Raw genomic sequence first — 48,983 nt, forward strand, 5'->3', positions numbered from 1 at the left:
GGCCAGATCGGAGCGCCCCCAATGCTGGGAAATCGGGTGCTGATGCATGAAGGTCAGCACGGCTTCAGCCGCGTGGCGCAGCTTCCGTTCGACCGCAACGCGATGCATCATCTGCCGGATCGCGGGAGGCGACAACTCCGGCACCATTCGGGCGAGATCCGCCGCTGACATCGATGTGCCGTGCGCGAGTATCGCTGCATAGACCAATAGCAATTCGCTGCGGGAATGAGGCTCTCTTCCCAGCAGGAGCCAACTAAAGTGCGTGGCGCTGTCGATCTCGAGCAGGATCTCAGGCAACTGACCGCCGGGGTGCCGCTCGAACAGTGCGCCTCGCAATGTCTCCACATTCGGAGGCAGAGCGCTTGCCACCAAGGGGTCGATGTGGATCGCATCGTCAATTTTGAGCTTCCCACACACGACAGCGTCCCGCAGCTTGGCTAGGCTTTCATCCAGATGTGTGACCACAGGCTTCAGAAATGCTTGAACATCCTGCGGCAGCTTGAGATGGCCATAGAAGTGGTTGCGTTTGGCCTTCCAATCGCTGGCGCCGATCAAGAGGGTAGCTTGGCTTCGGAAGGCAAAGCTGTGCTCAAGGAAGACTGAGCCATTGCGCAGTGCCACCCGTAGGGCGAATAGCGTGCCCCACTCAAAAGCGGCCAGGGCCCGCTGTCGGTCTTCTCCGTCCAGGGCGGGTTGCCAGGCGCGGCCAAGTCGAATCGTGATTGGGTAGGGAAGATGATCGGACTTTCGCGCGTAAACTTCCTGAAGTACTGCGAACGCTTCAATCACCGGGTGTGCTGACAGGGCGGAGAATGGCAGCAGAACCAGCTTGCCAAGCAACGCTCGAGCCTGGCGGTGTCGCGACAGGAGTTGCGCGCGAATCAGGCTGGCACGGCTGGGCGCACGCCGGTTGAGCGCCGCGTCGGCCAGCGCCAACAACTGCTGGCAGAGTGCTTCACGGGTTAGTGTCTCATCGGCGGCCAGCGCTTTGACCGCGGTCGCAAACTCTCGCATCTGGGTGCCAGGGTCCGGTCGCCCAGCCTCAATCAGGCGCCGAACGTCATTGACGGACTTCTGAATCCAGTGTCGCAACATGGCCGCCAGATGATCCGTGGCGGCGCATAGAGCGTAACGTAGAAAGCAAGCCGCTTCCAATCGGCGGGGTTGCTGCGCGACTCGTTTGCTCACTGAGGGCGGACGATTGGCGCAGCGCCGGGCATAGTAGCGTATCAGCGCTTCATTGCACGCCGCTGGCCAGTTTCGGTGAATGCCCATCTTATAAAGGAGTTCGATCTTGTCGAACAATTCCCCGATCTGGTGGGTCGAGGTTCGCAACGGGACGGCCCAAAGCCATTGCTGCAGGTTCGTGCGGTCGCCATGCGGGCGCGCAAGTGATATGCCCCACGCATCCAAGGAGGCCCCGTAGGCGCGCACCAGAGCGACGGCAAGCGCCGCCTCGGCCGTGGCGACGGCCTGGCTGATCAATCTTTTTAGTGCGCGGTCATGGGGTATCAGTATCCGATGTTCATACAGCCAGCGCTTCAGCTCATGAAACAGCGCAGTGCGGCTCGGCTGTCCCGTCAAACGTTCCTTCAGCCAGCGCGTGACATAGCGGCGCTGGTGCTCAGCCATCGGACTGAAGCCGAGGACTTGGTAGGCCAGCATCTGGTGATTTGACAGTGTATCGGTGCGCCCATCGTAGAGTTGCGTTGAGCGTGCCCATATCCGGCGGCGTCACACCAACCTGGGCACCGACATGCGCCCAGAGAAATCTGGGCACTTGCTTGCAGGCATCAAGCGTGCGCCCCGTCATGCGGATAAAGCCGATGTGTACGGCGACGGCCAAGCGATACAAAGGGCTGCGCCGAGCATCAATCAGTGACCGTTCCTTGGGGGAGTAGGTGAAGAACGTAGCAAGCTCGAACTCGCTGAGTTCCTGTGGGATCTGCCGCATCCCGAGGTAGGCCAACCGCCAGTGATCCATCGCGCTTCTCCGACGCGTGAGACGGACTGCGGAGGGTAGAGGCAATGAGAGGTGGTCGCAACATTTAGCACGAAGATATGCCGCTTGCAGCACCTTCAAGAAAACGCAACGGGGCAGACAGCAACCTATTGATTTATTGGAGTTTTTCTTACGTGGCGGCCCGGAAACCCACATGGCTACTTGCGGTGGCTAACCCGGTAAACTGCAGCAAAAACAAAGGGAGACCTGCTTGTCGCCCAGGTTTGCCATCACCGCGCGAGCCCCGAGTACCAGCAGCGTGCGCAAGTAAGCGTCTCCAGCTCTGGTGATGCTGCCCAAGCGCTGTTTACCCCCACTGCTGTGCTGTCCTGGCGTCAGCCCCAACCAAGCCGCAACCTGACGGCCATTTCTGAAGTCGTGTCCCGCCCCGATGCTAGCAGCGAGGGCACTAGCCGTTGTCGGCCCGATCCCACGAAGCTGCATCAGGCGCTTGCTGCGGTCGTCTTCACGCGCAATCTCGTTGATAGCGCGATCATATTCGTCTAGTTTCTCTTCCAGCCTGCCGGCGTGGCTCAGCAGGTCCTGGATGCATCGATTCGCCCAGCCGGGCAAGGCTTCCAGATGGCCCCAATCTCCTTGCGCAGTCGCACGGGCTTCTGCGGCAATACCACGCCGAATTCGGCCAGCAATCCGCGCAGGCGGTTGTAAGTCGCGGTACGCTCTTCTACGAATCCCTGTCGGGTTCGATGCAAGCTCAGGGTTGCTTGCTGGTGCTCGTCCTTGACTGGCACAAAGCGCATGCTCGGTCGGGTCACCGCCTCGCAGATGGCCGCCGCGTCGGCTGCATCATTCTTGCCGCGCTTGCCGGACATCCGGTAAGGCGCCACCAGTCTCGGCGACATCAGCTTGACCGTGTGTCCGTGCTGGCGAAACAACCGCGCCCAGTAATGCGCGCCAGAGCAAGCTTCCATGCCTATCAGGCAAGGCGGCAACTGCGCAATCAGTGGCACCAACTGATCGCGTGAGACCTTCGGCTTGACCAGTACTGCCTTGCCGGCCTCGTCGACGCCATGAATGGCAAACACGTTCTTGGCAAGATCAATTCCAACGGTAACGATAGCCATGGACTTCCCCTTCGTTGGTTGTGATGCAGCTTCGACACGCCATCATGGCACGTCGGTTCCAACCGGCGGCTTCCGCCGCAACCTCGGGACGGGGAAGTCCCTTCCATTCGATAACCCCATCAAGAGGCCGGCAAGCAGGGCAAGGCGCTGAAAGTCGCGGGGACCACGCTGCTGATCGATTGCAATGACGCACAAATGGCAGCCATGCTGGCGACGCGCAAGGAGACCGCCCGTCTGTGCCTGCGCGCCGGTGATAGGCATGTGGTAGTGCGGCTCGAGGATGAAGAAAAATTCCGAGTCGCACAGGAACAGCGTGCGCAGCAATTTTCCCAGGTGGTCGGCCGCCCGGTAAACCGGATCGCCTTGTGCCGCGCTGCCGAATCGCTGCAGAGCGACTGATGGTTCATCCGCTGTCACCCCCCTTCGAGCAAAGCTCGACGTTGAGCCGCACACTACTCGGAACGCCCCGAAGGTAGCGACTCTCCGGCGGCGAACGCGACCTCAGCTTCGTGCCGGACCGGGAAGTTAACCGAGTTAACGATTACGCAAATGTCATGCGCCTTCTGGTGCAAGGTTCTGGCCTTTTCAATATCACTTCCTGCCTCCACTACGACTTTCGGCTGAAGCAAGACGTCGGTGAAGCGTACCCGCCCATCCTTTCGCGCCAGCGTCCCGATCGCCGGGTCCTCATAGGAGAGGACCGCAATGCCGGCGTGCGCGCAGACCGCGAGATAGCTCAGCATGTGGCAAGAGGACAGTGCGACCAGGAGCAGGTCTTCCGGATCGTACAGAGCGGGATCACCGTGAAAGGCGGGATCAGCAGAGCCGCGCATTGCCGGTTTGCCGTCGATTTCCGCCCGAAATTCGCGCGAATAGCTTTCGACCGACTTCGTCGGACCCAACGCACCGCCACTCCATATGAGTTTGGCGCGATAGTGAGCTTCTGCCATAAATAGCCTCCTGCTCGTGATGAGAACTTAGTTCAATGATGCCCAGCGCAGCCCTGGACGTTTCGCAACGGTATTGAGCCTCTGGCTGAGCCTGGCACCCCAACAGGCGTTTGGAGTCACTTTGTTTCGCTGGAAAATGCTCCCCCGCTGGGGAAAGCACCAGGTTCCCCGGCGAGGCATCAAGACATTCGCGGGGCAGATAGCGCACAGCCAGTAAGCCTACCTTTCATAGTACTCCCCAGACTTCTTGGTGATGGTTGATCCAGACCAACGCTTACAGGGATCCTGGCATCGATGTCCCTAGAACGCCTCCGGCCAAGATACGCCCTTATGCTCTGCCGTGCATAAAGCAGAGCGTTTTTTGGTTGGCGGTCGCGGTCGCGTGCATATGAACAGCACTTGCGGAGAGCACCCGCGACCGGTGACTAAAAAACCGTTTGTGCTAAACCGCACCACGGGCGTTGGCGTCTATGGGAAAGTCGGCCGGAATTCGTGAAATTTTAGTATAAGGCGTTGATCCATAAGGGAAATTTCGAATTTGTGTCAGCTTATCGTCAAGCGCCACGGGCACTGGATTACTGATCGCCTCCTATCGACCCCCATTGGAGACTCTCGCCTTTGCCGAAAGCGCAGTCTTGGAGGCCACTTTCCCATTCGGCCGCCATCCGCCCCACGGATGCGCCTTCGTCGCGGGCGACTGCGACCGGCAGCGCGCCATTGGTGGCGGGTTGATCAACGACGAACAGGAGTTGGCCGTATGCCTTGAGGTCGGTGATGAGGGCACGCAGTTTGGCCTCATCGTTGGGCAGCGCCGTGTTGTATAGGCGCTTCCCGGTCCGATCAACTGCTACAGCGTGATGTTGGCCTTTGCCTACGTCAACGCCGATGACATCGACGGAGTCGTGTTGTTGGTTCACTTGCATCGAACGTTATGCGGGTTGAGCGGGTTGGCCTGCAGGAATGGTGGCAAGTCTCGGCATCCACGTTACGGACGGCCTCAAGAACACCTTGGCCGAGCCCCTATTAGCGATCACCAGCCACCCATGAGGCCCGGTGACAACTCCCCCCGGATCATGGGCGACTGGGGGCAGGAATCATGCCGGGCCTGGCTGGCCAAAGCCCCAATTGTCGGGACATGAAGATAGTAACGGGGGGAGAACTGTTCCCAGTGGGACGGGACATTGCAACCTCAAAGTTGGCGCATGGGGGGTAGCTACGGGATTTTCTTGCCGAAAGTTCTCATCGCCCGTGACGATACTCTCTGGCAGCTGCCAACCATCAAATTTCAGCGGATGTTGCGGGAGCCGGCCAACCACTGCTTGTCCACTTTGCCGGGCAACGCGCACGCATGGCCGATGTGGTCGTCGAACTCGTGGCCAGAGAGCCTGTGCGCGTCGTTCGAACGACGTTTTCCATTCTCACGTTCGAAGCCGAAGGTCGCCTCGATCCAGGGGCATTCGAAGGGCAGCAATTTGCGCTCGCGGAGTCGGTCGTTGCCCCCGTCTTCGCCGCATCCGCGGATGAAAGCAAGCAACCCGTCGTCGACGCGTCCGCGCGATTCTTAGCGCAAGGGGGCCAATGGGTTCCGACACGAGCTTTGGCGCACGCGATCGATGAGGCTGCGTTAGGGCAACGACGGTGCGTACGGCTATAGATGGGGTCGCTTCAGAAAACGGCCGTGTCGTAAATAGACTTCCAGCCCGAAGTCTGCAAGACTCTAGAGCAAGCCAAGAGCCAATCCGGTACCTATGCTTAACATAGCTATTGCAACAATGAGTTGTACCGTGCGCAGCGTGACCTTCTGCAAGATGCGCTTGCCTACAAGAGCACCGATGAACGCGCAGATCGTTCCCACGATAACGGGTAATGCGAGTGTCTGAGCCTGTGAAAATTGGCCTGCAAGCATGGCGGTGCCGTACACCCCGAGGCGCACAGCATCGACGATCACCGCCGAAACAACACCTGTCGCCACGAACGCATCTTTGGACAGGCCCGCCTTCAACAGGAACGCCGAACGCAACGCACCTTGGTTGCCCGATAACCCCCCAAAAAAGCCAGAGAGCGCCCCGCCAACAGGAAGCCAGCGCGCTGGAAAAGCGAGCGCTTGAAAGCGAGGGGATAGTTCAAGCAGTGCAAACAGCACGATCAAACTGCCGATGACCGCTTTTACCGCGGTGATTTCAAAATCTGAGCCTGCAATGGTGTAGTGCCAGAGGGGCGGCAACTGATCGAAGAACGCGAGGGAGCGTGCGCCAAGGATTGCCGTCATGGCGGCGGGCACGCTGAATTTCACCACGACTGGCCAATCCGCCTGCCGGGCCATCAGCCCCAACTTAAAGAGGTTGCTGGCGAAATGCACCACGGCTGTTGCAGCGATGGCAAGCGACAACGGGAAAAACAGTGCGAACACCGGCATCAGGATCGTTCCCAAGCCGAAGCCGGAGAACAACGTCAGCCCGGATGTTAATAAGGCCACAACTCCGATCAGAACGAGTTCCATGATGGGATTGTTTCGTTATCGTGTTTCGCTATCGAACTTCGATTATTATGGCTCAACTCTGCCACATAGCAAGATGTGACCATGACCGACATCACCAGGACTGACCGCAGCCCTTGGACTGTTTTTCTGATTTTCCTCCGACTGGGCCTGACCTCTTTCGGCGGCCCAATTGCCCACCTAGGCTACTTTCGCGATGAGTTCGTGACGCGGCGGCAGTGGCTCGCCGAACGAAGCTATGCGGATTTGGTCGCCCTCTGTCAGTTCCTTCCGGGCCCTGCCAGCAGTCAGGTCGGGATCGCGCTCGGGTTGTCCCGAACCGGCTATGCCGGGGCGTTGGCCGCCTGGGCGGGCTTCACGCTGCCGTCAGCGATTGCCCTGATCCTGTTTGCACTGGGCATGGCTAGTTACGGGGATGCGATCCCGGCTGGCGTGCTGCATGGCTTGAAGGTGGTGGCCGTTGCAGTAGTGGCGCAAGCTGTATGGGGGATGGCTCGCAACCTCTGTCCAGACGCACCGCGCATCACCATCATGGCTGCGGCGACATGCCTTGTGCTTTTGGTGCCGTCCGCTGGGGGGCAAGTGGGGGTCATCGCCATTGCAGCGGTCATTGGCCTGTTGCTGTTCAAGCCTCAGCAGGGGCCAGCGCATGACCCGTTGCCGATTGCCATCAGTCGTCGCGTTGGCTTGTTCTGGCTGACGCTGTTCTTTGCCCTCCTGATGGGGTTGCCCTTGTTGACAACCTTGTTCCCGAATCAGGCGCTGTCGATGGTGGATGCCTTCTACCGTGCCGGGTCACTAGTCTTTGGTGGCGGGCATGTCGTGCTGCCCTTGCTGCAAGCCGAGGTCGTGCCGACTGGCTGGGTCAGCAATGACGCATTTCTGGCGGGTTACGGTGCTGCGCAGGCCGTCCCTGGCCCTCTGTTCACCTTCGCGGCTTTTCTCGGCGCTTCTATGAACCAGGCACCCACTGGCTGGCTCGGCGGTCTGATCTGCCTGCTGGCAATCTTCGCGCCATCCTTCCTGCTGGTCGTGGGAGCATTGCCGTTCTGGGAGCGCTTGCGTCGCAACCCCCGCACGCAAGCGGCGCTGTCTGGCATCAATGCGGCCGTGGTTGGCCTGCTGCTGGCTGCCCTCTATCAACCGGTATGGACGAGCGCGATTCACGCGCCAAACGATTTTGGCTTGGCCCTTGTGGCGCTCGTTGCCCTGATGTTCTGGAAGCTGCCGCCGTGGCTGGTTGTGGTCGGCAGTGGTGCTGCGGGCTGGTTGTTGAGCACGGTTCTGTGAGCTTCGGGAATGACAGACAAAGACCTTTACGGGGGGCTGATCCGTTTGCACATCCTCCACCACGCAGCCGAGGAACCCATCTTCGGCCTCGGCATCATCGAGGAGTTGCGACACCACGGTTACGAGATCAGCGCAGGAACTTTGTATCCAATGCTGCATGGCTTGGAAAAAAAGGGCTATCTCACTTCACGTCATGAGCGTACTGGCCGACGTGATCGGCGGGTTTACGAAATCACCGAGCAGGGCCGTATCGCGCTGAAGGATGCCAAGTCAAAGGTCAGGGAGCTTTTTGGAGAACTAATTGAAGGAAAATGACGGTATAAGGTTGGTACGGTCGGTGACAGCCACGAAAACCGTATCGATTCCAACTTTCACGCCGATTACACAAACGAGGAGCGACAACAAGCTTCCCCAAATAAGGCCCTGGTAGCTCGGCGTCGCCTCACGCAATCGGCATAGCAGCACACCCAGCATAAACTCCGGGATCAGGCGGGCGACGCCACCACTCATCGACAGGTGTGTGGGCGACGTCGCCTCCACCACACCGACCACGGCCAGTGCGAGAATCGCCATCAATGTGATGCGGAGTTTTCCCAGACGCGGCGCCGCCAACAGGAAGAGGGGAAACCAGACGTAGGCAAACCACTGCACTGCTGGGGGACGATAGGTCGCTGGTACCGTTGAAACAACTGATCCTGTCAAAGACTGAGGGGAATCCGTTTTTCATGGAGAATGGAATGGATGCTTCCGGCTGTGCGAGTCATGCAAGGAGGACGCCATTCCGACCGCTATTAGCCCCGTCTCCTCGACTTTCTCATGCGCTTGCGCGAGACCGGCCCATGCTGGTTGCTGGTTCGCGGGGGACCATGCCGTCGTCGAACATACCAAGCAAACAGGCCGAGCATACAAAGGATGATTGCGAGTGAGCTCAGGACGACGACGAGGACATCGTGGGGGAGATCAAAAGGGTTGTGGCGCACGGTCTGATTCGATTCGGATTTGGCTTGTCAGGATCGTCGCGCTAAGTTGCCAATGGCTGCCGGCGTGACGGTGCTAGGGCCATGCCGGGAAGTCAGGACGCGCACGGGAGGCGCCCGGCCAACCCGTGCGCGCATCGACCGATTACTTGCGCTGCATTACCATAACCGTCGGCGCGCCATCCACCTTGTCGAATATCACCGACACAGTATCGCCTTCCTTGAACTTGCTAAGCGAGGTGCGATCCTTCACCGGGAACGCCATCGTCATGCCGGGCATGCCTAGATTCTCGATCGGGCCGTGTTTAAGCGAGACCTTTCCGGCTTGCGCATCGATCTTCTTGATCTCTGCGGGCACTGGCCGAGCTGCCTGTTGCGAGGCGACGGGTGCCTTCATGTCCATGCCGTCCATCGAACCCGCGGCAAATATTTCCGGCGCGGCAATCATGGCCAGGGCGGCGGCGAGGGTCTTGAGGTGTTTCATTGCGATTCCTCCTGAGGTGTTAGGTTGGGGGAAAAGGAAGTCTTCTGTTTGATCTGACGGCGGCGTAGCAGCAGATACACCGCCGGGACCACAAACATGGACAGCAGCGGCGCCGTCACCATGCCGCCGACCATCGGTGCAGCGATGCGCTGCATTACTTCTGAGCCGGTGCCGTGCGACCACACGATCGGGATCAAACCGGCCAGGATGACGGCGACGGTCATCGCTTTCGGCCTCACACGTAGTACCGCACCTTCGCGGATCGCCTCCAGCAAACCTGGCACGCCGGTGTCACCATTATCGATCCGCTCGGACCATGCCTGCTTCAGGTAGAGCAGCATGATCACGCCAAACTCCGCCGCGACGCCTGCCAGTGCGATAAAACCCACAATGCCGGCCACGGACAGGTTATAGCCGAGCACATAGAGCAGCCAGAAGCCCCCGATCAGGGCGAGAGGCAAGGTGCCCATGATCAGGATCGCCTCATCCAGGCGGCCGAATATCAGATAGAGCAGCACGAAGATGATCAGCAGCGTGAACGGCACCACGACCTTGAGCTTGGCGGTGGCGCGCTCCAGGTACTCGAACTGTCCAGACCAACTTAGCGAGTTGCCCGCGGGCATCGGCACCGCCTTTGCCACCGCGTCCTGCATATCCCGCACGGCGGAGCGCAGATCCCGTCCGCGAATGTCGACATAGATCCAGCCGGACAGGCGCGCATTTTCGCTGCGCAGCATCGGCGGGCCTTGCACGACCTCGATGCGCGCCACGTCGGACAGGGTGATCTGCAGTCCCTTGTCAGTGACGATTGGCAGGCTGCGCAATTGCTCGATGGAATCACGGTAGTCGCGCGGATACCGGACGTTGATCGGAAAGCGCGCCAGCCCGTCGACCACTTCGCCGACGTTCTCGCCACCGATTGCGGATGACACGATACCTTGCACATCCTCGATGTTTAGGCCGTACCGGCCCGCGGCCCGGCGGTCGATATCGACATCGATATAGCGCCCGCCGGTGAGACGTTCGGCCAGCGCGGAGGTGACACCGGGGACGTTTTTGACGGCTTCCTCGATGCGCGTGGCGAGCCGGTCGATCTCCTTCAGGTCCGTGCCGGCCACCTTGATGCCGACCGGGCTTTTTATCCCTGTGGCGAGCATGTCGATCCGATTGCGAATCGGCGGCACCCAGATGTTCGACAAGCCCGGAACCTTGACCACGCGATCCAACTCCTCCACCAGCTTTTCGGTAGTCATGCCTGCACGCCACTGGTCGCGTGGTTTGAACTGGATGGTGGTCTCGAACATTTCAATCGGTGCCGGATCTGTGGCGGTATCAGCGCGGCCCGCCTTGCCAAACACGGTTGCGACTTCCGGTACGGTCTTGATGAGGCGATCGGTCTGCTGCAGCAACTGCGCCGCCTTGCCGGCGGAGAGCCCGGGCAAGGCCGAAGGCATGTACAGCAGGTCTCCCTCATCGAGGGGCGGCATGAACTCGCCACCGATGCGCATGATCGGCCAGGCGGTCGCCACCATCAGGAGCGCCGCAATCGCCAGCGTGGTCTTCGGATACGAGAGCACCTTGGCAAGCAATGGCTGATAACCGCGGATCAACCACCGGTTGAGCGGATTGGCCTGTTCCGACGGAATCCGGCCGCGGATCATATAGCCCATTAGGACCGGCACCAGCGTGATCGACAGGCCCGCCGCGGCCGCCATTGAATAGGTCTTGGTGAACGCCAGCGGCGAGAACAGCCGCCCCTCTTGCGCCTCCAACGTGAACACGGGGATGAATGAGAGCGTGATAATCAGCAGCGAGAAGAAGAGGGCTGGCCCGACTTCCGCCGCTGACTCGCCAGTAATACGCCACCGCTCGTGTACGGACAGTTCCTTTCCCGGATTGTCGGCGTGCCAGTGTTCCAGGTGCTTGTGCGCATTCTCGATCATTACCACCGCCGCATCGACCATCGCGCCAATGGCGATGGCGATGCCGCCCAGGGACATGATGTTGGCGTTCACGCCCTGGTAGCGCATGACCAGGAACGCTGCGAGCACGCCGAGCGGCAGCGAGACAATGGCCACCAGAGCCGAGCGCAGGTGGAACAGGAACACCAGGCACACCAGCGCCACCACGATGAACTCCTCGATGAGCTTGGCCGTCAGGTTATCCACTGCGCGCTTGATTAGCTCTGAGCGATCGTAGGTAGGTACGATCTCCACGCCCTTTGGCAAGCTCTTTTGCAGGGTGGCGAGCTTGGTCTTGACCGCGTCGATCGTCTCTAGTGCATTCTTGCCTGATCGCATCACAATGACGCCGCCCGCGACTTCGCCCTGGCCGTCGAGCTCGGCAATACCGCGCCGCATCTCGGGACCGAACTGAACGGTGGCCACGTCGCCGAGCCGTACGGGGATGCCGGTCTCGCTGGTTACCAGCGGGATCTGGCGGAAGTCGTCGAGCGTCTTCAGGTACCCACTGGCACGCACCATGTACTCGGCTTCGCCCAGCTCCAGCACCGACCCTCCAGTTTCCTGGTTCGCCCCCTTGAGCGCAGCCAACACCCTGGCCTGCGACAGGTTATAGGCACGCAGCCGGTCTGGCATCAGCACAATCTGGTACTGCTTGACCATCCCGCCCAGCGAGGCGACCTCGGCCACATTGGGCAGTGATTTGAGCTCGAAGCGCAGGAACCAGTCCTGCAAGGCTCGCAACTGGCTGAGGTCGTGCTGCCCGGTCTTGTCGATGAGGGCGTACTCGTAGATCCAGCCTACGCCGGTCGCGTCAGGGCCAAGCGCCGGCTTGGCGGCGGCGGGCAGCCGCGATTGCACCTGGTTCAGGTATTCCAGCACGCGCGAGCGCGCCCAGTAGAGGTCCGTCTCATCCTCGAACAGCACGTAGACAAAGGAATCGCCGAAGAACGAATAGCCGCGCACGGTCTTGGCACCGGGCACGGACAGCATCGTCGTGGTCAGGGGATAAGTGACCTGGTTTTCCACGATCTGTGGGGCTTGGCCGGGGAATGGCGTACGGATGATCACCTGCACGTCGGACAGGTCCGGCAATGCGTCGAGCGGCGTACTGCGCACGGCCCACAAGCCCCAGGCGGTGAGCATGGCAGTGGCCAGCAGGACCAGGAAGCGATTCCGGATAGAAGCAAGGATGAGCCGCGCAATCATGGCTTCCCTCCCTGTGCAGGGGTGGCGGGCTCGACCGACGACAGGGTCGCCGCGCCTTCGTTGTTCAGGCGGAAGCGGAAGCGGATGCGGTCACCCGGCTTGAACCCTTTCGGCACGCCTGACGGCGGTGCGGCAAAATCCATGGTCATGGCGCCCCACTGTGCCGACGGGATCGGGCCGTGGGAGATCGTCATGGCTTCAGCGCTCACCGCCTCCACACGCCCGACGCCTTCGTGCTCCGGCACGGCAGCCGCGGCGGCGGGTGCCGAAGCGGCTGGCGCTGCCGTCATGCGCTGCGCGGTACCGCGCAGGCTGGCTTCGGAGTCGATCAGGAACTGGCCGGATACCACCACCTTCTGTCCGGCCTTGAGGCCCTCGATCACTTCGGTCTGTCCGCCAGCCTCGGCACCTGTCTTGACCTCGACGGGGCTGAAGCCACCTTGGCCGGTTTCCACCATGGCTATGGTGCGCGTCCCGGTGCGGATCAGCGACTCGGTCGGGACAAGCAGCCTGTCCGGTCCGGGCGAGGCACCAAAGCGGGCAGTCACGAACATGCCTGGCAACAACTGGCGGCCCTTGTTCTGCAACTCAATTCGAACCTTGATCGTGCGGGTGCCTGTGTTGATGTCGGGCAGAATGGCGTCGACCTTGCCGGTGAGCGTTTGTCCGGGCAGGGCTGCCGCGACTGCCGACACGGTTTGGCCGGGTCGTAGCTGCGCGGCCTGGCTCTCCGGCACTTCCGCCAGCGCCCATACCGTTGCCAGGCTGGCTATGCGAAAGAGCGTGGTGCCGGGAGACACGGTCATGCCGTCACGTGCGCCGATCTCAGTGACGATGCCGTCTACCGAACTGGTAACGGTGAGCCGCGGCTGCAGCTTGCCGGTGTTCTGCACCAGGCGGATGTGGCTGTCGGTCATGCCGGCCTGCCGCATGCGGGCGATGGCGGCTTCGCGCAAATCGCTCTGCAGGTTGCCGCTCATGCGAGCCACGGCCAGGTACTCCTCTTGCGCGGCGACCCATTCAGGCGAGTAGATCTGCGCCAGTGGCTGCCCTTTACGAACCGGATCCAGCCTCGTCCTGGCATACGCGTGCTCGACGAACCCAGTCGTGCGAGCCTGCAGCACTTCGATACCGCGTTCGTTGATCGCCACGTTCCCTGGAACTTCCAGTGCCGATTCAAGCCGGCCCGACTTCACCTCTGCCGTCCGGATACCTAGGTTCTGACTCACGCGGCTGTCAATGGTAACGGCCGCGCCGCCAGCGGTTTCCTCGTACACCGGCGACAACGCCATATCCATGAATGGCGACTTGCCTGGCTTGTCAAAGCGCTGGCCCGGCACCATTGGGTCATGCCAGTAGAGGATGCGCTTGCCCGTTTTGGGACCGATATCACCGGCCTTGAGGCTCGCATCACCGGAGCCGCCCCCAGGTGTCGTTGACGCGGCCGTATGCTGGCGTCCCTGTTGTTGGCCGAGGTAATAGGCACCGCCGACGCTCGCCAGCACAACGAAGGCCGCTACTGCCCGTGCAATCGTGGTCCATTTCATTGTTGGGCTCCTTGCGGCGACATCGGTTGTGCGGCAGTCGGTAACGGCATCAGGAAAGTGAGTTCGGCCCAGAGCCGGGCAGTAGCTGCCTCTAGCTTGAGCCGTTCGAGGGAGATGTTGAGCGCTTTGCGGCTGGCGTCAGCCACCGCTGTCAGACTGCCGGCGCTGGCGCGATAGGCGGTCAGGGCCGCCTCGGTTTGCGCCTTCGCCAGAGGCAAGGTGGTATTTCTAGAGCGCTCCAGGCGTGACTGACTAAGTTGCAGTTCGGCCTGCTTGCCGCGGAGCTGTCCGATCAGGCCACGGCGTACCGATTCGGCTTGCGCCCGTGCAGCGTTGGCCTGCGCGAGCTTGGAGGCCAGCTCGCGATCCTGGCGGTTCTTCTGGTCCCAGGGCACCGGCAGCGAAACGTTCAGCGATACCATATTCGAGTAGGCGGGGCCACGCTGGCTGTACATAAGCTCGACGCTGACGTCTGGAACCTTGTTCTCGCGCGCGACGCGGCTTTCTGCCTCGGCCACGCCGACCTGGGCTTCTGCGGCCGCGACGTCGGGCAGTTGCGCGGCGCCAGCGGCGTCGAGAGACGCGAGCCAGGTAGGCGCATCAAGCGCGGGGCGCTCGGTCAGTGGCTGCTCCGCAGCCTCGCCGATCCACCGGCGCAGCACAGCGCGGGACGAGGCGACCGCGGCGCGGGCTTCGTCTTCGCGATCCCGCAGTTGCTGCAATTCAAGCTCGGCCGCAAGGATATCGGCGCGCGAACCGCGATTGCCGCGATAGGCAGCCTGTGCCGCGTCCACCATCAGCTTGATCGATTGCGCCTGTTCGGTGAGCACGCCGTACGCGCGTTCCGCATACCAGCGGTCAAGCCATGCTATGGCGGTGCCGCGCTGCACGGTGGCCAGCGCCACCGCGCGTTGGGCCTCAGCCGAAGACGCCTCGGCCTCGAAACGCTCGGCGCGGGCCTGACGTTTCGCCGAACGCGTGAATTCCTGCATGAGGCTGATCGACCTCATCGTCATCGAGTCCGTGCCAAGCGAGAACCGGTCTGGGCCATTCGCCGGCACGTTGTTGACGCCGACCTTCAGGATTGGGTCTGGCAACTGCTTGCCGGCGACTGCCATCTCAATGGCTGACTGGACCGCCGACCGCGAGGTTTCGGCATCCGTCGATCGCAACGACGCGAGTGCGACCGCTTCCTGCAAGGAGAGTGCGCTGACGGATTCCGCCCATGCCGGATGGATGGCGGCAAGGAGCGTGATGGCGAACGCCACTCGGCCTCCGCTCATCGTGGGGAAACGCAAATGCATAAGGCCTCCGCAAAGCAACGACCACCCTGAAGCTATGGCTCAGGGCACGATACAGGCGTTGCTTCGAAGGCTACGTTCGGAAACAGCAGTTGAGGATGGGGAGAGGGCGTGGCGGCGCGCGCGAAATCGCTTCGCGGGGAACGGCTACGCGATGTGCCAGTCCAGGTACCGGAGTGGGCACCACGACATTGACGAGCACCGGCTGGAAGGCGGGAATCTGAGGCGTTGCATGGTCGGCCGACTTGGAGCCGAGTTGGCAGTGCTCCTGGCAAAGTCCGTCATGTATGCCCGGCCCGGCGCCGTCCTTTGCCATGTCGGGGCAAGCTTCGGTCATGCCGGCCATCTCGTGCGTTGCGCCGAGCGAATAGCGGCTGCCGTCGCAGGCATACGCTGCCGCTGCCAGTTGCACTGTCAGGAAAGCGCTCAGCAGGAATGCGGCAAGCCAGAGCCGACGGAGGGAAGTACGCACGTGTGACGCCTAGTTTGGCAGGAATGTTAGCAGCGTTTGGCTTCGGGCAACATATGCCGGTTGTGGCAGTTTGTCGCAGATCAGGTCTGCGCTACCGAGGTCAGCACCGACAACGCCCCGACGGCCCGCGAACAGCTCGCGGCTCGCCGGGGCCAACCGGCCTGGTTACTTAGGCTGCGCCATCATTTCGCGGCATGCCTTTATCATTGCCGCGTGGTCCTCCATCGTCATCGGCTGGTGAGGTGTCGCCTTTTGCGCTTGGGCTTGTTTCGCGCCGCGCGCCTTTTCAATCACACTCCAGTCAGGGCCAGCCATCGCCGCAAGGGATAAGGCGGCCGCCATGGCGCCGGCCATAGTGAGCAAGATCGTCTTCATGATATTCCCCGGTTGACTACGAGCAGCATGGTGCCGTCGATGCCGGTAATGGCGGGCGGCAGTCGCTGCTGTTGGAGTCGGACAGGCGCACGCGTGGGTGCGTAAGCGCACGCCATGGGCCAGCGCTGTCCGGGATCGGATACCTCCTGAGAAACAGAGTGACGGCTGGCGCTATGGAGCTGCCGCTGTCGCGGGCGTAATGGCGAAGCCGAGGTCGGCGGCGCGGCGGCGCAAAGCGGCGATGGAGCGCTGGCGCTGCTGCTCCTCGTACTTTTGCTGACCTTGGTCGACGAAGGCCTCACCGCGTGTGAGCATGAAGTAGATCATGCGGGCGAGCTTGTGGGCGACGGCCGTATTGGCGCGGGGCTTGTCCATGCGCGTGCACAGGCGCCGGTAGAAGGCGCCAAGCGCTGAACGGTTGCGTGACAGACTCATGGCCGCGAGCTTGAGCGCCTGGCGCACCCGGTTGGTGGAGCGTCGCGTGCGCGCCGACAGGACCTTGCCACCGCTGATCTTGGTGCCGGGGCACAGCCCGAGCCACGAGCAGAAGTGCTTGACGTTGGCGAAGCGGCGCAGGAGCTCATGAGCCTGGGGCTACTGCGCGCGGCCTGGCGTCCTAGCGGCGAAGTCTGCGTGGTGCGGGCCGTGGCACGTCAGCGCGAGGCTTATGGGCGACTGCCGTGTTGGCACGCGGCTTGTCCATGCGGGCACACAGCCGGCGGTAGAACGCGCCGAGTGCGGAGTCGCTATGTGACAGACTCATCGCCGCGAGCTTGAGCGCTTGGCGCGCCCGGTTGGCTGATCGTTTGGTGCCCGAGGACAGTACCTTGCCACCGCTGATCTTGGTGCCGGGACATAGCAGCCACTGGCAGTCTTGCACGTCGCTCTTGCGCCCGGGCACGTATTTGAGCTGTCGAGCATCGACCAGCCAGACCTTCAATCCTCGCTGTTCCAGCACCTCATACACGGGGATCCAGTACACCCCGGTGGACTCCAGCGCCACCGTGTCGATCCCGCAGGCTAGCAGCCAGTCAGCTAGCGCGTTAAGGTGGTCGGTCATTGCACCGAACTCGCGTACCGGCTCGCAGCCGGCTTGTTCGGCGAGATGCCGCGGCACGGCCGCCCAGTGGCTCGACGCGCCCACGTCGATCCCCGCCGCGTTGGGGAATACCACCTCGTCGTCTCGCTTGCGCATTGCCATGGCTTGCTCCACCATCGTTGATGAACGGCAGCGCCATGGGAAGCGTCGAATTCGACTCGATCTCTCAAACGGGATGCGGCTCGCGCCGCTCACCACTGTCGCCGACGATTCCCGGACCAGGCTCAGAAGCGGGCTCACACTGTGACGTCTGATCGCGTCACGGGCTCGCACCAATGGCATTTCGGTCATCTCGGCGCTGCCGTTCCCTTTATAGGGCAGAACCGTTTCTTCACGAACGCCGGGCGCATGCATGGGCTTGAGAGGATCAGAAGACTGTCCCCTGAGGTGGCCGCTCAAGGGGCGGCGACACCACGGAGAAGAAAGGGGGCTGGGGATGCGCGAACAGGATCGATTTCCAAAGGCTCGCAGCGCTCCCCGCCATCGCGGGCGTGACGGCGGGGGAGGCACAGGCTGCAGTGCACGACGAGTGAACGGGGTTGCCGGACGGCGCGCCTGCGGCACAGTCGCCTCTAGTATCGCAGCCATCCCCAGTGCCAGCCGTCTCACCGTCGGTCTGAGCAGCGTACGCTTGAACAGTCGCCGCGCCCAACGGGCAGCAGCGCTCCGCACTCATGGCAAGGGTGCGCAACGGGAACGCCACCGCGAGCGTCACCAGCAGGATGACTCGCCAGAGTTGCTTCATATGCTCACACCCTCGTGCCAGACGTACGACCTGATGTAGGTGCCATCTGGCCTTGCATGCCTTCAGTATAGGAGGCGCTTATCTGCGGAGCCGGGGCAGCGCAGCGGCTTGGTGGCGCGCAGCAGCGCGCCACCACAAGATATGCCTCGTCCAGTAGCCGGCTGTCTTGGTCTTGACCAGCCATGGCCTCGAGGGCACCGAGGAGTAGATCGGCGACGACATATTGTTCTTGCTCGCACGCCCGCTTGAACACGGCAAGGACATCGTCGCACAAGGTCTGTTTAGCGACAGTCATGACGTCACCTCCGCGCGAGAGCGACCCGCTTCCTGGTCGCGGTTTCCTGTTCGACGCACGTTGCGGTCCATCTAGGCCACTATGGACCTTCCTACAGGGGTAAGGTCAAGCGATGTCGACTGTTCGTCGGCCAAAATTCGATAGGCAGGCTTGGCGCGCTGCGCCATGGATGACATCGAAGCGCCTGCCAACGCGCGCGACAGCTTACCGGGATGTAATGGCACCGTAACGCCCCGGTGAGCGACGACCTCATACCATGGATTCAAGAGGGAACGCCTCGAATACTTCAATGGAGAGTGCACCATGAAAACCAACAAGACCTTGGCCGTCGTACTGGCTCTTTCGGCGTTGTCCATCTCCCCGGCATGGAGTACCGACAAATTGAAAACCAACGCCGGCGATGACGTGGCGCAGCATGTTCAGCGCCAGGGCGGAGAGCCCGCTGCAGATCCATTACCAGGGCAGGTAAGCGCAACGCGTGTCGGTTCGCAGGCCGCCATCTTCGGCAGCCAGGTACCTGCCGGCACGGCCTTCCGCACCGTGGCACTGACCCCTGGCATGAAGTACATCAATGTTGCATCCGGCGACACCGTGACCTTCCGCAGCGGGGGGCAGGAGGCGACGTGGAAGTTTGCCGAATCGATTCGCGGAGCGACCGTAGACCTGGGTGTCCTCTTGCCTAGCATGCCGAACGCCCACGGTGTACGCGTCTATATCGAACGTAGTCATCTCTTTACCGGCGGCTGACCTCCGAACCTATTGGACCGGATCTGACCTATCCATTAGATCACCCGAGAGAAGACCGCTTTGTCATGTCGGTGTAAGGCCTCGGTGAGGTACCGCCTTCTACACTGTGGGGGCAGGCTCATGGAGCCAATCGAAAAAAGGAGAAGCAAAATGCGTACGTTGAAGAAGAAGACTCTTGTCGCACTGGCTATTGCAACGCTCGGCGGCGTGGCCGGCATGGCTAATGCTGGCGTGGCCTCGCCGCGCGATTCCTTCACCGATGGCGCCCATGCAATGGGTACACGCGATCCGTTCAGTGACGGCAGCCACGCGATGGGTACGCGCGATCCGTTCAGTGACGGCAGCCACGCGATGGGTACGCGCGATCCGTTCAGTGACGGCAGCCACGCCGTTGGAACACGCGACAACTTTACGGACGGCGTCTGATCCACGCATCGCCCTGCAGGCGCAGCCGTCCCGGTACGGATGTCCTACAGGCATCCGAATGTGGGCCGCGAAAAAGAGCGGCCCACGGGACCCGATTGTTTGGGGGCTGTGTCGTCTTTTCTTGATACGAAGTACAAGGACACAACTCGGCTTGTGGCAGTCGCGTGCTCAGCACTTCGCCCTTCAATACACGCGTTCTCAATAGCGGGTAGCCCATACCGGACCCACCGCGATTAGCCTCTTGAGACTAGTCCCAGCACCGGTGCACCTCCTTGCGCTTGACCTTACAACGATGGGAATGTCTAAGCTGGCGTCTCAGGCGTGACATGAAAGCTTGCCTATCGGGTCGGCGTCATCCTCGTGTAAAGCGTCTGTCATGCAGAACTGCATACGCTAAGCATCAGCGTCCGGTTCTGCACTTGAGCCACGTTGCCTCCTGGCTACCCTTTGCGCTAGTGTTGCTGTGTCCGCTGATGCATATCGTCCAGCAGGGCCACTGGAGCCACGCCAAGGCCGCAGTTTCAGCCAAGTCGGAGGACTTAGTAGATGCGAGGCCCAAAAAACTAAGGGAGCCAGGATGAGTAGGCCAAGTAAAGAACGCGATGCAACGGAGTCCGGCCGCCATGGTGCCGGTGCACATGCCACGGCTCAGGGCCAGTCCGAACATGGCCAGCTACATGAGCATGCGCATCACCATGACCATGTTCGTGAACAGGCGGACACTGGCACCGGGGCAGCGCAGGCCCTTGAAGATCCGGTCTGTGGCATGACCGTCTCGGCCGATTCCAAATTTCAGGCCGAGCATGCCGGCGCTCGGTATTTTTTTCTGCAGCGCGTCTTGCCAGCAGAAATTCGAGGCCGATCCAGGCAAGTACACCATCCCGTCTGAGCCCCCAGCGGCGCCGCCAGCCCCCGAGGGCACCATCTATACCTGTCCCATGCATCCAGAGATCCGCCAGGATCATCCGGGCAACTGCCCGAAGTGCGGCATGGCGCTGGAACCATTGTTGCCGCAGTTGGATGAAGGCGAGAACCCCGAGTTGGTGGATTTCCGTCGCCGCTTCTGGTGGACGCTTCCGCTTACTGGAGTCGTATTCGTGCTGGCCATGTTCGGGCATCGCCTTGGATGGATGCAGGTGCCGACTCAGAGCTGGGTCGAGCTTGCACTGGCGACGCCCGTCGTGCTGTGGGCGGGCTGGCCGTTCTTCGTGCGATGCTACCAGTCGATCATCATCCGCAGCCCGAACATGTGGACGCTGATCGGAATCGGTACTGGCGCAGCCTATGTCTACAGCGTCATTGCGACCGTCACGCCAGGCGTATTTCCGCAGGCGTTCGCCGAGCATGGCCGTGTCGCCGTGTACTTCGAGGCCGCGGCGGTGATCATCTCCCTCACGCTGCTGGGTCAGTTGCTTGAGCTCAAGGCCCGATCCCAAACTTCCGCCGCTATCAAGTCGCTGCTGGGACTGGCACCCAAGACGGCAAGGCGCATCGGTCCTGACGGTGTCGAGGACGACGTGCCACTCACCCATGTCCACGTAAGCGACGTGCTACGCGTGCGGCCCGGCGAGAAGGTGCCGGTCGATGGTGTAGTAACGGAAGGCATGAGCGCGGTCGACGAATTGATGATCACTGGTGAGCCTATTCCGACCACCAAGCGCGCCGGCGACCGCGTCATCGGTGCCACGATGAACACCTCGGGCAGCCTCGTCATCCAATCCGAAAAGGTCGGCTCGCAGACCGTGCTGTCCCAGATGGTCCAGATGGTGGCGCAAGCGCAGCGATCGAAGGCGCCGATGCAGCGAATGGCGGACCAGGTTGCCGGTGTCTTCGTTCTGGGAGTCATCGGCATTGCGATGCTGATTTTTGTCGCCTGGGGGCTTTTCGGTCCCGAGCCGAGCTGGGTATTCGGTCTGATCAATGCCGTCGCGGTGTTGATCATCGCATGTCCTTGCGCGCTCGGTCTGGCCACGCCAATGTCCATCATGGTCGCAAGTGGCAAGGGCGCCTCCAATGGCGTGCTATCCCGCGACGCCGCTGCGATCGAAAACCTGCGCAAGGTCGATACCCTGATTGTCGACAAGACCGGGACTCTCACCGAGGGTCGGCCGGTTTTTGAGCGCGCGATCGGCACAAATGGTTATGCCGAGGAGGACGTACTGCGGTTAGCCGCCAGCCTGGATCAGGGCGGCGAACATCCTCTGGCGGCCGCGATTGTTGAAGCAGCCCGGGATCGCGGCCTGCAGTTGGAAAAGCCGGAGGGGTTCGAGTCGGGCTCCGGGATCGGGGGAAGAGGCAAGCTGGGAGGCAGGAAGGTCGCGATTGGAAACACTGCGCTCATGGAAGCCGAAGGAGTTCCCATCGATCCGCTCGTGGCGCAGGCCGATGAGCTGCGTGCGCAAGGCGCCAGCGTCATGTACCTCGCTATCGAAAGCAAGCTTGCCGGCCTGCTCGCCGTCTCGGCCCCGGTCAAGGCAACGACGCCGGAGGCGCTGGCGCGTCTCAGGGAAGAAAGAATCCGTGTCGTGATGGCGACCGGCGACGGCATCGCAACGGCCAGGGCCGTGGCCGGCACACTCGGTGTTGACGAGTTCCACGGCGAGGTGACGCCGGCGGACAAGCTTGAGTTGGTTAGTTCGCTGCAACAAGCAGGCGCGGTGGTGGCCATGGCGGGCGACGGCGTCAATGATGCGCCGGCGCTGGCGAAGGCGGATGTCGGTATTGCCATGGGCACGGGCACTGATGTCGCGATGAACAGCGCTCAGGTCACGCTGGTCAAAGGGGATTTGCGCGAGATTGCCCGTGCCCGACAACTCTCGCGAGCGACCATTCGAAACATGAAGCAGAACCTCGGTTTTGCGTTCATTTATAACCCCTTGGGCGTTCCGCTGGCCGCGGGCGTTCTGTATCCAATGACAGGCTTGTTGTTGTCGCCGATGATTGCGGCGTTGGCGATGAGCCTGAGTTCCGCCTCGGTCATTACCAATGCGTTGCGGCTCAGGAAGGCTGCCACCTGAGGCTTGTGCCGGCAGTCCGGGGCGACCCTATTCATTTCTCGGGAGTCAGACTTAAGTGACGAAGCTTCTTTTCACTGCGGCATTGCTGGCCATCGGCGTCACGGGGCATGCGGCCTCACCGTCTATGGTGGTGTACAAGGATCCAAATTGCGGCTGCTGCGAGGCCTGGGTCCAGCATCTGAGCGAGGCCGGCATCCGCACCAAGGTCGTCAATTCGAGCGATGTCTCCGCCATCAAGGCGAAGCCGGGAGTTCCGGCACAATTGAGCTCATGCCATACCGCGGTGTTGGAAGGTACCGGCCAGATCGTGGAGGGGCACGTGCCCGCGGCAGCGGTCAGGAAACTCGCCGCGAGCCCTGCCGTGAAAGGCGTGGCAGTGCCTGGCATGCCAGCAAACTCCCCCGGCATGGGCAAGATGGACGGTAAGCTTGTGACGGTTGATTTTGGCGGCAAGCCGTTCTCAATGAACTAAGGTCGGCGAGGATCGGCCAACAGGGTCGCCAACATGGAAGGTTCGAACAAGCCACGCTGGCGGATCGCCGGGCTGATTGTGCTCGGCGCGGCGGCTGCCACCGCCGTTGCACTGCAGACTAAGCGGTATCTCGAGGCGCCCGTAGATGCCGGGAAAGCGGGCGATTCGCGGCAGCTTCGCATCGATGCCGCCGATTCGGTACGGGTTGCGCTGGGTCGGACGATCTACGCGCAGCAGTGTGGGGCGTGCCATGGCGCCAACCTGGAGGGGCAGCCCGACTGGCGCCAGCGGCTGCCAAGCGGCCGAATGCGGGCGCCTCCGCATGACGCTTCCGGCCACACATGGCATCACCCTGATGCCGTGCTGTTTGCAATTACCAAGCATGGCCTGGTCGCGGGCGTTACCGCACCGGCTGGCTATGTGAGCGACATGCCAGCATTCGGACCGTCGCTGTCCGATGAAGACATCATCGCCGTGCTGGCGTATATCAAGAGCACCTGGCCACAGAAAATCGCAGCCGCTCAGCGGGAGGTCACGGAACAGTACGCGGCGCGCAAGTAGGGCGCCGCCCCGGATCCGGTGAGAATTTCGGTGTTATTTGACCGTTACCTTGCCCACCATGCCTGCTTCGTAATGCCCGGGCAGCAGGCAGGCGAAATCAACGGTTCCCGGCCGATCGAACTTCCAGATCAGCACGCCTTGCTGACCCGGCGCGAGCGATACCTGGTTGGCCTCGGCATGCCAGGTCATTGGCATGTTGCGCATGCTCCCTCAATTCGCTGCTGGTCCCGATGACCATCTCGTGTTCCACCTTACCGGTATTCCGGACAACGAAGCGCACGGTATCACCGGCCTTGACCGAGATCTTGTCCGGCGTGAAACGCATCGTGTCATGCATGGCCAGCTTGACGGTGCGGGTCACCCTGGTCGGTCCCCGGGCTTGCCAGCGTTCTGGCTGGCGGCCTGACCGCGGCCGTCCCGATGGTCCCCCATGTTTCCCGCTGCGAGCGCCACCAATGGCACGATGGCCATAGCCAGCAATAGTTGCTTGGTCGGATTCATGCGGGCCTCCTTGGCAAGTTGCTGTGGTGGCCGGTTGCGAGGGGATACCGTTGCGAGATACTGGCCGATTACATCCCAGCCGGCGAAAGGACGCCGAGCGATGCCACCAGCGCCAAAATTAGCGTTGCGGCGCTGGTCTCGAACATCAGGCTGCGGCGCAACGTACGTACGGCCCCATCGTGATCGCCCGTCTTTACTGCCTGTTCGAGTTGCGGGGCGAGCCTAAAGCGGTTCGCTGCAGCCAGTGCCAGCATGGCGCCAAACAGCGTGATCTTGACAATCAGCAGGCCGCCATACGATGTGAGAGAGAGATCGTCTGGCAGCGTCGGGCCGACGATCACCCAGTAGTTCATCGCGCCCGTGACCGTCAATGTTGCGACCATGATCGTGCCAACCTGCGCAAATCCGTTGGACGTACGGCTGAGCAAGGCGGCCGTTGCCGGTGACGACGGCCTTGACAGTATCACGAACGCGACAAGCGCGCCGACCCAGGCACCTGCGGCCATCAAATGGGCGATATCGGAGGCGAGGTGGAGATACCGCCGCACGCCGTCACCCATGGCGCCATGCCCGGCCCACGCGAGCGTCGACAGGGCAATGCCGGCGGTGGCGGCGAGAGCGCCGAACTGGAAGCGCGGCCACCGGTGGGCAAACAACGCAAGCAGCGAGCAGAGGAGCAGGGCAACCAGCCGCACCGTCCAGGCGGCGCCGAAATCGGTGCCCGTCAGAATCATTTCGAAGACGTGGCTCTGCAGCTCTGAATACTCGGATGCGCCGGTCATGCCTTTGGCCATCACCACCATGTTCGCAAGCGACAGGACGATGCCGAGCGCTGCGATCACCGCAGTGACCGTCACATGGCGCGAGCCGATGCGCGACGACAATTCTTCGCGGCGAAGCGCGTAGAGTCCGAACAGCGGGAGCCCGAACAGCGTCGTCAGGTCGAAATAGAGTGCAAAGCGCACCGAAACGGTTACCCAGTCCATATGCGGATTACTTGACCGTGAAGGCGATATTCCCGTTGATCGGATGGGTATCGGACGACACGGCGCGCCAGTCCACGCGATAGGTGCCGGGCACCAGCGGCTGAGCCGGGGTGATGACCATGGTCTTCGGATCATCGCTGCCGGAAACCTTGGCGGCGACCTTCATCGGCGCATGGTCGGCCATGCCCGGCATGCCGGTCATGACGAGGTTGGCGCCGGAGAATTTGGTCATCAGGTCTTCTGAGAACTTCAGTTCGATCTTCTGCGGCGCAGAAACCTCGGCCTTGTCAGCCGGCGTCGACGAAACCAGCTTCGGGTGTGCGAAAGCCACGGAACTGGCCAAGGCGGCGGCGATTGCCAGCGTGGCTTGCAGGAGGGAACGGGGCGCTTGCATGATGAACTCCGGATAGATGCGGGTTAAATACGCTGTTAAAACCACATGCGAACACCCGCCACGAAGCGAGTCTCGCCACTACGTCCGCCGGACGCACGAACCATGTCGGCGGTATTGCCAAAGGTCTGGTAACGCTCGACACCGATATACGGTGCGAACTGACGGCTCACCTCATAGCGCAGGCGCACGCCTACGGCGCCATTGGCCAGGCCGCTGCCGATACCGACGGCGGGGTCGTTCTTGCCATATAAATTGGCCTCGATCCTGGGCTGCAGGATCAGGCGTTGCGTAATCAGCAGTTCATACTCGGCCGACAGGCGCAGGGCGGTCCGACCCTCGGTACCCAGGTAGCCGGTCGCGTCCACCTCGAACCAGTACGGCGCCAGGCCTTGCACACCGAAGGCCAGCCAGTTGCGGGCAGGACGCCCGTAGCCGGCGTCGTTCCGAATACCTAGCTGCGTATCCCAATAGGTGGCAATTGCATGGCCCCACAGCAGTTCAGTCCGGGCTTCGTGGACTTTGCCTTTCTCGACCTCGCCTTCAGCCTTGATCACGAACTTGTTGTAGGTGCTGCCGAACCAGGCCTGCGCCTCGTAGGCGGCGGCATTGCTGTCGTTGCCTTTGGCCCATTCCAGTCGGTCCACCAGGACGGAAGCAAACAGATGTTCGTCCGCCATATGCAGCGATCGGGCCGGTCCTAGGGCATATTCGCCAACACCAAGTTGGTAGCCGCCCGAATAGGCGTGCGGATCGCGGGCATCCGGCGGCGCGCTACCTCCTTGCATCTTCATGTCCCCATGGTCCATGCCCTGCATGGCACTCTGATCCATGGTTTGCAGCGAGCCCTGGTCCATGGTCTGCATCGAGCCTTGGTCCATGCCCTGCATCGAACCGTGATCCATGCCTTGCATGCTGCCGGCTTGGCTCGGGGACTTCGGTTGTGAGGCGGCCTTGGCCTTTTCCGTTGTACCAGAGGACGTTGACTCGGCCTGGCCGTCTGGCGTGTGGGAGTGCTGCGCCCATGCGACGCTCATGCCCGCGGAAGCGAGCACGGCGGCGACGACGGTTCTTGTGTGCTTGTACATGGCGTATGCGTATTCAGTTAGAGGTCAGGCCACCAACACTTCGCGGAACATCCCCGCATCCATGTGCATCATCAGGTGGCAATGCCACGCCCAGCGGCCCAAGGCGTCCGCGGTGACTAGAAAACTGATGCGCTGTGCCGGCTGTACCGGAATCGTGTGCCGACGTGCCTGGAACCTGCCGTCCGGCGCCTCCAGCTCACTCCACATCCCGTGCATATGCATCGGGTGGGTCATCATGGTGTCGTTGTGGAGGATGACGCGCAATCGCTCGCCATGCTTGAAATAGACCGGTGTCGATTTCCCGAACTCAACGCCGTCGAACGACCAAGTGAAGCGCTCCATATTGCCGGTCAGGTGCAGTTCCACCTCACGTCCGGGACCACGCGCATCCAGGGGGCCGCCGATAGTGTGCTGGTCCGCCAGCGTGAGGACCTTTCGGCCGTTGTTGCGCAGGCCGATGCCGGGATCGTCCAGGTTGGTGCGGGCCATGTCCACGCGCATATCCGTGCTGGCGCCGTACTCGGTTTTCGCATGTCGCGCCTTGGTGCTGGGAACCTTGAGCGAGTTATCCGCTCCCCCGCCGGTCATGGCTTGCAGGTTATGATCCATCGGCGTTGTCCCGTGGTCCATGCCGGACATGGCCGCTCCCCCGTGGTTCATCCCGCCATGGTCCATCCCTTGCATGTTCATGCCACCGTGATCCATGCCTTGTATCGCCATGGCCCCATGGCTCATGCCTGCATGGTTCATGGCCCCATGGTCCATGCCTCCCATATCTCCCATCATGTCCGCCATGGTCAGCCACTCGGCCTTGTCGAGCGCTGGGACCGGTGCGCTAAGGCCTTCGCGAACGGCCAGCGTGCCACGGGCGTAGCCCGTCCTGTCCATGGCTTGGGAGAAGATGGTGTAGGCATCGTCCCGGGGCTCCACCACCACGTCGCAGGTTTCGCCGGGACCGAACCGGAATTCATCAACCGTGATGGGCTCGAGATCCTGTCCGTCGACCTGCACCACCTTCAGCTTCAGACCCGGAATGCGCACGTCATAAAACGTGTTGCCGGCCCCGTTGATAAAGCGCAGCCGCACTTTCTCACCAGGCTTGAATAGGCCGGTCCAGTTGCCGGCGGGCGTGACGCCATTGGTCAGATAGGTCAGCGTTGCACCGGAGATGTCCGCGATGTCGGTCGGATTCATGCGCATTTCGTTCCACATCTTCCGCTTGGCGAGCGCGCTTTTCATGCCCTCATTGGAGACGTCACGGAAGAAGTCGATGACCGTCGGTTGGTTGTAGTTGTAATAGTCGCTCTGGACTTTCAGTTTCGAGAGGACCCGCATCGGATCCTCATCGGTCCAGTCAGACAGCAATACCGTGTAGTCGCGATCGGCGAGGATCGGATCCTTGCCGGAAGCGGGGTCAATCACGATGCCGCCGTATACGCCGGTCATCTCCTGGAAGCCGGAATGCGAGTGATACCAATAGCTGCCCGTCTGGCTGACCTTGAAGCGATAGGTGAAGGTCTGGCCGGGGGCGATGCCGGCGAAGCTGATGCCCGGCACGCCATCCATCTGGAACGGCAGGATGATGCCGTGCCAGTGGATCGACGTAGGTTCGCGCAGTCGATTCGTGACCCGAATGGTCACGGTGTCGCCTTCGCGCCAGCGCAGCGTGGGGCCGGGCAGCATGCCGTTGATGGTGGTTGCTACACCAGGCTTGCCGGTGAAGTTGACCGCCGATTCGGCGATCACCAGGTCGAATTCCGTCCCGCGCAGGACTGGGGCAGTGCCGTACCCGGCACGCCGAGGGGCGTCTGCCTGCGCCCAAGCGCTGCTGCCAAGGCCGGCCAATCCTGCCATCACGCCGCCTGCCGCCAGGCCTTGCACGAAACGGCGGCGCGGAAGGTTGGGCAGAACAATGCCAGACGGTCGATCGCGTCGCATGAAAATAGTCCTCGTTTGCTGGATAGCCGCGTCATAAGGCGGCATGTCGAGAGTAGCGAGAGGGAGGCTACCGCCAACTGACCCCAACATTACATTCCGGTAAGGTTCCGGTCACCTACGCGGCGTCTGGGTAGACTAGCCCCAGGAAGAGCAGGGTCGACACGCTCGCTCGCGGTGCAGGTAGGGGAGGCGCGCAATGAAACTGCTGGTAATAGAGGACGAATCGAAAACCGGGGAGTACCTTCGGCAGGGATTGAGTGAGGCGGGATTCGTCGTCGATCTGGCGGCCAATGGGATTGACGGCCAGCACTTGGCAATGAACGAGTCATATGACCTGATCGTGCTCGACGTGATGTTGCCGGATGTTGATGGATGGCGAATTCTGCAGACCATCCGCGCCGCTGACAACGCTGTGCCGGTGTTATTCCTGACGGCCCGCGACAGTGTGGTTGACCGGGTCAAGGGCCTGGAGTTGGGCGCCGACGATTATTTGGTCAAGCCGTTTGCTTTCTCGGAGTTGCTCGCCCGGGTGCGTACCTTGTTGCGCCGCGGTACCGCACAACTGGCAATGGATCGCATTCAGGTTGGAGACCTGGTTCTCGACCTGGCACGGCGGCGAGCTTCGCGCGGCGGTCGCCGAATTCCCCTTACCAGCAAGGAATTTGCCTTGCTCGAGCTGCTGGTCCGCCGCCACGGCGAAGTCTTGCCGCGGTCCTTGATTGCCTCCCAGGTTTGGGACATGAATTTCGACAGTGACAGCAATGTCATTGATGTCGCCATTCGCCGTTTGCGGGCAAAGATCGATGACGATTTCGAGCCGAAGCTGATTCAGACCGTCCGGGGCATGGGTTACGTACTGGAAATGCCGGAGGATGGGGAATGAAGCAGCGTCTGTCGCTAACACTGCGCTTGACGATCTTGTTTTCCCTGTCGTCCGCAGTTGTGTTGCTGGGTCTTGGGATATTGATCTGGCTGGCGATGGACCACCATTTTGCCAACGAGGACTATGTGGTCCTCGGCGACAACATCCGCCTGATCCAGAAGATCGCCGGCGAACAACCGGTCGAAGGCCTGCCGCCCAGATTGAAGGAAATGGTGGAGCACCATCCAGGATTCGTGGCCAATGTCCGAACCACGCACGGGCAAGCTGTGTATGCCACTGCTGGCTTTGATTTCGGACCGGCGTTTGAGAGGCTCGCCCGGCTGCGGCCGGACCAAACCTCGTTTATCTGGGAGCAGAAAGGCCAGGAGTACCGCGGGATGCGTGCATTGGCCAGAGATGGAAGTGGCGGTGCGCTGACCGTCATGGTTGGCATGAACACGGAGATTCATGCCCATTTTATGCACGCCTTTCGGAGGTCTCTTGCGTTCTACATCGCGCTGGCGGCCGTCGCGAGCGGCCTATTCGGGTGGTGGGCAGCCCGACGTGGACTGGCGCCATTGCGGATGATGGCCTCGCGCGCCAGCGGCGTCAATGCCCAACGACTGGATGCGCGCATGCCGGTGGATGCCGTGCCGGTAGAAATGGCGGACTTGGCCGTAACCCTTAACGCCATGCTCGAGCGCCTGCAGGACGCTTTTCGTCGACTCTCTGAGTTTTCGTCGGACCTTGCGCATGAGCTGCGCACGCCAATCACCAACCTGATGACCCAGACGCACGTCGTACTGTCTCAGCCCCGCGACGCCGACAAATATCGGGACGTGCTTGCCTCGAATGCGGAAGAACTGCAGCGTCTCAGCCGGATGGTCTCCGACATGCTATTTCTCGCAAAAATGGAGCACGGTATCACGCTGCCGAACGAGGAAAATATAAATGTTACCGATGAGGTGCGCGCGCTGTTCGATTTCTACGACGCACTCGCGGAAGACAAGGGCGTGCGCCTGCGGCTTCAAGGCCAAGCGAGAATTGTCGGCGACCGGCTGATGGTGCGGCGGGCCTTAAGTAACCTCCTGTCGAACGCTTTGCGCTACACGCCCGAAGGCAAGGGAATTCTGGTCGAGACTAGGGAGCTGCCCGGCAATGTCACCATCGTCGTGGAGAACGAAGGTGTCGAGATCAGCCCGGAGTTATTGCCGTCCATCTTTGACCGATTCTTTCGCGCCGACAAGTCGAGGACCCGAGCGGAGTCCGAGAGCGCGGGCCTTGGCCTGTCTATCACGCAGGCGATCATGGCCGCACACGGCGGGGAGATATCGGCCGAGTCGTCAGCAGGCAAGACCCGCTTTATCCTGAGGTTTCCGCTGCAGGCCAAGTGATGGAGCATGTGGTCACGTTTTCACAGGTGCCAAACAAGGGCAGCGAATCAACATAGGAATGTCTCTTGTCATCGTCTTGTAATCAAAATGTAAGGTGAAATCTGCGCGGGTCGATGCCGGGGATCTGGCGCGCGAATTGCTGCCATTGGAATGGCGTTTCTCAATACGCCAACAAACCATTCCGAAGGAGCTTCGTCATGTCACATGAAAACTTCCAGGCCTGTATTGATGCCTGTAACGCCTGCGCTGTCGCTTGCAACCATTGCGCGGTATCTTGCCTGCAAGAACAGAACGTCGATGAAATGCGCAAATGCATTGAACTCGATATGGATTGTGCGCAGATTTGTGCGTTTGCTACGGCTGTCATGTCTCGCGGAAGCCAGTACGCAAAGGAGATTTGCCAGCTCTGCGCCCGGGTCTGCGACGATTGCGGTACGGAATGCGCTAGGCACGAGGCGAAACACTGTCAGGACTGCGCGAACGCCTGCCAGCAATGCTCGCAGGAGTGCCGCGCCATGGCCTGATTGCAAGGCCCATCCATCGTTGGATCGCGGCTCCAGCGTTCCATCTAGCCGGCCGCGTGGGCCATCCGTGTAACTCACAGCAGGGCGTGAACGTCCGGGTCACCCTCCGCAATGGAGATCACCGCTGAGTAATGATCAAATGCAGGCCGATTGCCATTGCCGACCAATACCTGCCGAATCCGCCTTGGCGCTGGCCGACCCCCAGCCCGAGCTATGAAGCATGAAGCGCACTCTTCACGCTCTTCGCTCTCGGGTTGGCGGTAGCTGGGCTCCCAGCCGCCTGTGGCAAGGCCTTTCGCCGCAATGAGTCTCGCGCGATCCGTGTATATGTAAGTTCTTGATAGATAGGAACTTTCAGGAACAAACCGCCAGAAAATGCACGGAAAGTACGCCCTCCGAGAGCGCGAAATTACCGCTCTTGCCTTCGAAAATCAATCTCCAACTCCATTTTGAGTTCAATGTCGGGCTCGGCCTCCCCGAAGGGTGTCGTCGCGAACAGCCTGCCGCTTTCCTTGTCGTATCGACCTTGATTTGCTGAGCTGGGGCTCCGAGCCAGCTGGCCGGCTAATCTGGCAAACCTGTCTTCTACAGGAAGAGACAAGTCCCGCGATCCCCCACATTCCTGGAGACGTGCACATTCCGTATCCCTGTCTCTTCGAGTGCCAGAAACGTGTTGGAGCGTGCGTCCGCCCAATGACCGGCGTATACCAGCTAATCCCGATGGTCACTCACTCGGCAAGAATCTCGGCGGGGCGGTTTACGGGCGTCCGGAATGGACAATTCTCCGAAACACTGGCGCCAATGATCCATCGAGATTGACGCAAGTCAACCTGGAAAGAAACCCCATTTCTAAACTTCCTTCAGAGGAAGACGGTGCCGCAACTCGCGTGACGTTAACATCGCCTCATATCGAGGATGCTGGCAACGGACGGAAGATCCGCGCGACATTCTAGAAACGTTCGCCACTCGTCATGTCGGTTGCGGAGTTCTCCAAGGATAAACGAACTTACGGCCGCTTAAGGCGGCTGTCCTAGTTGTCCTCCGCCGGAGCGCGGAGCATATGGCATGTACGACACATGGATTACCTGGAACAGGAGGAGGACTGCCATGCGATCCGATCGCCGGAGGTATCTCGGATGCATCTTCGTCGCGGCGCTTTTTGCGATGCCATCGCACTTGCTAGCGCAATCGCGCTTGGAGCGGGATGGAGTAGTGCTTTACTGGGGCCTAATGCCCGCAGCCATAGTCGCGCAGAGGCATGCGCTTGAAGAGATGCACGGAACCGTACCATCAGGGGGCCGACTTCAGCATCTGGTCGTGGCGCTATTTCGCGCCGATGGCTCTCGCATTGACGACGCGATCGTGCGTGCACAACTCAGCGAAACAGGCATCGTCGACTCTCCGCCAAAGTACCTGACTCCGATGACCATTAATGGAGAAGCGTCATACGGGCAGATCTTCACGACGCTCCTTAGTGGAACGGCTCATTTCCGCATCTACGTAAAGCTTCCAAGGCGCGAATCTGACATTGAATTCGGAATATCTGCCTCGCCGCAATAAGCCGGGGCCCAGAACGGAGCGTCCCCAGTGAAGCAGAAAATTTTGCGATATGGCATTGCCGTGACAGGGGTGGTGGCGCTGGCGATAGGGGTGGCCGTATACCTTGGCCAGCGCACCAGACAGACAGAGGGCCTGCTAGACGGAAATGGCCAGGTCCGCGGCACAGAGGTAACAGTTAGCGCCAAGATCGCTGGGGTCGCTGACGTCGTCGCAATTCGAGAGGGCCAGATCTTAAAGACCGGCGATCTTGTCATCTCCATTGCCGCACGCGATCTCGAGGCGCGCCTGGATCAAGCTCGGGCGCAAGCGGCGGGGGCCGATGCCCTAATTGCTGAACTTGACGCGCAGATTAAGACATTCGATGTCATGTCGGAACAAGCGAAGGCCAGTGCGACTGTCACCGCTAGTGCCTCCACGCACGAGGTCCATCGACTATCAGAGGCGCTTTCCAGGGCGAAGGCGGAAGTCGTCGCGGCCGAAGTGCAGGTCAATCAGGATCGCAAGACTTACGAGCGTTTTGAGAAACTGCTTGCCCAGGGATTCATCAGCAAGAATTACTTCGACGAACTGGTGGCTCGCTATCGTGCCTCGGAAGCCAGATTGACCGCTGCGCGTCAAGCCCGTGATGAAGCGCAAGCAGCGCTCGAGAAAGGGCGTGCGGTCTCCGGAGAAGTGGCCATTAAGCGATTGGACGTACGGCGCATAGCGGCCGAGCGAGACCGCGTGAGTGCAGCACGTTTGACAGCATCACTTCAGGCCGGAGCGGCACGAGCGCGTGTTGCCGAGATGGAGGCCCTACTAGCCGACACACGGATCCTGGCACCAGTGGACGCCACCGTCATGGCCAAGCTTGTCGAACCCGGGGAACTGGTTGCCGCGGGCCGCCCGCTCGCCACGCTCGTCAATCTCTCCGATTTGTATGTGCGGGTCTACGTTCCCGAGCGCGACGTGGGGAGGATCCGCCTTGGAAACCCAGCACGTATTTTTGTCGATGCGTTTCGGGACCGGGCATTTCCCGGCAAGGTCATTGAGGTCGCGCAGCAAGCCGAGTTCACGCCGAAGGACGTACATATGAAGGATGAACGCGAAAAACTGGTCTTCGGTGTGAAGATCGCAATCGAGAATCCAGATGGGCTGCTCAAACCGGGAATGTTCGCGGATGTCAAGATCAAGGTAGATCAGAATGCGGCGTGGTGAGACCAATACCGAAGTGAAAACGGATCTGACACCAGTGATTCCGGCTGTGACGATTCAGTCCGTGTCCCGGCGCTTTGGAAAGCGGACAGCCATCGACGATTTGTCGCTCGAAATCCAGAAAGGAGAACTATTAGGCATAGTCGGCGCTGATGGCGCCGGCAAGACTACGCTGCTGCAGATGATCTGCGCGATTTTGGACCCAAGCAAGGGCCGCGTTTCCGTAGCTGGATTCGATAGCGTACGCCATGCAGCGAGCATCCACGCGAAGCTGGGCTATGTCCCACAGTCCTACTCCTTGTACGGTGAACTGACCGTTGTCGAGAATTTGGCATTCTTCGCCGAAATTAGAGGCGTTCATGGCCCGGAATTTGCGCGAAGGCGCGAGCGCTTACTTCACTTCTCTGGCCTTGGGCAATTTCTCGATCGCCGGACCAAATCGCTCTCCGGGGGCATGCAGAAAAAGCTCGCTGTCTGCTGTGCCCTTGTGCACGAGCCAGACATCCTCGTACTTGACGAACCCACACTCGGTGTCGATCCCATCTCTCGGCGAGATCTATGGACGATGCTATTCGACGCTCACGCCAATGGCAGGACTATTATCTGCGCGACTTCATATATGGACGAGGCTGCACGCTGCAATCGCGTTGGAGTACTGTCCGACGGCCGGCTTCTTGCATGTCAGAGACCAGAGCACTTCGGAACAGACTTTGAAGCGAGCGTGAAGCACCTGCTTTCGCCGAGCGTCTCGATTCCACGGACTCCCGTCTTCTCGCCGCGCGAAGTAGTTGGTGAGGCAATCCGCGTTGTGGAATTGACGCGTCGGTTCGGAGCTTTTACCGCGGTCGACCACATCAACTTCACCGTTGCCCGGGGCGAGGTCTTTGGCTTGCTCGGTCCCAATGGGTCGGGAAAGAGCACGACGATCAAGATGCTCACTGGGATCTTACCAGCTTCAACGGGAAGCATGGAGGTGGCCGGGATGGACGTGGCCACGCGACCGGGCGCGGTCAAGGGGCGAGTCGGATATATGTCGCAGCGATTCTCGCTATATACCGACCTAACAGTGGACGAGAACATTGAATTTTTCGGCACCGTCTATGGCCTGGGGGCGTCTGTGCTCGCCGAGCGGCGGAACTGGGTATTGGACCTTGCAGGCTTGGCCGGGCATGAGCGCAAACTTGTCAAGACGCTTTCCGGCGCAATTAAGCAGCGGCTTGCCCTTGGTTGCGCTGTACTTCATCGACCAGATGTGCTGTTTTTAGACGAACCCACATCTGGAGTCGACCCCGTCTCGCGGGATGCATTTTGGCGGTTGATCGCGGAAATCGCTCGTGCCGGCACCGCAGTGCTGGTAACCACGCACTACATTCGGGAGGCCGAGCACTGTGATCGTGTCGCCTTTATCGACCGCGGGCACCTTTTGGCAACGGACGCTCCCGATGCGCTGCGGAGGCGTCACGGTGGCGCGGAACTCGAGGATGTCTTCGTCGCCTTGATGACCGCAGGAAGCTAGAGCAATGGGGGCACGATGCTGGCAGCCTTGCTGAGAAAGGAGACCCTCGAAATCGCCCGCGATCCGATCACGCTCGCGGTAGCCCTAGTATTGCCCCTCATCATGCTGCTTCTGTTTGGATACGGCTTGTCGATGGATGTGGAGCACGTGCGAACCGTTGTCTACGATCAAGATCGCTCGCAGGAAAGTGCGCGATTTGTTGAAGCGTTCACACAGGGTACCTATTTCGAGCGCCGCGGCAACGTCTGGTCGCTGCGCGAGGCCGGTGCCGCTCTCGACAGGGGCAACGCGACCGTAGTCATTATTATCCCACCGGATTTTGGGCGTCGGCTTGCCGCCGGTGTGGCTGCGCCGGTGCAAATTCTGCTTGACGGCTCCTTCTCGCCCACCGCACTTATCGTCTCCAATTACGCTACCGCGATTGTCAATCGCTTCTCAACACGGCTGGCCGAGGAGCGCCTCGACCGGTTTGGACTGAAACCACCACCACCCGTTCGGCTCGAGTCGCGCGTTTGGTACAACGCACCGATGAAGACGGTCAACTACATCGTCCCGGGGTTGTTTGCGGTCCTGCTGATGGCGTTTCCACCGATGCTGACCGCTCTCGCAGTGGTCCGCGAACGTGAACGTGGCACGATTGAGCAAATCTATGTCTCGCCGGTGAGTCCGACAATGTTTATCGTTGGCAAGATCATTCCCTACGCCGTCATTGCGTTCTGTGAGATGTTGCTGGTATTGCTAGTCGGCATAGCCTGGTTCGAGATTCCAATGCGCGGCAGCCTTGGCTTGCTCCTTGGCGTCTCGATGCTCTATGTGTTCGTGACCGTGGGGCTTGGTGTTGCGATCTCGGCAATGGCCAAGACGCAGGTTGCCGCGGTACTTCTGTCCGCCGTCGGTACCTTGATGCCATCGTTCCTCTTTTCGGGGTTCCTATTCCCTATCACCACTATGCCGTATGTCCTGCAGCTCTACACGTATATATTTCCCGCCCGGTATTTCAACGATATAAGCCGTGATCTTTTCCTGAAAGGCGTCGGAATCGAATATCTGTGGGGAAACGTTGCGTTACTCGCACTCTACGCGGTCCTGCTCATCATCGCGGCCAGCCTGACGCTGCGAAAGAAGGTGGCCTAATGCGTTGCATGCTCGCCGCCATTCGCAAAGAGTTCCGGCAGTTCATGCGGGACTGGCTTCTCGTTGCCCTGGTGGTCTTCACCTACACCGCGGATCTGGTGATATGCACCAGTGCGCTTTCCTTCGACGTACGCAATCTGAAGCTCGCTCTTTACGATGGCGACCGCAGCCAACTGAGCACGACACTGGTCGAGCGGTTCGTCGCCAGCGATTACTTTACTAAACTCATTCAAGTCTCCCGCATGGCGGACGTTAATCATCTGCTCGAGGCAAGCCAGGCAGATCTCGCCTTGATCATTCCACCGGGCTTTTCGCAGGACGCCGATGCCGGACGCGCGACCGAAGTGCAAGTTCTCCTTGGCGGAACCAACTCTAATACGGCCAACGCCGCGCGCGGCTATGCCACGACAATCGTTGGCAGTTTCGCGCGCGACGTCCTAGTACAGCATGCGCAGCGGCATGGAATCATGGTGGATCTCCCCTCCGTCCACGCAGAGGTGAGAATCTGGTACAACCCTCAATTAGAGTTTGCCCATTTTATGGCAGTGTCGATGATCGTCTCCGCAGGATTAATGGTCGGCGTGATTACTGCAGCGGCCGGACTGGTGCGAGAGAAGGAATCGGGGACCATCGAACAGCTTGTCGTGACACCGCTTCGCAGCCACGAAGTTATCCTCGCCAAAGCTGCGCCACCGTTTGTGATCGGCATGCTGGCCCTCGCGCCCAGTCTCTTTATTGCACGGGCGTTCGGCGTGCCACTGGCCGGCAACCTGGCACTATTTGTCGCGGCCTCCGCCATAGCGCTCGTCGCCTTCCTGTCTATTGGGTTTTTTATCGGTACCTTGGCCGACAACCTTCAACAGGCGCTCCTGTTAGCCTTTTTTGTTCTCTTTCCGCTGCTGTTTCTGTCCGGCACGATCTCGCCGATCGAGAGTTCACCGATCTTCATTCAATCGCTCTCGTTATTGAGTCCGGTGAGATATTACATGGAGATTGCACTGGGGATCCTGTTGAAGGGCGTAGGGCTAGAGGTTCTTTGGCCTCAGCTTTCTGCACTTGCGGGCACCGGCCTGGTCCTTGGCGCATGGAGCGTTCTGCGACTGCGAAAGCAAATGTTTACGTAGCCACTCACTGTCCGGTGCCGGTCGTCCATGGCAAGGGGCGCGGCGAACGGGGGACGCTCTCTGGGAACAGCCGGCCGAAGAATGGGGGCCATGAAGTTCCGTGCTCTGCGAGACATAGCCCATATGTACTTGGCCGGTACAACAGCACCCTGAATCGTGAACGCTCGCACTCGAACCGAAAGTGAAGAATTAACCTTGGGAGTTTCGCCATGCAAATACGTGAAGCTGAGGAAGCGGAGCGCAGCCCGGCTTCCACCGAATTGCCGCGGCTCTTGCAAATCCTGCGCGAACTAGCGTCGACGGGCTGGGCACATTACGTGGAGCGGTTGCGGGTTGGACGGACCGTGTTCGACCAAACGACCGAAGCGTCGAAAGCCGATACTCATGACGCCAAGCGGCTCCGGCAGATGCTGGAAACCCTGGGACCGGCTTTTATTAAGTTTGGTCAGCTTCTCAGTTTGCGACGCGACCTGTTGCCGGAGAGTTATACCGACGAGTTGCAGCATCTTCAGGATAACGTCGCCGTATTTCCCGGGGCTCAAGCGCGCGCCATCATCGAGCGGGAACTCGCAACGCCGATAGGGGAACTATTTGCTGAGTTCGACGAAGCGCCGCTCGCCGCCGCATCGATCGGCCAGGTTCATACGGCCCGCCTCAAGAATGGGACTAGCGTCGTAGTCAAGGTGCAGCGCCCTGGTATCGCGCCCATCATTCACACTGATATTAGAATCATGCGCTTTCTCGCCCGGCGGCTGGAACTGCATGTGCCGGAAAGCCGCAGGTTCGGGCCGTCCGATCTGGTTGAAGAATTCGCTCGCTGCATCACCGACGAGCTAGACTATCACGTCGAGGCGCGCAGCGGCGATCACCTGCGCGAGAACTTCGTGGATGATGCTGATGTCTTTGTGCCACCCATCTACTGGGACCTGACGAGCCAGCGAGTCCTGACGATGGAGCGAAGCCGAGGCCACAAGCTTGCTCAACAGATGCCAACGACTCCCTCAGGTCGGCGACGTATTGCAGAAAAGCTGATGCGTTGCTACCTCAAGCAGATTTTCGAACATGGGTTTTTCCATGGCGATCCGCATCCCGGCAATGTGTTCATACTTCCTGACGGACGGCTCTGTTTCCACGACTTTGGCATCATGGGCGAGCTGTCGGCGCACGACCAGGATGCGCTTGCCCAGCTTATCCTGGCTGTCAGCTCGGAGGAAGTTCCATGGATGGTGGATGCCTATTTCGAGATGGGTGTCGCCGCCGAGGAGGTTGACCGCCGGGCCTTTACTGACGATGTCGCAAAGGCGCTCAAGAAGTATTATGAGGCAGCGGGAAAGGGGTATTCGTTCAGTGAGATCGTTCGCCAGTTCACGCAACTCAGCCAGCGTCATCAAATTCGCCTGCCCCGGCAATTCCTCCTAGTGGCAAAGGCATTCATGGCGGTCGAGTCCCAAGCGCTGGCGTTGGATCCGGAGTTCAACGTCCTGGCATCCCTCCACGACTACGCTCCGCATTTGCTTGGCCGCCGCATCCAGCAAGGGTTCAATCGTCCGTTCGTCGAACTCGGTCGAAGCTTTCGCACCCTGCGTTCGCTACATCATGCGGCAACAAGTCTTCCCGATATGCTAAATCGCGCAGTGGATGTGCTGAGCAGCGGCAAGGCGACCCTTCATATCGAACACGATCAGTTGGCTGGGTTGGAAGAGCATATCGACCGCGCGAGCAACCGGATGAGTTTAAGCCTGATTATTGCGAGTGTCGTCATCGGCTCCTCGATCGTCATGACGTTTCATAGTGGCCCTCACTATCTGGGAATTCCTCTGCTCGGGCTTGTGGGATTTGTCATTGCAACCGTAATGGGCCTTGCGTGGGCAGTTGCCATTTTTCGCTCCGGTCGGTTTTAGCTGCGCGTGAGCTGATGCCAGTTTGACCGAAGATCTCCACACGTTGAGGTCTTCTCACGAACCCAGCTGACTGAGCTTCGACGCGCGACGTTTTTAGCGGCCCAGGGAGAAATAGCTCGGTCTTCCCAAATACACTCGGTTGCCCAGCAGCCGAACGCGGGATTTCGGTTGATTCTTGTCAACTTAGTGGCAGGCACGTGGCGTATAGTGCAGAGTGAATCGTCTTCCGTAGATATGAGGAGCTTTCCCATGGTCCACATTCGCCGCGTTCCCATACTCCTCGCAGCTGCCACCCTCGCGTGGGCGCCTGTCACTTTCTCGGCTTCGCCTTCGACAGATGCCCAGCATGAGCAGCACCACCCTAAGGAGCAGCCTAGGAAGCCGGCGCCGGCCGCTGCACGGCCTGTCGCACCCCAAGCCACGGGAAATGCTGACCTCGACGCCCAGATTGCACACTTGCGTGCAATCCGTGAGCGGCTGTCGCGGGCTAATACCCCGGAAGAGCGCCAGGCACTGATGGTCGAACGTAACAAGGTCACCCAGGACACCATGGCCATCATGCACAAGGACATGATGGGAATGGGAATGGGAATGGCAGGCCCAGGTGGGATGCCCTCGCCCAAAGGCAAGGCCACGGCCTCGCAAATGCAAACGTGTCAGGACATGATGGGCCAGCACATGGCTTTCATGCAGGAAATGATGCAGATGATGATGGAGAACCAAGGCATGATGGGTGGCGGCATGGGGTCTGGAATGGGCGCCCCCGGCATGGTGGGCAAATAGCCGACTGCCAGTTCAGTGCCTCGCTAGTCAGTCGGTGCGGCGCGGGTCTCACTCGCTGGTGACTCTCACGGCATTTTCTGCGGCTGGTGTTAAGTGGAGGAATAGCTACTTGAAGCTGACGAGGACATACCGAGTGGCTGGTCTTATAGTCGCCTTCTGGCTGCCTGCTGCCGCCCTAGCGGCCGGTAACGAGCCGGAATGGTGGCACGGCCACGGCCATGGTGGCGGGGGTATCGCCGCTGTCGGGAAGCTTGGAGATCCCAGCAAAGTCAGTCGCACTATCGCACTGGCGGTGTCCGACGGTGCTCCATTTGCCCCATCGACGATAACGGTGAAGAGAGGCGAGACCGTGCGTTTCGTCGTGAAGAACTCGGGCAAGGTAACGCACGAGATGGTGCTCGGGACCGACAGCCAGCTCACCGAGCTTTATCACACCCGGATGCAGGGAGGTGGAAAGGAACTCACGACTCCCAACGCCATCACCATTAGCGCCGGAAACTCGGCCGAACTAATTTGGGAGTTCACCAAGTTCGGTACCATATCCTTTGGCTGCCTATTGCCGGGGCACTACGACACCGGCGAGAAGGGCACCATTAGCGTTCGTTAAGCCACTTGAGTCGCCGTGGACGTGCACGGTGCTTCAAGCTCTGGTCATGTGGCTAACAGCACGACTCATTACAATTTGTGGGAGTCGTGTACATCGATGCAACATACGGCCACGGCGGCCCGTAGAGGCAGAGGAACGCAACCTCGGCGGCCGCATCACGGGCTGAACGGCTCGCTTGCAATGCGCCCGTCACCATGGTGCTCATGGCTTCCTCAAGAGAACGCCACATGTTCTCTTCCGTCGGCTCGACGCGGGCCGACCTTGCTTGGCCCGCCAACGCTGCGATTAGTAAAAGCCAGGGCTGGAACCGTTCCGACCAGGCATAACAGGACCAGCGCATGGGATGCGTCCACTTCAGCCACTCCGCGCCCCATGGGGTCGCGGTAGCACGAACGAATGGGCTGAAAAACTGCTCGTATAACTTCTCGCTGAATTCCGATACCGCCCGGACTCGCTCGAACTCAGCGCGCGGGTAAGTGAATTGGATATCCTCGACGCGGCGCGGTTCAAACGTGACACGAATCTTCTGTGTGCCCCTATTGGTATCGGGGGCATCGCCGGCTAGCCTCATTTCGTATAGCCCCGGCGGCAGTGTCTCTATCGCCTCGAGGCTGTGCAGGATGGCTCGGTGTTCATGGCGTGCCACCCTCGCCGATACGAAGATACCGAGGTGGCCCACGTGTGGATTGGTCAGGAAAACAATACGCTGGCCAGCAGCGACCAAATCCTCGGTACTTGCGTATACCGCAGGTATCCAGCCCAGTGCCTGATGTGGGGGCGTGATGTTGTCGCCGTAGGACGCAAATACAACGATTGGCTTCGAGATGCGTCGCAGGTCCACCGTGCAGTCGCAGTCGACGTGAACTTCGCCTGTTTCGAGCTTATTGCCAACGAACAGGTCCTGGACGATCGCCACAAGTTCTTCCCGGCTCAGGAAGTAGAATCCGTTCCACCAGCGTTCGAACTCTAGAAATCGCTCCCGCTCCCGCTCTGGGTCAGCAAAGACCGTGTAGAACTTTTCCCCTAGCGCGGATTCGGGCTTCAGAAACTGGAAATTCTGCACCAACCATGCGCCGTCGAAGCGGCCGTTGCCCAGGTCCGCGAGGAGGTTGGCAAGCCACACGCCACCGGAGAATCCGCCAAGCAGGCGCATCGGATTTACGCCAGACTCGCCGGACCAGTATGAAAGCGGAGAACCATTTAGCACCGAAAAGCCGGACACATGCTCACAGCAGTAGGCCGCCAGCAGCATTACCTCCCAGCCGGCTTGGCAGTTCCCATAGAGGACCGGAGCTTGGCCGTCATGTCGGCTCGCCACCTCCTGGACAAAGATGCGCAAAGCGTTCAGTACATCGCCGAGGGTCTGTCCCGGGCACGGAATCGGGAAGAAGATGACGAAGTAGACCGGGTGCCCTTCGGAGAGCGCCATGCCGACTTCGGAGTCGCGCTTGAAGCCTCCAATGCCAGGGCCGTGACCAGCGCGTGGGTCGATGACAATGACCGGCGTCGCGCCAGCCTTTACTCGTTCCTCCAAATGGTCCGTGCCACAGCGTGTGATACGGAGCAGCGCATAGTTGGCCGGTCGCTCGAACGTTCTGGCATCGAGCAACATCTCATAGTCGAAGTGCAGCAGCGGTGGGAGGCCAGCCTCTTCGTGGGCGAGCATATTGTTAGCCCGCTGCCGCAGTATATCGACGAAGAGAATCCAGCGCTGCGCAAAATCCACCGAATAGTCCCACCACTGCCGGGAGACGTCGCTGGCGGCTATTGGATGCTGCAGGGCATCATCGACCTCTGGGGTAGCCACCAAAGCCCCTTCCAGAGGCCGGCCGGTCGAGGAGCTACGCGCTGGGCGTCGCTTACGCTGTATCGTGTCTTCAGCCATGTGGCACCTTTTCACTGTCTCTTGAACCGATAATCTGCTCTATCTCGCCCTGCAGCGAATCGTGGGCACGAGCTGCAAGCCATGCGGCGAGTCCATACTTCGCAAGTTTTCCGCTGACGATGGCGGCGAAGACCCCAAGTCGTGAAAGCTCTGCCATCGCGACGATGACGAGCGCCGGCGTTTGCGGTAGCGGTGAGGCTGCGATGGCCAGTAGCGCAACGAGACCGTAGTCCTCGGTAAGCCGTGCAATCCTGACCCATTTGGCAGAGCGTGTGAGTTCAGGCAAGTACCCGAACAACTGCACCCAGCCGAGATGGTGGAATACAACATAGAGAATGAGGGCTGCCGTACCGCTTCCCACAGCGGCATACAGCGCTATGGCTCGCCATCGCCTGGCGTTAAGCAGCACGGAAGCAGTTACGAGCGGCATCACAGGTACGGACATGCTCAAGGTGCCAAGGAATGCCAGTCCACCGACCAAGACGGGGTAGCCCCTTCGGTCCACTCGCTTGGATAACATGTCGAGGACACCGAGGAAGACCAGGCGGCTGAGCCTTCCCGTGTGGGTCGTACGCGCTGGAAGCCCGCCCGAATGTCCGTGCGGTGCTGGACGGGGCTTCTCGGGTCGAGCTCTTGTCTCCATGGCAGGAAGCTCAGCTGGCAATTGGCACAGCAACATCCGTGCCCGATACGGGCGGGGACGCGGGGCGAAGGCCGGCGAGCTTGGTGCGCTTGAGCAACAGCGCATTGATTGCCACTAGGGCAGAACTGCCCGACATGGAGAGCGCTGCAATCTCCGGGCTCAATGTGAAGGGGTAGAGCAGACCGGCTGCCAAGGGGAACGCAACCAGGTTGTAGGCTACCGCCCACCAGAGATTCTGGTGCATCTTTCGCAGGGTGGCACGCGACAACTCGATGGCTCCCACCACGTCAAACGGGTCGCTCTTCATCAGCACGATGTCGGCGCTTTCCATCGCCACGTCCGTGCCGGCGCCGATGGCGAATCCGACGTCCGCCTGGGTTAGTGCGGGCGCGTCGTTGATGCCGTCACCCACCATGCCTACCTTCTTGCCTTGCGCCTGCAGCTCCTTGACCTTCTCGGCCTTTTGCCCGGGCAACACATCGGAAAGCACCAACTCAATACCCAAGCCAGCCGCGATACGTTCGGCCGTGGCCCTGTTGTCCCCAGTCAGCATTGCCACCTGCACGCCGCGCTCGCGCAACTTCGCCACCGTCGCAGCGGACGTGGGCCTGGGAGCGTCGGCGATGGCAATCAGCCCAATGAGTTTGCCGCCGTAGGCGACATGAATGACCGTTCGGCCTGCCCCTTGCATCAGGTCGGCCTGTTCGGTAAGACCGTTCATGTCCACGCCGTCGGCGGCCATGAGCTTACGGTTTCCAAGCAGCGCCAGCTTCCCTTCGACCTCCGCTTTGGCCCCCATGCCGTCGATATTCGTGAAGGCGGTGGCGACTGGCCTCGCCAGTTCACCGGCGCGTTTGAGGATGGCTTGAGCGAGCGGGTGTTCCGAAGCTTGCTCGACCGAAGCTGCCAGCCCGAGCATCGCGTTCACGTCCACGTCCTGACGGGTGAAGATTTCAACGACCTCGGGCTCACCCATGGTTAGGGTGCCAGTCTTGTCGAACACGACCACATTCAGCTTGGTGGCGTCCTCCAAGGCCGACGCATTCTTAAACAGAATCCCGTTCATCGCCCCAAGCCCCGTCCCGACCATCACGGCCATCGGAGTCGCTAGCCCCAACGCATCGGGGCAAGCTATGACGAAAACTGTGATGGTCAGCGTGAGGGCAAACAGCAACGATTGGCCTAACCACCAATACCAGCCGACAAACGTCAGGATGCCAATACCAAGCGCCGCGAGCACGAGCCATTGCGATGCACGGTCCGCCAGTAGTTGCGCAGGCGCTTTGGAGTTCTGTGCCTCCTGCACCAGCTTGACGATTTGTGCCAATGCGGTGTCACTACCAACTCTTGTGGCGCGATAGCGGAAGCTGCCGCTCTTGTTAATCGTCGCGCCGATGACGTTGTCGCCTGGCCCCTTTCGCACGGGCAGGGACTCTCCAGTCAGCATTGATTCGTCCACCTGGGAAACGCCATCGATGACTTCACCATCAGCGGGAATCTTGTTGCCGGGGCGGATGATGACGATGTCGCCCACCTTAACCTCGGCAGTCGCTATCTCCAGTTCTTGACCATCGCGCAGCACTGTGGCCTTCGGCGGGGCCAGGTCCATCAGCGTGCGGATAGCGTCAGAGGCGCCGGCTCGTGCGCGCATCTCCAGCCAGTGCCCTAGCAGTATGAACACCAGGAGTACGGCTGAGGCCTCGTAGAACTGCTCCCCGGCAAAGAAGAAGGTAGACCCGACGCTGAACAAGTAGCCAGTGCCGACGGACAGGACAACCAGCGTTGCCATATTGAGAGCGCCATTCTGAAGTGCTCGCCAGGCGGAAACGAAGAAAGGCCAGCTTGGATAAAGAATGGCGGCGCTTGCAAGCAGGAACAGCCACTGGTTCATTGCCAGGCCGAACGGCGGAGCCGGCATGGGAATCTGCATTCCCATCGGCGCATAGAGAAAGATGGGAATCGTAAAAACCAGGCAAATCCAGAAGCGGTTGCGCATATCGCGAACCATCTCCTTCATGTCCATGCCAGCACCGTGACCCATCTCGTGGGCCATGTGGTCGTGCGCTGCGTGTGCCTCGGCTTTTCCTTTGGCATCGTGGGCGACCGGATGCACATGGTCCTGCCGCCTGCCAAGCGCGGCTAGCCTGGACGCAGTGCCTGAGCGTGCTTCGGCCATGACATCTGTTGCGAGTTCGCCAGGCGGGTCTTCTGGCGTGCAAATATGTCGGGGAACAAGCTCGCCCTTGCAATGATGACCGCACTCCCCCAGTTTCGCCTTGATGTGGCTCAGGCTTGTAATGGCTTCGTCATACTCCACCGTAGTGCTGCCGGTGACGCAGTTGACCTCTGCCTTCACTACGCCCGGTACCCGGGCTAATTGCTTCTCCACCCCCCGAGCGCTCAGAACGGATAGCATGCCTCCAACTTCAATGATGCTGGTCTTCATCTCATCCATCCTCGCTGTTCACGTGTCCAAGACGGCGCGACCACCTCATTTCGCAATGGCTCCACTCAACAGATGTTCCTCTGCATAGGGAAACACGACTTCGGGATTGGGGCGTATCAGCTCTTCGTCTTTGTTCGCATAGTGCAGACGGGTTAGCAAATCCTTGATGACACTGAGGCGCGCGACACGTTTGTCGTCGGCGCGTACCACGTACCATGGCACGAAGTCGCTGGTCCGGGAAAACATCTGATTTCGCGCCTTGCTGTATTTCTTCCACAGCGACACTGCCTGCTCGTCAATGGGGCTGACTTTCCACTGCTTTAGTGGGTCTCGGCGGCGCTCTTCGATGCGCTTCTTCTGTTCGGCTTTACTGATGTCCAGGTAGTACTTGATAAGGCGAATCCCAGAACGCACGAGCATCCGCTCGAATTCCGGAACACTTGTCATGAACTCCTCATGCTCGTCATCAGTGCAGAAGCCCATCACGTGCTCCACACCCGCTCGGTTGTACCAACTACGATTGAAAAGGGTGAATTCGCCGGCCGCCGGCAGTTCGGCCGCATAGCGCCGGAAGTACCAGGAGCCTCGGTCTCGGTCGGAAGGCTTCCCAAGGGCGACCACGCGAGTTTCACGCGGGCTGAGATGTTCGACAATGCGCTTGATGGTGCCGTCCTTCCCGGCGGCGTCCCTGCCTTCAAAAATCACCAGAATCCGGTCGTCGCAGCAGATGAAGTGCTTCTGCAGTTTGACCAGCTCGATTTGAAGCAGGTGGAGGTTCTCCTCGTAGTCCTCATGCGAAATGGCGCTTACCTCGGATGTGGCGTTCTGGCTACTTGCCTTCATTTTCATGATTTCCCTTCCGCGCGTCAGGCGCATCGGGTGTGGCTGGGTGGGGCTTCCCAGCTGTGAGCGGGGTGACTTTTTCAGAAAGCAGCAACTCCAGGGCAGGTCGGTCTACGACCTCCTGCTCGAGGAGTAGCTTCGCCAGCGCGTCCAGTTTGTGTCGATTTTTCAGGATTGTCTGCTTCACCCGCTGGCTAGCGTCGCCCAGAATCTTCCGGACTTCTGCGTCAATGATTTGGGCTGTGCTCTCGCTGTATTCTTTGCGTTCGCGCGGGACCAGTCCTGGTGCGTTAAACAGCGGGTTCGGCATGCCCTCGTAAGTGGCAAGTCCAAGCTGCTCGCTCATGCCGAACTGCATAATCATTTGCCGAGCCATATCTGTGGCGCGTTGCAGGTCATTCTGGGCGCCGGTGGAGATATCGCCGAAGACGATTTGCTCGGCCATGCGCCCGCCGAGCAGCACGTCGAGCCGGTCAAGCAGCTCACTCTGCTTCAGCACATAGCGGTCCTCGGTCGGCGTCTGCTGTGTATAGCCGAGCGCTGCCACGCCACGGGGAATGATGGAGACTTTCGATACGCGGTCGGCGTGTGGTCGCGATTCGGCCACGATGGCATGGCCGGCCTCGTGGTACGCAATGGTTTCCTTTTCCTGCGGATTCATCACGCGGTTCTTCTTTTCCAGGCCGCCAATGATGCGGTCCAGCGCCTCGTCGAAGTCGGCCATCTCCACGGCATCCTTACCCTTGCGCGCCGCCAGCAGCGCGGCCTCATTGACAAGGTTGGCGAGGTCAGCGCCGGCGAATCCAGGTGTTCGGGCCGCCAGCTTTGTCAGTTCGACAGTGGGAGCGAGGACGACATTCTTGATGTGGACCTTGAGAATCTGCTCGCGGCCCTTCAGGTCGGGCCGGTCCAGCGCGACATGCCGGTCAAACCGCCCGGGGCGCAACAGTGCTGGGTCCAGAATTTCAGGCCGGTTAGTCGCGGCCATGATGATGACGCCCTTGTTGGTATCAAAGCCGTCCATCTCGACGAGCAACTGGTTCAGCGTCTGTTCGCGTTCGTCGTTGCCGGACACTGCATTAAGCGCGCGGGTCTTGCCCAGTGCATCGAGCTCGTCGATGAAGATGATGCAAGGCGCCTTGGTTTCTGCCTGGTTGAACAGGTCGCGAACGCGAGCCGCTCCAACACCCACAAACATTTCAACGAACTCCGAGCCGCTCATGCTGAAGAACGGCACGCCAGCTTCTCCGGCTACTGCCTTCGCCAGCAGGGTCTTGCCGGTACCTGGCGCTCCGAGAAGCAGCACGCCCTTGGGAATCTTGCCGCCCAGGCGCCGGTAGCGCTGGGGGTCCTTCAGGAAATTGACGATTTCGGCAAGCTCTTCCTTGGCTTCATCGATGCCGGCGACATCGGCAAAGGTCACGCCGGTCTCCTTCTGCATGTAGACCTTAGCCTTGCTCTTGCCAATCTCCATCATGCCGCCAGCGCCAGCACCCATTCGTTTGATGAGGAAGCTCCAGATAACAAAGAACAGCAGTGCAGGGACAATCCATGACAGCAGGAGGCCAATCCATTTGTTGTCGGCCTGCCCGACAAAGCGAACTTTTGCCGCTTCGAGCTCTTGAATCAGGTTGGGGTCGTTGACGCGGACTGTCGAGAAGGCGTGGTCTCCCTTTCCCTGCTGCAGCATCTCGTCGACCTGTTTCTTGGGGAGAAAATTTTCAATGCCATCGGTGTTAAGCGTTCCCGTGATGGCTCCTTCGCCGAGCGTGACGTTCTTGAGCTTGCCAGCCTTCAATAAGACCTTGAAGTCACTGTATGGCAGCGTTTCGACGTGAAAAGGGGTAAAGAAGCTCTGAAGGATGAGTATCGCCGTGACGGCCGCGAGTATGTACCAAAGGGAAAATTGTTGACGCGGTTCCATGCATCTCCTTATACAGAAGTAGTACCGTCTCCACCGTGGGGCATGGAGCCTGAGGCCGTGGAAATTTCGAGGTAAGGGGTTGTTAACTTCGCCTGACTCGCGTTTACTGTCGAGTTTTTAGCAGCGATGGGCAACGAGTCGGGGGCATGGGTGGACGAGGAATTTGAGAGCCTGGATCTAGGTGATCCGCGGCGGGATCGGCGCGCCAAGGAGTTGCTCAAGCGGTT

41 protein-coding genes and 6 pseudogenes are annotated in these 48,983 nt (G+C 60.4%); 20 read left to right on the forward strand and 27 right to left on the reverse strand.

The annotated features are described in order from the left end of the window. The 7 genes and pseudogenes from E1J61_RS28750 to E1J61_RS28785 form a co-directional block, all read right to left on the reverse strand. Positions 1-1,984: pseudogene (locus E1J61_RS28750) on the reverse strand (DUF4158 domain-containing protein); the annotation flags it as partial. A gap of 225 nt (positions 1,985-2,209) precedes the next feature. Continuing rightward, positions 2,210-3,087 (reverse strand): annotated as a pseudogene (locus E1J61_RS28755) (IS110 family transposase); the annotation flags it as partial. A gap of 297 nt (positions 3,088-3,384) precedes the next feature. After that, positions 3,385-3,480: pseudogene (locus E1J61_RS38940) on the reverse strand (Tn3 family transposase); the annotation flags it as partial. 59 nt (positions 3,481-3,539) lie between these two features. Next, positions 3,540-4,037 (reverse strand): OsmC family protein, encoded by a 498-nt coding sequence (locus E1J61_RS28770; protein WP_133097326.1) that lies wholly within the window; start codon positions 4,035-4,037, stop codon positions 3,540-3,542. 668 nt (positions 4,038-4,705) lie between these two features. Further along, positions 4,706-4,960 (reverse strand): annotated as a pseudogene (locus E1J61_RS28775) (transposase); the annotation flags it as partial. A 362-nt stretch (positions 4,961-5,322) separates the two neighbouring features. Beyond that, the gene (locus tag E1J61_RS37540; RefSeq protein ID WP_165971566.1) at positions 5,323-5,571 is read right to left on the reverse strand and encodes a hypothetical protein; all 249 of its coding nucleotides are present in this window, start codon (positions 5,569-5,571) and stop codon (positions 5,323-5,325) included. Between the two features lie 183 nt (positions 5,572-5,754). Next, the gene (locus tag E1J61_RS28785) at positions 5,755-6,537 is read right to left on the reverse strand and encodes a sulfite exporter TauE/SafE family protein (RefSeq protein WP_133097328.1); all 783 of its coding nucleotides are present in this window, start codon (positions 6,535-6,537) and stop codon (positions 5,755-5,757) included. Between the two features lie 81 nt (positions 6,538-6,618). Here E1J61_RS28785 and chrA point away from each other — a divergent pair, with 81 nt between their 5' ends. Both chrA and E1J61_RS28795 read left to right on the forward strand, forming a co-directional pair. Next, entirely contained in the window at positions 6,619-7,824 is a 1,206-nt protein-coding gene (gene chrA, locus E1J61_RS28790; RefSeq protein WP_207951273.1) for a chromate efflux transporter, read from the forward strand. Positions 7,825-7,833: 9 nt separating this feature from the next. Then, the gene (locus tag E1J61_RS28795) at positions 7,834-8,139 is read left to right on the forward strand and encodes a PadR family transcriptional regulator (protein WP_133097330.1); all 306 of its coding nucleotides are present in this window, start codon (positions 7,834-7,836) and stop codon (positions 8,137-8,139) included. On the opposite strand, the gene E1J61_RS28800 is transcribed toward E1J61_RS28795, so the two are convergent. From E1J61_RS28800 to E1J61_RS38945, 8 genes and pseudogenes are all read right to left on the reverse strand, one after another. After that, complete coding sequence (locus tag E1J61_RS28800) at positions 8,122-8,475, reverse strand: hypothetical protein (protein ID WP_133097331.1); 354 nt, start codon at positions 8,473-8,475, stop codon at positions 8,122-8,124. The genes E1J61_RS28795 and E1J61_RS28800 overlap by 18 nt on opposite strands. Before the next feature lie 471 nt (positions 8,476-8,946). After that, a complete protein-coding gene (locus E1J61_RS28805) occupies positions 8,947-9,285 on the reverse strand; it encodes a copper-binding protein (RefSeq protein ID WP_133097332.1) in 339 nt (112 codons plus the stop codon). Continuing rightward, entirely contained in the window at positions 9,282-12,455 is a 3,174-nt protein-coding gene (locus E1J61_RS28810; protein WP_133097333.1) for an efflux RND transporter permease subunit, read from the reverse strand. The genes E1J61_RS28805 and E1J61_RS28810 overlap by 4 nt, the downstream gene beginning before the upstream one ends. Continuing rightward, on the reverse strand, positions 12,452-14,002 hold the full coding sequence (locus E1J61_RS28815) for an efflux RND transporter periplasmic adaptor subunit (protein ID WP_133097334.1): 1,551 nt from the start codon (positions 14,000-14,002) through the stop codon (positions 12,452-12,454). Before E1J61_RS28815 ends, E1J61_RS28810 begins: the two co-directional genes overlap by 4 nt. After that, complete coding sequence (locus tag E1J61_RS28820) at positions 13,999-15,306, reverse strand: TolC family protein (RefSeq protein WP_133097335.1); 1,308 nt, start codon at positions 15,304-15,306, stop codon at positions 13,999-14,001. Before E1J61_RS28820 ends, E1J61_RS28815 begins: the two co-directional genes overlap by 4 nt. A 70-nt stretch (positions 15,307-15,376) precedes the next feature. Continuing rightward, positions 15,377-15,775: a copper resistance protein gene (locus E1J61_RS28825; RefSeq protein WP_133097336.1), complete on the reverse strand. Its 399-nt coding sequence runs from the start codon at positions 15,773-15,775 to the stop codon at positions 15,377-15,379. 165 nt (positions 15,776-15,940) lie between these two features. Beyond that, positions 15,941-16,150, reverse strand: coding sequence for a hypothetical protein (locus E1J61_RS28830; protein WP_133097337.1), 210 nt, complete (start codon positions 16,148-16,150; stop codon positions 15,941-15,943). A 171-nt stretch (positions 16,151-16,321) separates the two neighbouring features. Next, positions 16,322-17,246 (reverse strand): annotated as a pseudogene (locus E1J61_RS38945) (transposase); the annotation flags it as partial. A gap of 1,346 nt (positions 17,247-18,592) precedes the next feature. Between E1J61_RS38945 and E1J61_RS28850 the strand changes: the two are divergent. From E1J61_RS28850 to E1J61_RS38950, 3 genes are all read left to right on the forward strand, one after another. Then, positions 18,593-19,036 (forward strand): CzcE family metal-binding protein, encoded by a 444-nt coding sequence (locus tag E1J61_RS28850; RefSeq protein WP_133097339.1) that lies wholly within the window; start codon positions 18,593-18,595, stop codon positions 19,034-19,036. A gap of 150 nt (positions 19,037-19,186) precedes the next feature. Beyond that, the gene (locus tag E1J61_RS28855) at positions 19,187-19,462 is read left to right on the forward strand and encodes a hypothetical protein (RefSeq protein WP_133097340.1); all 276 of its coding nucleotides are present in this window, start codon (positions 19,187-19,189) and stop codon (positions 19,460-19,462) included. Positions 19,463-19,788: 326 nt separating this feature from the next. Next, positions 19,789-20,043 carry a DUF2933 domain-containing protein gene (locus E1J61_RS38950; RefSeq protein ID WP_133097341.1) on the forward strand — a complete coding sequence of 85 codons (255 nt, stop codon included), beginning with the start codon at positions 19,789-19,791 and terminating at the stop codon, positions 20,041-20,043. Positions 20,044-20,135: 92 nt separating this feature from the next. Here E1J61_RS38950 and E1J61_RS38695 read toward each other — a convergent pair whose 3' ends face one another. Further along, positions 20,136-20,267, reverse strand: a complete 132-nt coding sequence (locus E1J61_RS38695; RefSeq protein ID WP_256376145.1) for a hypothetical protein — start codon at positions 20,265-20,267, stop codon at positions 20,136-20,138. On the opposite strand from E1J61_RS38695, the pseudogene E1J61_RS28865 reads away from it, so the two are divergent. The 3 genes and pseudogenes from E1J61_RS28865 to E1J61_RS28875 all read left to right on the forward strand — a co-directional run bounded on the left by E1J61_RS28865 (position 20,229) and on the right by E1J61_RS28875 (position 23,512). Next, a pseudogene (locus E1J61_RS28865) lies at positions 20,229-22,479 on the forward strand (heavy metal translocating P-type ATPase). The gene E1J61_RS38695 and the pseudogene E1J61_RS28865 overlap by 39 nt on opposite strands. A gap of 55 nt (positions 22,480-22,534) precedes the next feature. Next, positions 22,535-22,951, forward strand: coding sequence for a DUF411 domain-containing protein (locus E1J61_RS28870; protein ID WP_243737034.1), 417 nt, complete (start codon positions 22,535-22,537; stop codon positions 22,949-22,951). Between the two features lie 33 nt (positions 22,952-22,984). Next, a complete protein-coding gene (locus E1J61_RS28875; protein WP_133097342.1) occupies positions 22,985-23,512 on the forward strand; it encodes a cytochrome c in 528 nt (175 codons plus the stop codon). 33 nt (positions 23,513-23,545) lie between these two features. Here E1J61_RS28875 and E1J61_RS38955 read toward each other — a convergent pair whose 3' ends face one another. The 6 genes from E1J61_RS38955 to E1J61_RS28900 form a co-directional block, all read right to left on the reverse strand. Then, positions 23,546-23,716, reverse strand: coding sequence for a plastocyanin/azurin family copper-binding protein (locus tag E1J61_RS38955; RefSeq protein WP_371704832.1), 171 nt, complete (start codon positions 23,714-23,716; stop codon positions 23,546-23,548). A gap of 153 nt (positions 23,717-23,869) precedes the next feature. Continuing rightward, positions 23,870-24,013, reverse strand: coding sequence for a hypothetical protein (locus E1J61_RS38960; RefSeq protein ID WP_371704833.1), 144 nt, complete (start codon positions 24,011-24,013; stop codon positions 23,870-23,872). 68 nt (positions 24,014-24,081) lie between these two features. Beyond that, positions 24,082-24,999, reverse strand: coding sequence for a copper homeostasis membrane protein CopD (gene copD, locus E1J61_RS28885; protein ID WP_133097343.1), 918 nt, complete (start codon positions 24,997-24,999; stop codon positions 24,082-24,084). 7 nt (positions 25,000-25,006) lie between these two features. Continuing rightward, positions 25,007-25,393, reverse strand: a complete 387-nt coding sequence (copC, locus tag E1J61_RS28890) for a copper homeostasis periplasmic binding protein CopC (protein ID WP_133097344.1) — start codon at positions 25,391-25,393, stop codon at positions 25,007-25,009. Positions 25,394-25,428: 35 nt separating this feature from the next. Then, a complete protein-coding gene (locus tag E1J61_RS28895) occupies positions 25,429-26,478 on the reverse strand; it encodes a copper resistance protein B (RefSeq protein WP_133097345.1) in 1,050 nt (349 codons plus the stop codon). A gap of 24 nt (positions 26,479-26,502) precedes the next feature. Next, positions 26,503-28,416, reverse strand: coding sequence for a copper resistance system multicopper oxidase (locus E1J61_RS28900; protein WP_133097346.1), 1,914 nt, complete (start codon positions 28,414-28,416; stop codon positions 26,503-26,505). 196 nt (positions 28,417-28,612) lie between these two features. Between E1J61_RS28900 and E1J61_RS28905 the strand changes: the two genes are divergently transcribed. From E1J61_RS28905 to E1J61_RS28955, 11 genes are all read left to right on the forward strand, one after another. After that, entirely contained in the window at positions 28,613-29,299 is a 687-nt protein-coding gene (locus E1J61_RS28905) for a heavy metal response regulator transcription factor (protein WP_133097347.1), read from the forward strand. Next, positions 29,296-30,672, forward strand: a complete 1,377-nt coding sequence (locus E1J61_RS28910) for a heavy metal sensor histidine kinase (protein WP_133097348.1) — start codon at positions 29,296-29,298, stop codon at positions 30,670-30,672. The genes E1J61_RS28905 and E1J61_RS28910 overlap by 4 nt, the downstream gene beginning before the upstream one ends. A 197-nt stretch (positions 30,673-30,869) precedes the next feature. Then, on the forward strand, positions 30,870-31,196 hold the full coding sequence (locus E1J61_RS28915; RefSeq protein WP_133097349.1) for a four-helix bundle copper-binding protein: 327 nt from the start codon (positions 30,870-30,872) through the stop codon (positions 31,194-31,196). 1,107 nt (positions 31,197-32,303) lie between these two features. After that, positions 32,304-32,756, forward strand: a complete 453-nt coding sequence (locus E1J61_RS28920) for a hypothetical protein (protein WP_133097350.1) — start codon at positions 32,304-32,306, stop codon at positions 32,754-32,756. A gap of 27 nt (positions 32,757-32,783) precedes the next feature. Further along, a complete protein-coding gene (locus E1J61_RS28925; protein ID WP_133097351.1) occupies positions 32,784-33,953 on the forward strand; it encodes an HlyD family secretion protein in 1,170 nt (389 codons plus the stop codon). A 13-nt stretch (positions 33,954-33,966) separates the two neighbouring features. Continuing rightward, on the forward strand, positions 33,967-35,466 hold the full coding sequence (locus E1J61_RS28930; RefSeq protein WP_207951274.1) for an ATP-binding cassette domain-containing protein: 1,500 nt from the start codon (positions 33,967-33,969) through the stop codon (positions 35,464-35,466). Between the two features lie 15 nt (positions 35,467-35,481). Beyond that, the gene (locus E1J61_RS28935) at positions 35,482-36,600 is read left to right on the forward strand and encodes an ABC transporter permease (protein WP_133097353.1); all 1,119 of its coding nucleotides are present in this window, start codon (positions 35,482-35,484) and stop codon (positions 36,598-36,600) included. A gap of 8 nt (positions 36,601-36,608) precedes the next feature. Further along, positions 36,609-37,724, forward strand: coding sequence for an ABC transporter permease (locus E1J61_RS28940; protein ID WP_165971568.1), 1,116 nt, complete (start codon positions 36,609-36,611; stop codon positions 37,722-37,724). Positions 37,725-37,933: 209 nt separating this feature from the next. Next, positions 37,934-39,625 carry an AarF/ABC1/UbiB kinase family protein gene (locus tag E1J61_RS28945; RefSeq protein WP_133097355.1) on the forward strand — a complete coding sequence of 564 codons (1,692 nt, stop codon included), beginning with the start codon at positions 37,934-37,936 and terminating at the stop codon, positions 39,623-39,625. Between the two features lie 249 nt (positions 39,626-39,874). Next, positions 39,875-40,408: a hypothetical protein gene (locus tag E1J61_RS28950; RefSeq protein ID WP_133097356.1), complete on the forward strand. Its 534-nt coding sequence runs from the start codon at positions 39,875-39,877 to the stop codon at positions 40,406-40,408. A 109-nt stretch (positions 40,409-40,517) separates the two neighbouring features. After that, a complete protein-coding gene (locus tag E1J61_RS28955; protein ID WP_133097357.1) occupies positions 40,518-41,015 on the forward strand; it encodes a plastocyanin/azurin family copper-binding protein in 498 nt (165 codons plus the stop codon). A 52-nt stretch (positions 41,016-41,067) separates the two neighbouring features. On the opposite strand, the gene E1J61_RS28960 is transcribed toward E1J61_RS28955, so the two are convergent. The 5 genes from E1J61_RS28960 to ftsH form a co-directional block, all read right to left on the reverse strand. Beyond that, entirely contained in the window at positions 41,068-42,900 is a 1,833-nt protein-coding gene (locus tag E1J61_RS28960; RefSeq protein WP_133097358.1) for a DUF3141 domain-containing protein, read from the reverse strand. Continuing rightward, the gene (locus E1J61_RS28965) at positions 42,893-43,345 is read right to left on the reverse strand and encodes a hypothetical protein (RefSeq protein WP_133097359.1); all 453 of its coding nucleotides are present in this window, start codon (positions 43,343-43,345) and stop codon (positions 42,893-42,895) included. Before E1J61_RS28965 ends, E1J61_RS28960 begins: the two co-directional genes overlap by 8 nt. 208 nt (positions 43,346-43,553) lie before the next feature. Next, on the reverse strand, positions 43,554-45,989 hold the full coding sequence (locus E1J61_RS28970) for a cation-translocating P-type ATPase (protein WP_133097360.1): 2,436 nt from the start codon (positions 45,987-45,989) through the stop codon (positions 43,554-43,556). Positions 45,990-46,034: 45 nt separating this feature from the next. Continuing rightward, positions 46,035-46,832 carry a polyphosphate kinase 2 gene (gene ppk2 / locus E1J61_RS28975; protein WP_133097363.1) on the reverse strand — a complete coding sequence of 266 codons (798 nt, stop codon included), beginning with the start codon at positions 46,830-46,832 and terminating at the stop codon, positions 46,035-46,037. Beyond that, complete coding sequence (ftsH, locus tag E1J61_RS28980) at positions 46,819-48,756, reverse strand: ATP-dependent zinc metalloprotease FtsH (RefSeq protein WP_133097361.1); 1,938 nt, start codon at positions 48,754-48,756, stop codon at positions 46,819-46,821. The genes ppk2 and ftsH overlap by 14 nt, the downstream gene beginning before the upstream one ends. A gap of 126 nt (positions 48,757-48,882) precedes the next feature. Here ftsH and E1J61_RS28985 point away from each other — a divergent pair. Beyond that, on the forward strand, positions 48,883-48,983 hold a 101-nt coding region (locus E1J61_RS28985), incomplete at its 3' end, for a transposase DNA-binding-containing protein (protein WP_133095080.1).

The sequence above is a fragment of the Cupriavidus sp. L7L genome, assembly GCF_004353535.1.
In the GTDB taxonomy this organism is placed as follows: domain Bacteria; phylum Pseudomonadota; class Gammaproteobacteria; order Burkholderiales; family Burkholderiaceae; genus Cupriavidus; species Cupriavidus oxalaticus_A.

Coding starts and splice junctions, on each gene's coding strand:
- E1J61_RS28970 (WP_133097360.1), bottom strand. CDS start 45,989: ATGAAGACCAGCATCATTGAAGTTGGAGGCATGCTATCCGTTCTGAGC.
- E1J61_RS28820 (WP_133097335.1), bottom strand. CDS start 15,306: ATGCATTTGCGTTTCCCCACGATGAGCGGAGGCCGAGTGGCGTTCGCC.
- E1J61_RS28950 (WP_133097356.1), top strand. CDS start 39,875: ATGGTCCACATTCGCCGCGTTCCCATACTCCTCGCAGCTGCCACCCTC.
- ftsH (WP_133097361.1), bottom strand. CDS start 48,756: ATGGAACCGCGTCAACAATTTTCCCTTTGGTACATACTCGCGGCCGTC.
- E1J61_RS28900 (WP_133097346.1), bottom strand. CDS start 28,416: ATGCGACGCGATCGACCGTCTGGCATTGTTCTGCCCAACCTTCCGCGC.
- E1J61_RS38960 (WP_371704833.1), bottom strand. CDS start 24,013: ATGAATCCGACCAAGCAACTATTGCTGGCTATGGCCATCGTGCCATTG.
- E1J61_RS28935 (WP_133097353.1), top strand. CDS start 35,482: ATGCTGGCAGCCTTGCTGAGAAAGGAGACCCTCGAAATCGCCCGCGAT.
- E1J61_RS28850 (WP_133097339.1), top strand. CDS start 18,593: ATGAAAACCAACAAGACCTTGGCCGTCGTACTGGCTCTTTCGGCGTTG.
- ppk2 (WP_133097363.1), bottom strand. CDS start 46,832: ATGAAGGCAAGTAGCCAGAACGCCACATCCGAGGTAAGCGCCATTTCG.
- E1J61_RS38955 (WP_371704832.1), bottom strand. CDS start 23,716: ATGCGCAACATGCCAATGACCTGGCATGCCGAGGCCAACCAGGTATCG.
- E1J61_RS28830 (WP_133097337.1), bottom strand. CDS start 16,150: ATGAAGACGATCTTGCTCACTATGGCCGGCGCCATGGCGGCCGCCTTA.
- E1J61_RS28895 (WP_133097345.1), bottom strand. CDS start 26,478: ATGTACAAGCACACAAGAACCGTCGTCGCCGCCGTGCTCGCTTCCGCG.
- E1J61_RS28965 (WP_133097359.1), bottom strand. CDS start 43,345: ATGTCCGTACCTGTGATGCCGCTCGTAACTGCTTCCGTGCTGCTTAAC.
- E1J61_RS28770 (WP_133097326.1), bottom strand. CDS start 4,037: ATGGCAGAAGCTCACTATCGCGCCAAACTCATATGGAGTGGCGGTGCG.
- E1J61_RS28910 (WP_133097348.1), top strand. CDS start 29,296: ATGAAGCAGCGTCTGTCGCTAACACTGCGCTTGACGATCTTGTTTTCC.
- E1J61_RS38950 (WP_133097341.1), top strand. CDS start 19,789: ATGAAAGCTTGCCTATCGGGTCGGCGTCATCCTCGTGTAAAGCGTCTG.
- chrA (WP_207951273.1), top strand. CDS start 6,619: ATGACCGACATCACCAGGACTGACCGCAGCCCTTGGACTGTTTTTCTG.
- E1J61_RS28855 (WP_133097340.1), top strand. CDS start 19,187: ATGCGTACGTTGAAGAAGAAGACTCTTGTCGCACTGGCTATTGCAACG.
- E1J61_RS28815 (WP_133097334.1), bottom strand. CDS start 14,002: ATGAAATGGACCACGATTGCACGGGCAGTAGCGGCCTTCGTTGTGCTG.
- E1J61_RS28905 (WP_133097347.1), top strand. CDS start 28,613: ATGAAACTGCTGGTAATAGAGGACGAATCGAAAACCGGGGAGTACCTT.
- E1J61_RS28805 (WP_133097332.1), bottom strand. CDS start 9,285: ATGAAACACCTCAAGACCCTCGCCGCCGCCCTGGCCATGATTGCCGCG.
- E1J61_RS28920 (WP_133097350.1), top strand. CDS start 32,304: ATGCGATCCGATCGCCGGAGGTATCTCGGATGCATCTTCGTCGCGGCG.
- E1J61_RS28795 (WP_133097330.1), top strand. CDS start 7,834: ATGACAGACAAAGACCTTTACGGGGGGCTGATCCGTTTGCACATCCTC.
- copD (WP_133097343.1), bottom strand. CDS start 24,999: ATGGACTGGGTAACCGTTTCGGTGCGCTTTGCACTCTATTTCGACCTG.
- E1J61_RS28785 (WP_133097328.1), bottom strand. CDS start 6,537: ATGGAACTCGTTCTGATCGGAGTTGTGGCCTTATTAACATCCGGGCTG.
- E1J61_RS28810 (WP_133097333.1), bottom strand. CDS start 12,455: ATGATTGCGCGGCTCATCCTTGCTTCTATCCGGAATCGCTTCCTGGTC.
- E1J61_RS28960 (WP_133097358.1), bottom strand. CDS start 42,900: ATGGCTGAAGACACGATACAGCGTAAGCGACGCCCAGCGCGTAGCTCC.
- E1J61_RS38695 (WP_256376145.1), bottom strand. CDS start 20,267: ATGCTCGGCCTGAAATTTGGAATCGGCCGAGACGGTCATGCCACAGAC.
- E1J61_RS28915 (WP_133097349.1), top strand. CDS start 30,870: ATGTCACATGAAAACTTCCAGGCCTGTATTGATGCCTGTAACGCCTGC.
- E1J61_RS28945 (WP_133097355.1), top strand. CDS start 37,934: ATGCAAATACGTGAAGCTGAGGAAGCGGAGCGCAGCCCGGCTTCCACC.
- E1J61_RS28940 (WP_165971568.1), top strand. CDS start 36,609: ATGCTCGCCGCCATTCGCAAAGAGTTCCGGCAGTTCATGCGGGACTGG.
- copC (WP_133097344.1), bottom strand. CDS start 25,393: ATGCAAGCGCCCCGTTCCCTCCTGCAAGCCACGCTGGCAATCGCCGCC.
- E1J61_RS28875 (WP_133097342.1), top strand. CDS start 22,985: ATGGAAGGTTCGAACAAGCCACGCTGGCGGATCGCCGGGCTGATTGTG.